Below are 56,666 nucleotides of genomic sequence, written 5' to 3' on the forward strand. Positions count from 1 at the left end.
CAACGACAGGAGCTACACCTATCCGTCCTCCCATGACCCGGCAGGCGCCGCCAATGAACGGCCCTCGCTTCAACGAATTCATTGTGTCGTCCAAGGTCCGCGTGATCGATCAGGATGGCGAAAATCTTGGCGTGATGTACACGCGCGAGGCGATGGAGCAGGCGCGCGAGGTCGGTTTGGACCTGGTCGAGGTGTCGCCCAACGCTGATCCGCCCGTCGCCAAGTTCCTTGATGTCGGCAAGTTCAAGTACGAGGCGCAGAAGAAAGCGAACCTCGCACGCAAGTCGCAAAAGACGCAGGAGATCAAAGAGATCAAGATGCGTCCCAATATCGATGACCACGATTACGACACCAAGATGAAAAAGGTGCTCGAGTTCATCGACGAAGGCGACAAGGTCAAGATCACGCTACGCTTCCGTGGTCGTGAGTTGAGCCACGGCCAGCTTGGCATGATCTTGCTCCAGCGCGTGCAGGCCGACGTGGCGGAAACCGCCAAGGTCGAAGCCTATCCGCGCATGGAAGGTCGCCAGATGCTGATGGTGCTTGCCCCCAAATAAGCGCGGGCGGGGCTTGCCCGGCGCTTGCGGTCAGGCGGCGGGCGCTTCCCACAATTCGATCGGATTGCCCTCCGGATCATGGATTCGGGCGAAGCGACCCGTCGCGGGATCGTCCCATTCGGGCTTGGTGATAATGGCGATTCCCGCTGCGCTGAGTCGCGCGATCAGCCCGTCGAGATCCTGCACGCGCAAATTGAGCATGAATTGCCGGTCCGCTGGAAAATAATCGGTGTCGGCGGCGAACGGCGCGAACACCACCGGCCCGCCTTGAGCCTGCCACGCCCACGGATCTTCCGCTGCGCCCTCGACCGATACGCATCCCGCGCCGATGCCGAGCTGTTCGCGATACCATGTCGAAAGCGCGTCGGGGTTGGAGCTGCGAAAGAACAGGCCGCCAATTCCGAGTACGGGCATCATATCCTCCTGCGGGATCGTTACGCAGCGCGCGGGCAAGGCACGGTCGAGTGTATCACGCGATGCGCGGCGGGAAAGCAACTATTTGGAGTAGCCCCTTCGGAGAAGGAGGCACGGTTTTCAGCCGTTGCGCCGATCGGTCTTGCAAACAACCGTTTCGGCCACGCTCGAAATATCCAATCAATCCACAGGCTTTTGGTCCGCGAAACCTTGCTGCCTCCTATAATGAGCGAAGGCAAGAAGGACCACGCGATGCGTTTGAATATTGGGAGGCGGCTGAATCTGCTCACGCTCGCGGCCTTGTGCGCGATGACCATCGGGCTCGCTATGGCGCTGCTGCGGCTGGGTAATGTGATGCTGCACGATGGCACAATGCAGACGCGTGCAACGCTGGAAACCGCTTATGGCGTCGTTGAACATTATCAGGCGGAAGAGGCCGTTGGGCACCTGACGCGAGGTCAGGCGCAGGCAGCGGCGCTCTCGACGCTGAAGCGGATGCACTATGACGGCAAAGAGTATTTCTGGGTGAACGATCTGCTGCCGCGCATGATCATGCATCCGGCCAAGCCGGAGCTTGATGGCAAGGATCTTCGCCAGACCGCTGACCCCGACGGTCGCTTTCCCTTCGTCGAGTTCGTGAAGGCGGCGGAGCGCAACCCCGACGGGGACTTTGTCGCCTATCGCTGGCCCAAGCCGGGATCCGATACACCGCAGCCCAAAGTCTCCTTCGTGAAGAAATTCGCGCCGTGGGGCTGGGTGATTGGCACGGGCGCCTATCAGACCGACATTTGGGCGGCGATTTGGCGCGAAGCGGCGTTGCTGGTCGGCCTGGCACTGTGCGGAATTGTAGGGATGGCGGCGCTCGGATGGTTTCTCGGTCGCTCGATCACGCAGCCGCTCAATGCGCTTACGGTGCGCATGGAGGGGCTTCAGGCAGGCGATACCGCTACCGACATCCCAGGCCTGGCCCGCTCCGATGAGCTGGGCGACATGGCGCGTGCGCTCGGCACTTTTCGTGACGTCGCCAAAGACAAAGCGGAGGCGGATCGCATCAAGGCCGAGGAGGATGCGGCGCAACACGCCGTGGTCAGCACGCTCTCGCGCCATCTCAAGGCGATGTCGGATGGCGATCTGACTGCGCAGATTCAGCAGACCTTCCCGACTAATTATCAGGAGCTTAAGGGTAATTATAATAGCGCGCTCGGCGATCTTTGCGAATTGATGGCGTCGGTGACCGAAGCTTGCCACGGCATCCGCACCGGATCGGACGAAATTGCGCGCGCCGCCGACGATCTCGCACGGCGTACCGAGGGCAATGCTGCCAGCCTGGAGCAGGCGTCCGCGTCCTTGTCGCAGATGGAAGGGACGCTCGTTCACACCGCAGAATCGGCGGGCCAGACCGTCGAACAGACCGAGCAGGCCGTTTCGACCGTGGTCGCCGGCCGCAACATCGCCGAGAATGCGATGGCGGCAATGGGCCGCGTGTCGGAAAGCGCCAAGGGCATCGACAGCGTGATCGAAGGGCTCGACAAGATCGCGTTCCAGACGCGCGTGCTGGCGATGAACGCGGCGGTGGAGGCGGGGCGCGCTGGTGATGCGGGGCGCGGGTTCGCAGTGGTCGCGGATCTTGTCTCGGCACTGGCGATGCGCTCGGAAGAAGAAGCGAAGCGTGCGCGGGGGCAATTGACCTCTACGCAAGAGGATATCGGCGCTGCCGTCGGCGCGGTGCGGGATGTTGACGGCGCGCTCGCCGGCATTTCGGGCAGCGTCGAGCAGGTGCTGCTGCTGGTATCGCGCATGGCGACCGACAACCGCACGCAGGCATCGACGATCAAGGAGATTGCCGGGGCGGTCAACGACATCGATCGCGCGACCCAGCAGAATGCGGCGATGGTGGAGGAAACGTCCGCCGCGGCGCGCAACCTCGCCACCGAAGCCGATGGCCTCAATCGCAGTGCCAGCCGGTTCAAGACCGGTGAGGATGCGCTGGTTCTTGGAACAACGGCTGTTCGGGCGGCCCGCCCCGCTACCTCAACGACACGCGATCATCGACCAAATGCGAGCGCGGCGCGCGAGGTTTACGCCCGGGTTTGACCTGGCGGTGCGCGGGCGTTGCCCGCAGGGTCAGGCTGCGTCCGCCATGCGTTCGCCCGCCGCCGCGCCGAGCAGTCGTCGCTCGATCGTCTTCAACCGGCTTGCCGCAGCGATTTTGTCGCCGGTCAGGTCGGTCAGATAGAAGGTATCGACCGCGCGCTCGCCATAGGTTGCGACATGCGCCGAATGGATCGTGACCTTGGACTGGAACAGCGCGTGCGCCAGTTGATGCAATAAGGCCGGTCGGTCACGCGCGTTGATTTCGATCACGGTAAAGCGGTTCGACGCCTTGTTGTCGATCAGCACATTGGGGGCAATCGCGAACGCTTCCGCGCGCGGGCGCGACAGCGGCTTGGCCATCAGCCGGTCGATCATCTTGCCGCGATTGGCAAGGGCGTCCTCGATTGCCTGTTTCAGCCGCGCGAGCTGCGCGCTCTCGTCGAACGGGCGACCAAACGGGTCCTGCACCAGGAAATTGTCGAGCGCCATGCCGTCGCGCGTGGTGTGGATGCGCGCATCGATGATGTTGCCGCCAGCCACGCTGATCGCGCCGGCAATGCGGTAGAACAGCCCCGGATGATCGGCGGCGTAGACCGTGACCAGCGTCGCGCCGCGCTCGGGATAGACTTGCGCGCTGATCGAGAGTTGTGCGTCACCCGCTTCGGCGATCAGCCGCGCGTTGCGTGCGATCACGTCCTCGGGTTCGGCCACCCAATAGGGTTCGGGCAAGCGGCGAACGAGCCGTTCGAAGTGCCCCGTATCCCAGCCGAGCAGCGCCTGTAACGCCTCCTGCTTGGCGGCGATACGCTCGCCGCGGCCTTTTTGCTTGTGGCCCAGCCGCAGCACTTCTTCGGCGGATTCATACAGGTCGGACAGCAATTGCCGCTTCCACCCGTTCCACACGCCGGGGCCGACCGCGCGGATGTCCACCACCGTCAGCGCCAGCAGCAGCCGCAGCCGCTCGGGGCTTTGCACGGCTTCGGCGAAATCGAGGATGGTCTTGAAGTCCGACAGGTCGCGCTTGAACGCAGTCGCCGACATCAGCAGGTGATAGCGCACCAGCCAGGCGACGGTTTCGGTCTCCGCCGGGCTCAGCCCGAGACGCGGGCACAATCGGTGCGCGACTTCGGCACCCAGCACCGAATGATCGCCGCCGCGCCCCTTGGCGATGTCATGCAGCAGCACCGCGACGTACAGCGCGCGGCGCGAGACGATCTGCTTGAGCACTGCCGCGCACAACGGATGGTCGGCATCGAGTTCGCCATGTTCAATCCGGCTGAGCAGCCCGATCGCGCGAATGGTGTGCTCGTCCACCGTATAATGGTGGTACATGTCGAACTGCATCTGCGCGACGACACGGCCAAAATCGGGCACGAACCGGCCAAACACGCCCGCTTCGTTCATCCAGCGCAGCACCGTTTCCGGGTCGCGCGGCGAGGTAAGCACATCGAGGAACAGCGCATTGGCGGTCGGGTCCTGCCGGATGTCGTCGGCGAGCTTCGCGTCGCGTGCAGCGGCGCGCATGGCGAGCGGGTGGATTTCCAGCCCGTGCTTGTCGGCGAGCGCGAACAGCTCGATCAGCCGCACGGGTTTTTCGGCAAGAAAGGCGTCATTGGGGATGGCCAGCCGACCACGAATGACGGTGAAGCCGTTCAACTTGCGCGGCGAGCGCCGCAGTACCGGCAAGCCAAAGCGTCGCCCGCGTGCCGCAAATTTCTCGTCGAGATGCGCCAGGAACACGCCCGTCAAATCGCCCGCGGTACGTGCTTGCAGGAAGTAATACTGCATGAAGCGCTCGACCTTGGATTTGCCGGGGCGGTCGGCAAAGCGCATCCGCTCGGCAATCTCGCGCTGCAAATCGAAGGTCAGCCGGTCCTCGGCGCGCCCCGAAATGGCGTGGAGGTGGCAGCGCACCGCCCACAGAAAATTCTCGGCGCGGTGGAACTGGCGATATTCGTCGCGGCTGAGCAGCCCCGCTTCGACCAATTCCGCCGGTTCGGTGACGTTATAGGCGTATTTGCCGATCCAAAAGAGCGTGTGCAGATCGCGCAGGCCGCCTTTCGCCTCCTTCACATTGGGTTCGACGACATAGCGCGTGTCGCCCATCTTGTGGTGGCGCACGTCGCGCTCGGCGAGCTTGTCGGCGATGAACTGGCGCGCGGTGTCGGCCTGCACCTCGGCCTTGAAGCGGCGCGCGGCCTCGTCATACAGCGCCTGGTCGCCCCACACATAGCGCGCCTCGAGCAAAGCAGTGCGGATCGTTACGTCGCTCTTCGCCTGACGCACCATCTCGTCGAGCGAGCGGCTGCTGTGACCGACTTTGAGGCCGAGATCCCACAAGGCATAGAGCATCGTTTCAATCACTTGCTCGGCCCAGGGTGGTTGTTTGCCCGGGGTAAGGAAGCCGACATCGACGTCCGAATAAGGGGCCATCTCGCCGCGTCCATAGCCGCCAACCGCGATGATCGTGATGCGCTCTGCCGCCGTCGGGTTGCTGGCCGGATACAGCCGTTGGACCGTGAAATCGTACAACAGGCGCAACAATTGGTCGATCAGGAAGGCTTGGCCCGCCGCTGCTTCGAGCCCGCGCGAGGGATATTCGATCAGCCGTCGCCCGATCTCGGTACGCCCGGCGTCGAGCGCGTGTTTGAGCAGCCCGGTGGCGGCGTTGCGCAGCGCATTGCGATCCCCCTCCAACGCGGCGAGCGCATCGGCGACGGTACGCCGATCGATGATCGAACGACGTTGCGGCAGGGATTCAAAGCGTGGTGGCATCCGCTCCAGATAGGGGGTCGTGCGATCCGCGTCCACGCGCGATGCGCCGGGAGTGGGGAGGCCGCGCCTGAGCCTTGTCGCGCCATTGCGCGATGATGCACATGGGCAGGCAATGACGACAGCGTGGTTTGGCGGCAATTGGCGGGATGCGCCACGCGTTGTTTCTGTGTGTAAGGGACCGATGACCAATATGTCGTTTACGCCGCTCGACCGCCCGGTCTGGCACAGTCTCACTGGCCGCCAGGCTGCGCTCGCGACCGGCGATGCCCGCGCGCTGCGGTTCCGGCCCGATGTCAATCTGTTTGGTGATGCTGCCGATGATTCGCCCGAGGCGCTGGCGGCTTTGGCCGCGCTCATTCCCGAAGAGGGAACGCTCGGCCTGATCGGCGCGGGGCCGGCTGTGCCGCTGCCTGGTACGACGGTCGTTTCCGAACGGTGGATCAACCAGATGGTCGCGACGCGGCTGCACCGTGCGGCGCGCGCCATCGAGATTGTGCGCTTGGGCGACGGCGATGCGCCCGAGATGCTGGCGCTGGCAACGCTGACCGCACCGGGGCCGTTTTTCGCGGCGACGCATCTTCAAGGCGGGTATGTCGGCGTGCGACGTGGCGGGCGGCTGGTCGCGATGGCGGGCGAGCGGATGAAGGTGCCCGGTTTCAGCGAAATTAGCGCGGTCTGCACCCACCCCGATTTTCGCGGGCAGGGTTTCGCCCGCGTGTTGATGGAAGCGGTGATCGCGCCGCTGATCGCGGGTGGCGAGGGGGTGTTCCTCCACAGCTATCCCGACAATCCGGCGGTGGCGCTGTACCGCGCGCTCGGTTTCGAAACGCGGCGGGAGATGACCTATACGGTGATCGCACGGGCGTAGTTTTACGCTCGCGCCAGCGCCTTCAGCCGGTAGAGTGTTTCCAGCGCCTCGCGCGGGGTGAGCGCGTCGACATCGAGCGTCTCCACTTCGGCGCGGATCGTGTCGGCTGGCTCTTCCTCGACCTCTATCGCGGCGGCGAAGAGGGGGAGATCGTCCAGCCCGGCGGCCAGCCCGCCGGTCTTGGCGCGGCCCGCTTCCAGCTTGGCGAGCACCGCCTTGGCGCGCGCGATCGTCGCAGGCGGTAGCCCCGCGAGCCGCGCGACCGCGAGGCCATAGCTGCGATCGGCCGGGCCTTCGGACACTTCGTGCAGCAACACCAGCTCGCCCTTCCATTCGCGCGCGCGGACATGGTGGAGGGTGAGCGCGTCACAGCGTTCGGCGAGCCGAGTCAGTTCGTGATAATGTGTGGCGAACAGGCAGCGGCAGCGATTATCGTCATGGATCGCCTCGACCACCGCCCACGCAATCGCGAGCCCGTCATAGGTCGAGGTGCCGCGCCCGACCTCGTCGAGGATGACGAAGCTGCGCGGCGTCGCTTGCGCCAAAATCGCGGCGGTTTCGACCATTTCGACCATGAAGGTCGAGCGACCGCGTGCGAGATTGTCCGACGCGCCGACGCGGCTGAACAACCGGTCGACCAGCCCTAGTGTTGCTGATGTCGCGGGTACATAGCTACCCGCTTGCGTCAGCACGGCAATGGCGGCGTTCTGGCGCAGGAAGGTCGATTTACCGCCCATATTGGGGCCGGTAACGAGCCATAGCCGCGAGTCTTCCGACAAGCGGCAATCATTGGCGACGAAGCGTTCGCCGCGCTTGGCCAGCGCATCCTCGACCACCGGGTGCCGCCCACCGATGATGTCGAAACCGGCGTGTTCGATCAGCTCGGGCCGCGCCCAATCACCCTCCGCTGCGCGCTCGGCATGGCTGGCCGCGACATCGAGCCGCGCCAGCGCATCCGCCGTCGCCGCCACCGCCTCGCGCCGGTCGAGCGCGGCGGCAATGAGGTCTTCGAGATGCGCCGCCTCGGCGGCCAATGCGTGTGCGCCCGCCTGCGTTACCTTGGCGGCGACTTCGTGCAGTTCGGGCGCATTGAAGCGCACCGCGCCCGCCATCGTCTGGCGGTGGATGAAGCCGCTCTCGGGTTTCATCAACCCGTCCGCCGCGCGTGCGGGCACCTCGATATGATAGCCGAGCACGCCATTGTGGCGGATCTTGAGCTGGGCGACGCCGGTGCGTGTGCGATAGTCGGCCTCAAGCGCTGCGATCGCGCGCCTGCCGCCCGCGCCCGCATCGCGCAGGTCGTCGAGCGCGGCGTCATAGCCCGCAGCGATATAGCCGCCATCCGAGGCATCGATTGGCGGGGAGGGGACGAGCGCGCGCGACAATAGATCGATCAGCGCGCCATGCCCGCGCAGGCGCGGAGCAAGGTCCTTCAGCAGCGCGGGCGGTTGATCGATCCGGTCGAGCCGCTCGCCCAGCCGCCATGCGCCATCGAGCCCGTCGCGCAATTGGCCGAGATCACGCGGCGAACCGCGCCCCGCCGCCAACCGCCCGAGTGCGCGCCCGATATCGGCCATGCTGCGCAGCGTGCCGCGCAGCGATTCACGCAAGCCGCTATCCTCGGCGAGCAGCGTGACCAGATCGTAGCGCGCCTCGATCCGGCTGCGTTCCATCAGCGGCGCGCCGAGATCGGCGGCGAGCAGGCGTGCGCCTGCCGCCGTTACCGTGCGGTCGATCGCGTCGAGCAAGCTGCCCTTGCGCGCGCCGCTCGTCGTCTGGGTCAGTTCCAGGCTCTCGCGGGTGGCAGCGTCGATCGCCATATGCTGCGCGCTCTGTCCCAGGCGTGGCGGGCGCAGGAAGGGCATTGCGCCCTTGGCGGTGTGATCGAGATAGGCGACGAGCCCGCCCGCCGCCGACAAGGCTGCACGGTCGAACTGGCCAAAACCGTCGAGCGTCGCGACGGCATAGAGGTCCTTCAGCCGCGTCTCGCCGCGCGCGCTGTCAAACTCGCCGCGCGGGCGCAGCATCGTCGCCATTTCGGCAAAGCCGCTCGCTTCGGAGGCGATGGTTTCCGCCGGGGCGAGGCGGGCGAGTTCGGCGCTCAATCCGGCGGCATCGCAGGCGATCAGCTCGAACCGCCCGGTCGAAATATCGGCGGCGGCAATCGCGATCGCGCCGCCCGCTTCGCCGATCGCCACGCACCAATTGGCGGTGCGCGCGTCGAGCAGCGCCTCCTCGGTCAGCGTGCCCGCCGTGACCACGCGGACGATTGCGCGCGACACCAATGTCTTGCCCGCGCGCTTCTTGGCTTCGGCGGGGCTCTCGGTCTGCTCGGCAATGGCGACGCGGTGCCCGGCCTTGATGAGCCGCGCTAGATAGGCATCGGCAGCATGGGCTGGCACGCCGCACATGGGGATCGGCACGCCGTGATGCTCGCCGCGCGTGGTCAGCGCGATGTCGAGACAGGCGGCGGCAACCTTCGCATCGTCGAAGAACAATTCGAAGAAATCGCCCATGCGGTAGAACAGCAGGCAATCCGCCGCCTCGGCCTTGAGCGCGAAATACTGCGCCATCATCGGGGTGGGAGCGGGGGTCGGTGCTGGCGCCATCGCCGTCTGATACCGCCCGCCCTGCCGAAAGGAAACCGCCGCGTCAGTGTTGCTGGTTGAGCGCGGTAAAGACCGCGTCATACCGCCCCTCACGCTCGGCATCGCGCAGGAATTTGACGCGCGCCACCGTGTTCTCGGGCCCATGCGGATTGGCCTCCAGCAGCGCCATTGTCTCGGCGATATAGGCGTCGAGCGGCATCGAATTGGGGTTTTCGGCATGGCCCGGCATCAAATCGGTCGCGACGGCGGGGGGCGCGATTTCGATCACATCGATTCCCGTATCGGCAAGTTGCGTGCGCAACGACTGCGACCAGCTATGGATCGCCGCCTTGGTGGCGCTATAGGTCGGCGTCGCCACCAACGGCACGAATGCCAAGCCCGAGGACACGGTGAGGATCGCGGCGTTGGGCTGCTTGCGAAGGTGCGGCAGCAAGGCGGCAGTCAGCCGGATCGGCCCCAGCAAATTGGTCGCGATCATCGCTTCGGCGTCGTTCAGGTCATAAGGCTGCACGGTCATGTCCTCGGCACGCATGATCCCGGCATTGTGGATCACGACATTGAGCGTTGGATAGTCGGCCGCGACGGTAGCCGCGAACCGCGCGATGTCGGCTGCGTCGGAGACGTCGAGCAAGGCAGTGCTGATGCCGGGTACGTCGCGCGCCAGCGCCTTGAGCGGCTCGGCGCGGCGGCCAGCGACGATAACGCGGTTGCCGCGCGCGTGAAAGTGCTCGGCGAGCGCGCGGCCGATGCCGGTGCCGCCGCCGGTGATAAGGAGGGTGTTGCCGCTGATGTTCATGGTTGCTGCTCCCGTTGCTTGGTTGACAGGCGGCATAAAAACTGCGCTTTCCATTGGAAAGTAGGCACGTAAAAGTGCGGTACTTACCAACAGGAAACCAATGGCCGTTTCGCACCAATATCCTGAAGATCTCGATCCACGCGTCGAGGCGCTGGTCACCGAGGTGATCGGCCGCGTCGCCGACAAATGGACGATGATCGTGCTGGAGGTGCTGACCGAACATGGCGAGCTGCGTTTCTCGCGCCTGGCGCAGCTTGCCGAGGGAATCAGCCAGAAGATGTTGACCCAGACCTTGCGCCAGATGGAGCGCGACGGCCTGGTAATCCGCACGGTCCATCCCGTCATCCCGCCCAAGGTGGAATATCGGTTGACCGATCTGGGGTTTACGTTGTCCGAGGCGTTTTGCGGGGTGTGGGTGTGGGCTGCGCATAATGTCGATCGCATCACCGAGGCGCGTCGATCGTTCGATGGTCGTAGCCGCGACTAGGGGCGTTTCCATTCGCCCAAACTGTTTCTAAGACAACGCCGATCCAGGAGGCCGCCCGCATGACCGAAGACTCGAACGTCCAATTTTCCGAGCGTGAGGCATTGCTGTTCCATTCGGAAGGTCGACCGGGCAAGATCGAGATCGTCGCGTCCAAGCCAATGGCGACGCAGCGCGACCTGGCGCTGGCGTATTCGCCCGGCGTCGCGGTGCCGGTGCTGGCGATCGCCGCGGATCCAAGCCTCGCTTATGATTATACCGCCAAGGGCAATCTGGTCGCGGTGATCTCGAACGGCACCGCCATCCTTGGTCTCGGCAATCTCGGCGCGCTGGCGTCCAAGCCGGTGATGGAAGGCAAAGCGGTGCTGTTCAAGCGCTTCGCCGATGTCGATGCGATCGATATCGAGCTGAAGACCGAGGATGCCGACCGGTTGATCGATGCGATCGAGTTGATGGAACCGAGCTTTGGCGGCATCAACCTGGAAGACATAAAGTCTCCCGAATGCTTCATCATCGAACAGACCTTGCGCCAGCGCATGAACATTCCGGTGTTCCATGACGATCAGCACGGCACCGCGATCATTTGTGCGGCGGGCCTCATCAACGCGCTGTTCCTGACGGGGCGTGACATCAAGGACACCAAGGTGGTGATGAACGGCGCGGGCGCAGCGGCGATTGCATGTGCCGAACTCATCAAGGCGATGGGTTTGCCGAGCGACCAGTTGACGATGGTCGATCTGGGCGGAGTGATCTATCAGGGGCGTGCCGACATCAACCAATGGCAATCCGCCCACGCCGTCGCCACCGACAAGCGCACGCTGACCGAGGCGCTCGATGGCGCCGATGTATTTGTCGGCTTGTCCGCTGCGGGTGCGCTGCCCGCCTCGGCGCTGATGAAAATGGCCCCCAAGCCGATCATCTTCGCAATGGCCAATCCCGATCCCGAAATCACCCCGCCCGAGGCCAAGGCGGCGCGACCCGATGCGATCATCGCGACCGGGCGTTCGGATTATCCGAACCAGGTCAATAACGTGCTCGGCTTCCCCTTCATTTTCCGCGGTGCGCTCGACGTGCGCGCGACGACGATCAACGACGAGATGAAACTGGCCGCAGCGCGCGCGCTCGCGGCGCTCGCACGGCAGCAGGTCGCCGAGGAAGTCGCGGTTGCTTACGGCGTGCGCCACACCTTTGGCCCCGATTACATCATCCCCGCGCCGTTCGATCCGCGCCTGATGGAGATCGTTCCCGTTGCCGTCGCCAAGGCGGCGATGGATTCGGGCGTCGCGACCAAGCCGATCCTCGATCTGGAGGCATATCGCCAGACGCTGAAGGCACGGCTCAACCCGACCACTTCGGTGCTGACGCTGGCTTATGAAGGCGCCAAGGCGCATCCCAAGCGCGTATTGTTCGCCGAGGGTGAAGAAGAAGTCGTGCTGCGTGCGGCAATCGCGTTCAAGGATGGCGGCTATGGCACGCCGGTGCTGGTCGGCCGCGACGATGTGCCTGAACGGTTGCGCGCGCTCGGCGTCAATGATCCCGACAGCTATGAATTGCACAACAGCCGCAATTCGCCGCTGGTGCCGCGCATGGTCGATTTCCTGTACGAGCGGCTGCAGCGGCGCGGCTATCTGCGTCGCGATTGCGAACGCATGATCAACCAGGATCGCAACATCTTCGGCGCGGTGATGCTGCAATTGGGCGAAGCCGATGCGATGATCACCGGCATCACGCGCACGTACGCGCATACGATGCGCGAAATACGCCGCGTGATCGATCCCGAAGTGGGGCGGACGCCGTTCGGCATTCATTTGATGGTCGGGCAAAGCCACACCGTGTTCATGGCCGATACGACCGTCAACGAACGCCCCAATGCCGAAGAACTGGCTGACATCGCCGAGCAGACCGCCTTGGTCGCCAAGCGCATGGGGCATGAGCCGCGTGTCGCCTTCCTCAGCTATTCGACCTTTGGCAACCCCGAAGGCAATTGGCTCGACGATATCCGCGCGGCGGTGAAGGTGCTCGACAAGCGGCAGGTCAGTTTCGAATATGAAGGCGAAATGGCACCCGACGTTGCGCTAAACCCCAAACAGCTTGCCAATTATCCGTTTGCGCGCCTGTCGGGCCCGGCCAATGTGCTGATCATGCCGGGGCTGCAATCGGCCAACATTTCGGCCAAGCTGTTGCGTGAATTGGGCGGTGATGCGGTGATCGGGCCGATGCTGGTCGGCATGGAGAAATCGGTACAGATTGCGCCGATGACGTCGACCGCGAGCGAGCTCGTTACCCTGGCGGTGCTGGCTGCGGGCGGGATCGCCCGCTGACCGCTGCGAGGTTTGTGTCCGCAGCAAGGAGCACGTCGGCAGGTTCGAACCGAGGTGGTCGATACCCTGTGCGGGTTTGGCTGACCATCTCGCCCAACGGGCGCAGACATTACTCAAAAGAAAGGTGAGGAATTTCATCCCTGGCGTCGTCACAGAGATAATGATCCCGACGATATTCCAGACCGACCTGTCGACTGTATATTAGGAAACGACAATTGGCGTCTTCCCAAGAACTGCGACAGAGGGGGTATCCTGATTGCCAGACTCGTCGGTCTTGGCACATGCCGTTTCGGCACCCGGCGGGAGGGGTTTCGTGAGCGTTCCGATATGGTTTGCGGCGATGCTGGGGGCAGGGGCACCGGTCGAGGATGGCAGTGTGGTGGCGATCCTCCCGCCAACCTCCGCCATGCCTGCCACTATGCAGCGAGCGCCCGCTCCGCCGGCTGAATCAGCGGGCTTGTCCCTGGCAACCGACCCGGCTTCTGCACCGCTGCAAGCCGGCGCGGAACCGCAAGACATCGTCGTTACCGCGCGCTCGCGCAGCGCACCCAATGATCCGATCGCGGCCATCAATGGCGAGTCCTTCGCCGCTACGCAAGCCGTGGACCGGGCGTTGGTCGGCCCGCTTGCGCTGGCGTATAAGCGCACGATGCCGGACTCCGTGCGCAGCGGCATACGCAATTTCCTGTACAATCTGCGCGAACCCGTGGTGTTCCTGAACTTCATGCTGCAGCACAAGCCCGGCAAGGCGGCGGAAACGGTCGGTCGCTTCGTGGTCAATTCGACGGTGGGGGTTGGCGGCGTGTTCGACATGGCCAGGCGACGCCCGGTCCATTTGCCGCGCCGTCCGAATGGCTTTGCCGATACGATGGGCTTTTATGGCGTCAAGCCGGGGCCGTTCCTGTTTTTACCCTTGATCGGGCCGACCACGCTGCGCGATTTCGTGGGCGATACAGTGGATCGGTTTGTGTTGCCGCTGGCGGTGGGCAAGCCCCTCAACAAGCTGGCCTTCACGCTACCAACAAGTATCCTGGGTGTCGTCGACCGGCGTGCCGAGCATGATGAGGAACTGCATCGGCTGCACGATGGCCCGACCGATCCCTATCTGGCGACGCGTGCCTTTTATCTGCAGCGGCGTCAGGCCGAGATCGATGGCCTCCACGGCAAGCATCGCACCGCGCGATTGCCGGCCATACCGGCTACGTCCGGGGCGGCCCCCACGCCTTAAATGGCGGGCACGGGTGTCGATGCGGGATTGGTTGATGAAACCGACGCAGGATGGTGCGCGAGGGTAACGCGTGTTCCGGGGGCCGTATCCGATACGGTAACGATGGCTTCCAACTGCTTGGCGAGCGCCTGGACGATATTGGTGCCAAGCCCAGCCTTGGCCTCGGTCGGCTCCGCCGACATGCCGACGCCATCGTCACTGACCGATAGCGACCAATCGGCTCCGCTACGGGTATAATCGACCGCAATTGTACCGTGACGTCCGCCCGGAAAAGCGTGCTTGAGCGCGTTGATGACGAGTTCGGTAACGACCAGGCCGAAGCTGACCGAAATGTTGGCCTGAACCTGCTGGCGGGCACTGCTCACTTCGATCGAGATTTGGTCGTGATCGTGGATCATCGACGCGCCGATGCTTTCGCACAGTTGTTGGAGATAAGGCCCGATGTCGACCTTATCGACCGAGGCCACCGCCAATTGGCGCTGAATCGCGGCGACCGACATGACACGGCTGTGCGCATCACGCAGGTGGCCGCGCACCTCTTCGGATTGCACCTTGCGGGCACTTTGCAACAATACGCTGGCGATGATTTGCAAGCTGTTGGCGACGCGGTGCTGGAGCTCCTGCAGCAGCACGCTCTTGTCGCGGACCAGATCGTCGGTCATTTTTTCGGCGATGCGGGCGTCGGTCACGTCGGAAATGGCGAGCAACAGTCGCGGTTCGGTGCCCGCGCCGTAGCTCAGCTTGTGGGCGTTCAGCACGAGGCATAAGGTTTCGCGACCTTCGCGCTTTAGGTCGAATTCGTAATTCTTGACCTCGGCCAAGCCGGAGGCCGTCGCCTTCAAGAGCGATTGAAGCTGCGGGATCGCCCACTCGCCATGCCCGACGGCGGAGAACGTCATGCCGACAATCGTTGTCGGGTCGATCTCGAACGCGTGGCAGAAAGCATCGCTGGCGGCGACGACCACGCGATCCCCATCCAGCAGCAGGACCGGGGCATGGGAAGAACCAACCACCGCCAACGCGAGATTGAGGCCGATTTCGGCATTAGGATCGTATGAAGATTGCATCGGAACCCTTTCGGTCCCGGACTTTCCTTGCGAAAGCGGTTCGGGTGGTCAAAGTTGACCTCAGTTCGACTGTAGCACGCCTGCTGGATATCCTTGCACCCATTCGCGTGTTCGCGCGGTTACCCCGTGATCGAGGCTTCGCGGCGCGCTCCTGTCGTGGGGGGGGGCGAGGACAGGACAGCGCGGCGAAGGTGATTGGATCGTCCGGCTCGCTTGGGCGTTCAGGCGGGCCGGAAGGCGAACCTATGATCCAGACGAAAGGAATGTAATGGCGGATGCTCAACCCGGTCTCGACCATAGTAGCATCATCTTGCGGCCCGATCCGTCGCGCACCGTGGTACGACCATTTTCGTTGGATTATCCTGTTACATTTCAAACAGAAGGGCATAGTCGGACGCAAGTGATCGTCGATCGCGTGCTGACATTGAGCGGGGATGCTCTCGCCGCTGAATTGGCCCGCATCGTCGATTCGCTTGATGAACGTCATCGCGATGTCGATGCCATGCTGTTGCGGCGCTATGATGAGGTGGTTGCAGCGTTGCCGTCGCCGCCTGTCGCCTGTGAGGGGCAGCGCCGCCTGATCGGCGCGTATTTCAGCGAAGAATTCTCCTATGAGGCGGCGGCTTTGTTCAACCCCAGCGCCGTTATCGCGCCCGATCAGGCCGATGTGCCCGACGGCGGCGTGCGTTTCGTGCTGTCGCTGCGCGGGATCGGGGAGGGGCATGCCTCCTCGGTCGCCTTTCGCACCGGGAGTTGGGTGCCGGGCGGCGCGCTCAAGATCGATCCGCCAAGCCTGGTCGCGGTGCCGCCGATTATCGATGGTACGGATGTCGAGGCAGGCGGGGTGGTGATGCTCCACTGTGGCGGCAGCCGCGATATTTCGGAGACGGTGCTGTTCCCGGTGCTGCCGAGCCAACGCCAGGGAATTGAGGATTTACGGCTCGTCCACTTTACCGAAGAAGATGGCACAACCGCGTATCACGGCACCTACACCGCCTTCAGCGGCGCGGCGGCGCGCCCGGAATTGCTGTCGAGCGATGATTTTCGCAGCTTCACGATGCGCTCGCTGACGGGTGATGCAGCAGGTGCCAAAGGCATGGCGCTGTTCCCGCGGCGCGTCGGCGGGCGGTTTATGATGCTGGGGCGGCAGGACAGCGAAAGCATCTGGCTCCATGCCTCCGACCACATTCTGCATTGGGCGGGCGGGGGCAAGATCGTCTCGCCGCGCTACCCGTGGGAGTTTGTGCAGATGGGCAATTGCGGCTCGCCGATCGAAATCGACGAGGGCTGGCTGGTGTTCACCCACGGCGTGGGGATGGTGCGCAATTACTGTGTCGGCGCTTGCCTGCTCGACAAGGCCGACCCGTCGCGCCTGCTGGCGCGCACGCCCGCGCCGATTCTGACACCAAGCCCGCTCGAGCGCGACGGCTATGTGCCCAATGTGGTGTATAGCTGCGGCGTGCTGGCGAAAGGGCGCGATCTGCTGATCCCTTATGGCGTGGCCGACAATTTCACGGCGTTTGCGACGACCACGGTTGATCGGCTGCTTGCGGCGATGGCTTAGTCAGCCTTCATAAAGCTGCGCCCGCTATTATATTCGGGTGGTGAACGCGTTTCCTGATCTTGGGCCCCACGGCCCGCTTTATCTGCTGGTCGCCGGCGTCGTGGCGGTGATGGTGCTGGCGCGGCGCGTGCCGGTGGTTGGGCGGTTTGTCGCTTTTGTGGTGACCGCTGGATGTATGGTTCTGGTCGCTTTGCTGGTGATGGAGCGCGCGCCGCTCGACCCGACCTTCGCCCGCGTGGCGCAACGCTTCGATCTTGGCGGGCAGCGTGTCGTGGGCAAGGAGATGCGCGTTCCGATGGCGGCGGACGGGCATTTCTGGGTGCGCGTGAAGCTCGGCGGGATCGAACGGCGGATGCTGGTCGACAGCGGTGCCACGGTCACCGCGATTTCAGCCGACACCGCCGCCGCAGCGGGGATCGAGCCGAGCGATTCGCTGATGCCGGTGATGATGCAGACCGCCAATGGCACGGTGACGGCGCAAGCCGCGACCGTGCCGGAACTGCGCATCGGCAATGTCGTTGCGCGCGATTTGCCGGTGGTGGTGTCGCCCGCCTTTGGCGACATGAACGTGGTGGGGATGAACTTCCTCTCGCGCCTCAAATCCTGGCGCGTGGAGGACGGGGTGATGATCCTGCAACCCCACCACCCCCAAACGGCCTGATGTATTCTTCCCACCGGGGGAAGGATTAGGCGTCGATGCTCGTGCCGAGCGCGGCGTGGACCAGCCCGCCATCGACGGTGATGGTATCGCCCACCACATAATCGCCCGCGCGACTGGCAAGGTAGATCGCGGCACCCGCCATATCCTCATCGACGCCGATGCGCTTGGCGGGGATGCTCTGCGCGATCGCGGAACCGTGGTCGCGCGCGGCCTTGTTCATCTCGCTGGCGAACGCTCCGGGTGCGATCGAGGTGACGTTGATGTGATCGGTAATGAGCCGCGCCGCCATCCGCTTGGTAAGGTAGATCAGCGCGGCTTTCGACGCCTGGTAACTGTACGTCTCCCACGGGTTGAGCCGCTGGCCGTCGATCGAGGTGATGTTGATGACCTTGGCGGGTCGCCCGGCGCTGGCGGCGGTTTTCAGCGGGGCGTGCAGCGCCTGAGTCAGGAAGAAGGGGGATTTGACGTTGAGGTCCATCACCTTGTCCCAGCCTTTTTCGGGGAACACCTCGAACGGCTCGCCCCAGGCGGCGCCCGCATTGTTGACCAGAATGTCGAGCCGGTCGGTATGCTCGGCCAGTTGCGCGGCAAGCGCCTTGCACCCGGCCACGGTGGACACGTCCTGCGGCAACGCGATGCACTTTTCGCCCAGTTCGTTGGCGGTTTCGAAACAGGCATCGGCCTTGCGCGACGAGATGTAGACGGTCGCGCCTTGGGCGATGAAGCCGGTCGCGATCATCTTGCCGATGCCGCGCGAGCCGCCGGTGACGAGGGCAATGCGACCGTCGAGCCGGAACAGGGTATTGGTGTCCATTTTTTTCTCCTGATGGCTCCCCTCCCGCTGCGCGGGAGGGGCTGGGGGAGGGGAGTGCGTCCCACAAGCGTGGCGCTCGCAATACTGCCCTCCCCTAACCCCTCCCGCACAGCGGGAGGGGAATGTGATTGCTGATTTATCCTCCGCGCTTGATCGTTTCGCGCGCGATGATGAGTTGCTGGATCTGGCTGGTGCCTTCGTAAATGCGGAACAGCCGCACGTCGCGGTACAGCCGTTCGATCCCGTAATCGGCGATGTAACCCGCCCCGCCGAAGATCTGCACCGCGCGGTCCGCCACACGCCCGACCATCTCGCTCGCATAATATTTTGCCGCCGCCGATTCCATGACGACGTCCTTGCCCGCATCCTTGGCCGCCGCCGTCTCCAGCACCAGCGCGCGCGCGGCGAGCGCTTCGGTCTTGCTGTCGGCGATCATGCCCTGGATGAGTTGATGCTCGGCGATGGGCTTGCCGAACTGCTTGCGCTCGGTGGCATAGGCCACGCAATCCGCGATCAACCGCTCGGCCACCCCGACGCACACCGCCGAAATGTGGAGCCGCCCGCGATCGAGCACGCGCATCGCGATCTTGAAGCCTTCGCCCTCGGCCCCGAGCCGGTTCTCCACCGGCACCACGACATCGTCGAAATGCACGTCGGCGACCTTCGCGCCCTTTTGCCCCATCTTCTTTTCGGGCTCACCGATGCTCACGCCCGCCAGCGTGCGCGGCACCAGAAACGCCGACACGCCGCGTGCGCCGGGATCGTCGCCGGTCCGCGCCATCACCGTGAACAGATCCGCCTTGTCGGCATTGGTGATGTAGCGTTTGGTGCCGCTCAGCCGATAGGATTGGCCGTCAAAGGTCGCTCGCGTCTTCACTGCGCCCGAATCCGAGCCGACATCGGGCTCGGTCAGGGCAAAACTAGTTATGATCTCGCCGCTTGCGATGCGCGGCAGCCACATATCCTTTTGCGCCGCATTACCCGCCATCACCAACCCTTGCGAGCCGATCCCGACATTGGTGCCAAAGGTCGAGCGGAAGGCGGGGGTGGTGCGGCCAAGCTCGATCGCGACCTTGGCTTCTTCGAGCATGGTCAGGCCAAGGCCACCATATTCCTCGGCGATCGACAGGCCGAACAGGCCCATGTCGCGCATTTCGTGGACGATGTCGGCGGGGATCGCGTCGGCGTCCTCGACCGCGCCCTCGAGCGGCCGGAGCCGCTCCGCGACGAAGCGTCGCACGGTTTCGATCAGCGCGTCGAAGGTTTCGGGGTCGAGTGCCATGATCTCTCTTCTCTGCGCCATCATTGCGGAACGGGGCTTGGCGGCAGTGGTAGGGAAATGCCGGGATCGTCGCAAGGCCGCACCAAACCCAAAATTCCAAAAATACCACGGCAGCACGGATTGACCGGCCCATAGCCCGTACTAAGGTGACAAAAAATACAGGAGAGTGAGATGCGTTTTGCGGGCAAGCGCGCCGTCGTCACCGGCGGAGCTTCGGGAATCGGACGCGCCACCACGCTGCGGCTGGTGCGCGAAGGGGCGGAGGTGTGGATCGGCGATGTCGATGTCACCGGTGGGCAGGACCTCGCCGAAACCTCCAACGGGCGCATTCATTTTCTCCGCACCGACGTGACCGAGGTTGCCGACATCGCCGCCTTGCTGCAGGCTGCGGACGATGCCGGGGGCATCGATGTGCTGTTCAACAATGCCGGGGCGGGCGGGGCGCGCGAGACGATCGACGCGATTTCGCCCGAGGATTGGGATCGCACGCAAAGCCTGCTGCTGCGCTCGGTCGCGATGGGCATCCGCTATGCCGCCCCGCTGATGACCGCGCGCGGCAAGGGCGGGGCGATCGTCAACACGTCGTCGATCGCAGCACTCCAGACCGGCGCAGCACCGACCGCGTATTCGGTGGCGAAAGCCGGCGTATTGCATTTGACGACGCTTGCCGCCGCTGACTTGTCGCAGCATAACATCCGCGTCAACGCGGTGTGCCCGGGCTTCATCACCACCAACATCTTCACCTCGGCACTCGGCATTTCGGGCGAAAAACGCGTGATGGCCAATGGCATGATCGAACAGGTTGCAGCGCACGCGCAGCCCTTGCAACGGGCGGGCACCGCCGACGACATCGCCGCCGCCGTCGCCTATCTGGCGAGCGACGATGCAGCCTTCGTTACCGGTACGCGCATCGTCGTCGATGGTGGCATGACGATCGGCCCGCGCCACAGTTGGGACCCGAAAACGCCATCACTCTTTTCCAGCCTTGAGGCGTTTACCGCGTGACCACGCCGCTCGCGATCCCGGCGGCGCGACGCCTTGGCGCGCGTAGCCGCTGGTCGTTCGGGCTCGGTTCGATCGCTTATGGGGTGAAGGACAGCGGCTTCGCGACCTTCCTGCTGCTGTTCTACAATCAGGTGATCGGCCTACCCGCCGGGCTGGTGGGCGTGGCGATCATGGCGGCGTTGGTGGTCGAGGCGTTTGTCGATCCGCTGGTCGGTTATCTGTCGGATCATACGCGCGGGCGCTGGGGACGGCGGCATCCGTGGATGTACGCCTCGGCGCTGCCGGTGGCGGTCGGATGGCTGCTCTTGTGGAACCCGCCGCATTGGTCACAGACCGCGCTCGGTTTCTATGTGTTTGGCAGCGCGCTGTTGGTGCGGATCGCCTTGTCGGCGTTCGAGATTCCGTCCTCGGCGCTCGGGCCCGAACTCAGTTCGGACTATGACGAGCGCACCCGGATGTTCTCCTATCGCTATCTGTTCGGCTGGGGCGGCGGGTTGGCGATGTTAGCGCTGGCTTATGGCGTGTTCCTGGTGCCCGACGCGACGCATCCGGTGGGGACCCTCAACCGCAATGGCTATGCCGGTATGGCGACGCTGGCGGCGGTGGTGATGGCGGTATCGATCGTGGTGTCGTCGATTGGCTTGCACCACGAAATCCCGCTGCTGCCGCAAATCCCGAAATCGCAGGAGACGCTGGCCGAGCATTTTGCCGACTTTCTCCGGACCGTCCGCAATCGGGGTTTTTTGATCCTGATGGCGGCAGGCGTGTTCGCCTATACAGCGCAAGGCGTGTCGTTCGCGCTGTCGACGTATATGTATCAGTTCGTCTGGCAATTTGCGGGCGGCGATTTCAATTGGCTTTCGCTGGCGCTGATGATCGGGGCACTGGGAGCGTTCTTTCTGGCCCCTGCGCTGACCAAGGGCGGCGACAAACCCCGCATCGGCATGATCGCGTCGTTCGGTAGCGCGGTGCTGCTGGTGGCGCCTTATGTGCTGCGGCTGGCGGGCTGGTTTCCGGAGCCGGGCTCGCCACTGCTGCTGCCGGTGTTGCTGACGATCTTTGCGGCCAATACGGCGTGCGCTGTGTCGGCCTTCATCCTGGGGGCGGCGATGCTGTCGGATGTGGTGGAGGAATCCGAAGTGCGCACCGGTAAACGATCGGAAGGCGTGTTCTTTGCTGGCGGGTTTTTCGTGCAGAAGCTCGTCGGCGGGCTCGGCATCTTCATGGCCAGCGCAATTCTGGCGTTTGCGCAATTTCCACAGGGCGCGCGCCCCGGAATGGTGCCGACCGAGACGCTCGACCGGCTGACGATCGTGTTTATCATACTGGAGCTCGCCTTTTACGGCATGGCGGGGCTTTGCTACGCGCGCTTTCCGTTCGGGCGCGCCGATCATGATGCGCGGCTGGCTTCGGCGGCGCGGGGTTAGCCGGCGACGGGGCGGACGAAACCGCTCAACACCCAGCCCGATTTGCAAGGCCCTGTATAAGCCCGCGCACTGGCCAGCGTTGCGCCGACGCCGCAATCAAGCTGCGGTGAATCCGCAGGCGGGACCACGACGCCCTGCCAGCGTTGGTCGAGCGAGCGCTGACACAGGAACAGTTTCGCACCCTCGCCAAGCCGGGCGACTTCCTCCGCCTCGGCAAAGGGGGCGGCGCGCAGCGGAAGATACGCTTCGCCCTCGGGCGACAGGTTCACCACCACGCCGGAGCTGGCGCAGGCTGGATACGCCGGGCCACCTTCGCCGACGCGCACGGCTTGCACGCCTGGGGTGAGTGTCGTGGTATTGCTCTGATAAAGCGACGGATCGTTGCTGAACGCGCCTTCCCGCGAGCAAGCGGTCAAAAGCAGGGTGATCGCCAGGATGCTGCGGTTCATGGTTGATTCTTAGCGGAGTGCTGGCCGGTTGGCGAGCGGGCATCATCCGAAAGCAGAGTTTCGGTGGCGGCAACAAGCCACCCATCGTGCGACAAACTCACTTCGTCGGAAATGGTTCCGTTCGGCGCGTGGCGGGGTTTCCAACCCGGCTATGAACTGCTTTGAGACACTCAACGAATTCATCGCGACCTGAGGGGGTCACATGACAATCCGGACTTTGGCAGCGCGTTTTGCGCTGGTGGTATCTTGCGCCCTGATGACGGCGACCCCGGCGATGGCCCAGTTCTGGCAGTGCGCGCCTTATGCGCGGATGATTTCCGGTATCGAACTTCGCGGCAATGCCAATACCTGGTGGGGCCAGGCTGCCGGTCGCTATGCGCGTGGTCATGCCCCCAAGGTCGGTGCGGTACTGGCCTTCGCTTCGACCAGCCGGATGCGCCTTGGCCATGTCGCGATGGTCAGCGAAGTTATCAACGATCGTGAAGTTCTGCTGACCCACGCCAATTGGTCGCGCCGCGGCGGCGTGGAGCGCGATGTGCGCGCGGTGGATATCTCCGAGAACGGCGACTGGACCCGCGTCAAGGTTTGGTACGGCCCGCAGGGGGGGCTCGGTACGTCGGCCTATCCGACCAAGGGTTTCATTTACGCTGGACATGCGCCGCTGAACGATCAGGGCGATGATGTGATCGATCCCGCCGCCAAGGCGCCGATCATTTTGGCTTCGCTCAGCCAGGGGTCGACGCGCTTCTAAGCCGCCGACCCCGCTGCGTCGGCAGGCGTTATGCCTTGCCGGGCGTGAAGCTCAGCGCCACGCCGTTCATGCAATAGCGCTTGCCCGTTGGCTGCGGGCCATCATCAAACACATGACCGAGGTGCCCGCCGCAGCGGCGGCAATGGACTTCGGTGCGGGTGAAGCCAAGCGAGCTATCCTCACGCGTGCGCACCGCATTGGCGAGCGGCGCCCAGAAGCTTGGCCAGCCCGTGCCGCTGTCGAATTTCGTCTTGGACGAAAAGGCCGGGAGCGCGCAGCCCGCGCACGCGAAAACCCCTGCGCGATGTTCGCTGTTGAGCGGGCTGGTGAAGGGGGTTTCGGTGTTTTCATGGCGCAGCACGGCGTAAGCGGCTGGCGACAGTTTCTTGCGCCAGGCGGCGTCGTTCAACACCACTTCGAAATGCTCGGGAGGGGTGGCCGAGGCGCCTTTGCAACCGAACAAGACGACGGCGGCGGCACCAGTGCCTGCGAGGGTGAGGAATTGGCGACGGTGGGGCAACAGGGCTTGCATCGGTGGGTCCTTTTTCGGGCTTCATGCCGTTATACGCTGGTCGGCACGCAATAGTTACGCACCTGCCTTCCCGGCGGATGCAGCAGGCCGGAACCGGATGTGATTTCGCGCGCTTCTGGCATATGACGATGCAGCAACTCGATCCACCGCTCCCGGTCCATGTGCTCGACAAGGGCGCGGGCTACGCCTTCGCCGTGATCGATTACGGTCGGGAGCACAACCTTATCTGGGTCACCGCGATCAACGAGACCGGTGAAATCTGGTGCGCGCCCAATCCGCGCGTGCGGATGCAGGCGAATTGGACGATGGGGCGCAAAAAGCCCGCTGCAATCGCACCCGAGCGTGGCGATTGCGCGGGCGATACGGAGTCGCTCGCCACAGAAATGCCCAAGCCGAACCGAGCCACGCTCAGTAGCGGCTGATCTCCACCGGCAGCTTGCGATAGCCGTGGACGAAACAGGCGGCGACACGCTCGGGTTCGCCCAGCACGTTCACGCGCATCCGGCGCTTGGCCATTTCCTCCAGCAGCACCGAAACCTGCAATTCGGCCAGCCGCGCGCCGACGCAGCGGTGAATGCCGTGGCCGAACGCCAGATGACGACGGGCATTGGCGCGATCGACGATGATCTGGTCGGCGTTTTCGAACACGCTCTCGTCGCGATTGGCGGACAAATACCATAGGGCCAATTTGTCCCCGGCCTTGATCTGTTGCCCCTCCAATTCGGTATCGGCGGTGGCGGTGCGGCGCATATGTGCGAGGGGCGTTTGCCAGCGGATCACTTCCTGCACGGCATTGTGGATCAGCGATGGATTGGCCTCGAGCTTCGCGCGCTGGTCCGGAAACAGGTCGAGTCCATAGGCGACCGCGCTCATCGTGTTGCGCGTGGTGTCATTGCCGCCGACGATCAGCAGGATCAAATTTCCGAGAAACTCCATCTGGTCCATCTCGGCCATCGCGTCGGAATGGATCATCATCGAGATGAGGTCGGGGGTCGGATCCTTGCCGACCTTGGCGTTCCACAAATTCTGGAAATAGGCACCGCACTCGTACATGTGCTTCAGCCGTTCGAGCCGTAGTTCGTCATTCTTGGCGAGTTCGATGTCGCCCGCCCAATCCGACCAGAAGGTCAGCTTGCGACGTTCTTCCCACGGAAAATCGAACAGGATCGCCAGCATTTGCGTGGTCAGCTCGACCGAGACCGTGTCGACCCAGTCGAACGGCGTGTTCCAGTCGAGTGAGTCGAGAATTTCGGACGTGCGCGTGCGGATATTGTCACTCATCCGCACCATTTCGGAAGGGGTAAAGGCAGGGGCGACGGTGCGGCGTTGCCCGGTATGTTTGGGCCGGTCCATCGCGATGAACATCGGCATCCGCACGTCGGTCGGGTTATTTTCGATGAAGTCGGCCAGCGTAATGCCACCGGCCTGCGATGAATAGAGATCGGGCAGCGATTCAACGGTGATGATCGGTTTGTAGGTGGAGACCGACCAATAGGGGCCGAAGTCCGAATGCTCGACGCGGTGGACCGGCGATGTCGCGCGCAATTCGCGGAAGGGCGCTTGCCACACATCGTCGCGATACAGTTCGGGACGGCTGACATCGAGCGGATCGACCGCGCGCACGGGTGCTTCGGGTGCCAGAGTCGCCATCATCACTCTCCTGTCTTTTTATGGAGAGAGAAGAGCCTTAACTGACACTCATGTCAACAGTGTTTCGCCGCCGGAACAGCGGCCGTCCGCTACCCGATTTGAGCACGCCACGCCGGAACGCCCGCGCGCCGATTGTGATCGCGATCGCCACCCACAAAGCTTGCCAGCCAAGCGCTACGAGATGCGGCCACAATTCGGGCTTGTCGGCCGCGCGCGCCGCCATTGCGTAAGGCGAGCTCAGCGGAAACAGCTCGATAAAGCGCGTCGAGGCGGCATCGGGCGCGCCAATTGCTTTCAGCGCAAGCCCGAACATCGCGACCTGAATGATGGTGATTGGCAGCGACAGCATCTGCAATTCGCGCGGAGTGGAAGCCTGCGCGCCTGCGCCCAGGAACACCGCACCGAGCAACAGATAGGCCATTGCGAAATAGGCGAAGAACAGCAGGAAGAACATCGGCACGCCCACCGCCGGGCCAATCTGGCCGATCGCGCTGGCATATTGCGCGGGCAGGATGCCGCCGACCTGGCTGACCAAAGTCGCCCAGAAAGCGACGAACAGCAGCGCCGATCCAAACATGCCAAGCAGTTTGCCGAAGAACACCGCCTCCAGCGGAACGGCAGCGGCGAGCACTTCGATCACCTTGTTGCTGCGTTCCTCCATCATCGTGCCAACCGCCTGGCCCGCGAGCAGCAGCGTCAGGAAGAAGATGCCGATCACGGCGATGAACGCCGCCTGTTTATGGCCACCCTCAGTCGGCGCGGCGCGCGCGATCGAGGTTAATGTCGCAGTGCTGAGCGGTGCGGTCTGCGCGGGATCGGTGCGCAGTGTCGCCTCGGCCAGTGCCGCCATATAACGCGCATCGCCGCGCCCCTGGCCATCGTAGAGGATCGTCGGATGGGCGAGATTGCCGAACAGGGCTGCGGAAACGTCCGTCCCCTTGCGTACCGTGAAGGCCGCGCGCGCCTGCGTCTGCGGGTCGGCGGTCGGATTTTCCAGCGTCAGCGTGGCAGGGCGATCCCCGCGCGGGAACATCGCACGCAGCCGTGCGTCGGCGGCGCGCATCGCCGCTTGCTGCGCGGGTGCGACGATCGCGACGATTCGCGTCTTGTCGGTCGATCCGCTGGCCACGCTCGACGCGCCCATTCCACCGACCAAGCCGAAACCGATCGTGAACAGCGGCGAGAGCAGGAACAGCAGGAAGGTGGGGGTGAACACCGTCGCCACGAAATCGCGCCGGGCGATGGTAAAGGTCTGGCGGATGATGCGCGGTAGCTTGCTCATTGGCCTTGCTCCAGGGCGGCCTTGCCGACGATGCGGACGAACGCGTCATGCAGGCCGGGGCGTTCGATCGAGAGACCGGCAATGCCGTGGCCCGCGCCGATCAGGCGGCTGAGCGCTTGCTCGACCCCGCCATCGGGCACTTCGAAATGCCACCCTTGTGCATCATGCGTGGCGTCTTGCGGCAAATGCGCGGCGATGGTGGCGTCGTCGCGTTCGGGCACATAATGCGCGCGCATCGGCAACAGGCCGCGCGCCTCGGCGACGGTGCCCTCGAAGCGGCGTTTTCCGCCCGCGATGATGGCGAGCCGGTCGCACAACCGCTCAGCATGGGCCATGACATGCGTGGAGAACAACACCGTCGCCCCGCGATCGCGCTCGGCGAGAATCAGCGCCTCCAGCCGTTCCTGATTGACCGGGTCGAGCCCGGAAAAGGGTTCGTCGAGCACCAGCAGATCGGGTTGATGCACGACAGCACCCAGCAATTGCACGAGTTGCGCCATGCCCTTCGACAATTTGCGGATTTTGGTATCGACCGCATGGCCAAGCCCGGTGGCTTCGAGCAGCGCCACCGCGCGCTTGCGCCCGGTCTTGAGGTCTAGCCCGCGCAAAGCGCCCATAAAGGCGATCGCATCCTTGGCGCGCATCGCGGGATACAGGCCGCGTTCTTCGGGCAGATAGCCGACGCGGTCGCTGGCGTCGCGCGGGCGATCATGGCCGAGCAGCGTGCGCGTGCCGCCATCGGGCTCGATAATGCCGAGCAGCATCCGCAGCGTCGTTGTCTTGCCCGCGCCATTGGGGCCGAGCACGCCGTAGATCGTGCCCGCTGGCACCGCGATGTCGACCCCGTCGACGACGCGCCGGTCGCCGAAGCGTTTGACCAGGCCCGATGCGTGGACCGCGAATTCCTGCTCCAACGCCAATTCCCTGTTCCAGCCCAATTCCCTGTTGGGCGGTGCCCGTGGTAGCGGGTGGTGGTGCAGTTCGACAAGTCACTCCATGCCCGCCTGGTGGCGAAGGCGTCCGAATGTGGGTTCGCCGCTTGCGGTGTCGCCTCCGCCGATGCCGCGCCCGAGACGGCGGCGCGGCTGCGGGAGTGGTTGGCCGAAGGACGGCATGGCGAGATGATCTGGATGGAGGCGCGTGCGCATCACCGCGAATCGCCCGCCGGATTGTGGCCCGAAGTGCGCAGCGTCATTGCGCTGGGGATGAGCTATGCCCCCGCGCGTGATCCGCTGGCGCTGGCCGGGCAAGGGGGCATCGGGCGGATTTCGACCTATGCGCAGGGCAGCGATTATCACGACGTGGTCAAACGCGCGCTCAAGGCGCTTGCGCGCTGGCTGGTGGCGGAAGTGCCGGGGATCGACCTTAAGGTGTTCGTCGATACCGCGCCGGTGATGGAAAAGCCGCTGGCGGCGGCGGCGGGGTTGGGTTGGCAGGGCAAGCACACCAATTTGGTGAGCCGGCACGAGGGGAGTTGGCTGTTCCTGGGGGCGATTTACACGACGCTGGAGGTAACGGCATTCGCGGATTCGACTTCGCCGGGGAAGCGGGAAGGGGGCGGTCGAGATGCGCCGATCGACCGCTGCGGCTCGTGCGACGCGTGTCAGCGCGCCTGCCCGACCGATGCCTTTCCCGCACCCTACCGGCTCGATGCGCGGCGCTGCATTTCCTACCTCACGATCGAACATGCCGGGCCCATTCCGCTCGAATTTCGCGAGAGCATCGGCAATCGTATCTATGGCTGCGATGATTGCCTGGCGGTGTGCCCGTGGAACAAGTTCGCCGCAGCGGCGCATGCCAACCGCGCTTTCCGCCCGCGCGCGGAACTCGCAGCACCGGCGCTGGCCGACCTGCTCGCGCTCGACGATGCCGCATTCCGGCAAGTGTTCTCAGGTTCGCCGATCAAGCGCATCGGGCGCGACCGGATGATGCGCAACTGCCTGATCGCGGCGGGCAATAGCGGCGACGCGGCGCTGCGCGCGCCAGTGGAGCGGTTGCTCGACGATGCCAATGCGGTGGTGGCGGAAGCCGCGGGGTGGGCGCTGGCGCGGCTGGCCTAGGCGCGCGCTACTTCCGTCGTCCGGCCTGCAAGGCGCCGACACAGCTCGCGCGGTCGATCGGCGATCCATCGGTCTGGCGTGCATCGAGATAGGTAACCACCGGCTCGGCACTACCCTTGGGGTAGAGATAGGTGTCGAGCACGCAGGTCGCGTTGCCGAATTGCAGCTTGCGCGCGGTGCCCTCGCGAATATCGGCGACGGGCGGGCCGAACATCCGCGTCAAATTGGCCGCATTCGCCCCCAGCACATGGTCAAGCCCGGTGGTTCCGGTCGGGATCGGGATAAGGGGCGGGCGCACGGTGCTGGGGACCGGTGCCCCGGTGGTCGCGCAGCCTGTAACGAGCAACCCCGCCGTCAAAGCGCCAAGAACCTTCATGTGTTTCGCCCCGAATGGAACAGATGGGTGGCCATCGCCGCGCCAAGGATTGGCGCGAACAGATTGAGGATCGGAACCATGAACAGCGCGGTGCCCGCAACCCCCAGCGCAAAACGATCGACCGCGCCCGTCTTGCGCCAGTCTCGCATCATCGCATTGGGGATGTGGCGGGCGGCAACCATCGCGCCGAGATCCTGCCCAAGCAGCCAGCCATTGACCAGAAAGAACAGGAGCCATGTGCCCACCCCGGTGACCAGCAAGGCGATGTAGATTGGCGCCAGCGCGAAGTTGACGAGGAGTGCGCGCATCGCAGAACGCAGACCGAGCGCGATACCGCGTGCCAGCGGCACATCGCGCGCCGTGGCGAGGGCGGCGGGATAATGTTTGGCCTCCACCGCGATCACGATAGCATCGGCGAAAACCCCCATCACACCGACCGCGACCGCGCGGAACAGTAGCCAGCCAAGCCCGAACGCCGCCAACAGCGCCACCGCGCCGAGCAGCCCGCCGGCACCCGCGCCCCAGCCGAGCCACGCCGTCAGCCGGGCTGCACCATACCATAGCCCGCCTCCCAAGGCGGCCAGCAGCGCCAATGTCACCGCAAGCGACTTGAGGAAGACCGCAGCAAAGGCGCGGTCGCCGATCTGGCCGATCGAAAGAAGGAAGGCGCGCAGCATGTGCGCTGTCTTAGCGGGCAAATCACAAAATATGAAACCAGCCCGCAGCGCAGCGGGTGGGACGCTAATTGTAGCGGATCGGTCGGTTAGGCGTGCGCAGCCCTTCGCTGGTATGGGCCGAAATCAGGCAAAGCTCGGCATAGAGCCGGTCCCACAGCGACGCGGGAATATCCAGGGCGACGAGGCCGCCATCCTGTGTCAACGCCAGATTGACGACTGGATCGACCACCAGCCGGAATTGCGTGGCAAAGGGGCCGCCGACGATTTCGTCGGGAAGGCCGCCTGTCACCGACAACCGCGCCGCCATCAGAAAGGCGCGTAATACTTCGGCACCATAACGATCGAGCAGCGCCCGTGTGCCGTTGCCAAGGTCACCCCGTTCCAGGATCACCAGGCTACCCGCATGGCGATCTTCGGCCGTTACACGAAGCCTGCTGCCCAGCCCGTCGGCTATCTCTCTAATTCGCAGCGACAATGCTCAACTCCCGTTATCCTTGTTCCATTATAGCGGGGATCGCGACCGCATTCGGTCGCGGTGCCCGATGAAACGCAGATGGTAAAAGAAAAGGGGCCGACGCGGTTTCCCGTGCCGACCCCAGTGCAGCAACCAGATACGCGGTTGCTGATCTCTCTTAACGGAACAGCGACGTGATCGCCTGCGGGGCCTGGTTGGCGATCGAAAGCGCCTGCACGCCGAGCTGCTGCTTGACCTGCAGCGCCTGCAAGCTTGCAGACTCCTTGGCCAAATCCGCATCGACGAGATTGCCGATGCCCGTATTGATCGTGTCCGACAGCTTGCTGACGAAGCTCGTCTGGCTGTCAATCTTGCGCGACGCCGAACCGAGCGTGCTCAAGCTTGCGTTGATCGTATCGGACACGGTGTTGAGCGTATCGACCATGGTCTTCGCGCCCGCTGCGGTCGTGAAGGTGGCGCCAATCGCCGTCGTGACGCCAGTCTCGAAGTCCTGGTTGGCAACGTCGAGGGTGGCTGCGGTCGTGCTGGTCGACTGCAGCGCCTTGACGGTCCCGCCAGCAACGCTCGACAGAAGGTTCGTACCGTTGAACGACGAGGAATCGATGACCGTCTTGATCTGATCCTTCAACGCGGTGAAATCCTTCGCGTTGGCGGTCAGGCTGGCGGCATCAAGGCCCGTGTCGCTCGAGGTCGTTGCCTTGGCCTTCATCTGGTTGACCAGATCCGAGATTTGCTCGGCACCGGCAGTTGCCACGTCAACAACGCTCTTGGCGCGGCTGAGCGAGGTGCTGACGGCCTTCAGGCTACCCACATCGCCACGAAGCCCTTGAGCAATCGTGAAGGAAGCCGAGTCGTCCTTGGTCGAGGAAACGGCCAGGCCGGTCGTGATGCGGGTTTGGGTCATCGAGAGAGACTTGCCGGTCTGGCTCAGGCTCTGGAGAGCCGTCATCGCGCCGACATTGGTGTTTACCGAAAAGCTCATACATATTTCCTTCTAGGATTGAGAGCCACGTTCTGCGGCCTGGGGCTGGACGCCGCCCCGGCGATGCGCGGCGAAAAAATGCCGCTCACCTGTTCATTTTGGGAAAGTTATTGGATTACCAAAATCGATTGGCGGATTATTCAAGGTTACCGGACGGTAACGATATGTTCGCCCACGATTAAACGCAGGCGGCCCGCTTTCCCCGGGTCGGGAAAGCGGGCCGAATATGTGGAGCTCGTTTGATAAGTATCCGATATTATAAGGAAATTTAGAAGGGGAAGAGCGCGTCGTAAATTTGTTGCCCCCACCGCGCCTGTTGCGCGTCGGTCAACTGCCCCTTCCCGCCATAGATGATCCGCGCTTCGGCAATCTGGGTGTGCGCAATGCTGTTGTCGCGGCCAATGTCTTCGGGGCGGACGATGCCGGTGACGATCAATTCGCGCATTTCGAAATTGACGCGCACTTCCTGTCGCCCACGGATCATCAAATTGCCGTTGGGCATGACGTCGGTGACGATCGCGGCCATCGTCATATTGATCTTTTCCGACCGCGCGACGGTGCCCGCCCCATTATACCCTGAAGCCGATTTGGTATCGACCAGCTTGGACGGGTCGACCTGCCCCGGCAAAATCTTGGTGAGGGGGTTCTGCAGCCCGAGCAACGCGCTGATCCCGCTGGTTTCGGTCCCGCCGCGCGTGCGCGTGGTGGAATTGCCGAGATCGGCCTTGTCGGAAATGTTGATACGGATCGTCAGAATATCCCCTTTTTGCGAAGCGCGCTGATCGCGGAAAAAGGCGCCCGCGCCGGTGCGGAACAGCGATGCGTTGGGGGCGGGCGCGAGCGCGGGGTTCACGGCGGAGCGTGCCGGGCCGCGACGATCGGACGGGGCCGAAAGTGATGGTTCGATCGCGGCACCGTCATCGGTGCCGGAGGGGCTCAGCTTCGGCGGCTTGCCGACGCTCGCCAGACGGCCCGGAATGCCACAACCGGCGAGGGTGCTGGCGAGCAGAAGCAGCGCTAGGGTCTTTTTCATAAAGGTTCTCTCGGTTTGGGCCGATGGATGCGTCGGGTGGAGCGTTGATTTCAGGGCGCGACGATGCGCACCGTGCCCGCCGCGTCGACAATACCGTCGATCGTGCGGCTGGTGGTGTTGGTAACCACGCGGACCATGTCGCCTTTTGCCCCGCTGGAGAGTGCGCGACCGCTTGCGGCAATCGTCAGGCCACCGTTGACGACGTGGATCATCACCGGTTCGCCGCGGCGGACGAGTTGCGGCGGCATAAGATCGGAACTCAGGACAACCGATCCAGTGGGTAGCGCGCGGCGTGCCTCCATGCCGACGCAGTCGCGCGCTGACAGGGCACCACGGGCCTGCGCGACACTGCGCTCTTCCTCGGCAAAGTCGGTGGGGGTGAGCACGTCGCCGCGCGCAACCGGATGGTCGAGCACGGCGACGCGGACCGCCTCGGGTGGCTGGGCCACGGCGATCGCAGGCATCACGCCAAACAGCGCGGCGAGCACGGCGCGGCCGAAAAGCGAGGTCATCGCATTTGCGCCGTGGTGGACAGCATTTCGTCGGCGGTCTTCACGACGCGGCTGTTCATTTCATAGGCGCGCTGGGCGCTGATCAGCGCGGTAATTTCCGAGACCGGATTGACGTTCGACGCCTCGATAAAGCCCTGGCTCAGCGTGCCGAAACCGGGTTCTCCGGGGTTGGCGGCGGTCGGCTTGCCCGAGGCGCTGGTCTCCAGGAAGAGATTGCCGCCCTTCGCCTCCAGCCCGGATTCGTTCATGAACGACGCAAGCTGGATTTGACCGACGGTTTGCGGTGCCGGATTGCCCGCGAGCGTGACTTGCACCTCACCCGTCTTCGAGATGTTGAAATCGACCGTGCCCTGGGGGATGGTAATGCCCGGCTGCACGGCATAGCCGTCCTGCGTCACCAACTCGCCCTGGTCGGAAATCTGGAAACTGCCGTCGCGCGTATAGCCGGTCTCGCCCGACGGGAGCGTCACCTGGAAATAGCCCTTGCCCTGAATGGCGACATCCTGTGGGTTGCTCGTCTGGGTCAGCGCACCTTGTTCCAGGATGCGGTAGACGCCGCCTGTCTTGACGCCGGCGCCGATTTGAATGCCCGAGGGGACCTTGGCATCGGGGCCGGCCGAGGCCGCGCCGGGGCGCGAAACCTGTTGGTAGAGCAGGTCCTGAAACTCGGCCCGCTGCCGCTTGAAGGCGGCGGTGTTCATGTTGGCGATGTTGTTCGAAATGACGTCAACATTGGTTTGCTGCGCCAGCATACCGGTCGCCGCGATGGAAAGAGAACGCATGATAAGGGCCCTTCACAATGGAAATGCTGGGAAATGCGGATTGGGTTCAACCGACCTTGCCGAGCTGGTCGATCGCCTTGCGGCGTAGATCGGCCATGCTTTGGGTCATTTGCTGGCTCGCCTGATAGGCGCGCAGGATCTCGACCATGTCGGCGGTCTCGCTGATCGGCTGGACATTCGATCCCTCGACTCCGCCGCTGCGCACTTTGGTCTCGGCGGCGGTGAGTTCCCGCCCGCCGCTTGCCGCCATCAGCCCGTCGCCGCGTGGGGTTACCCCTGCTTCGCTCGGGAAAACGGTGACGGCGAGGCGTCCGAGCGGGCCGGTGGTGCCGGACACGGTGCCGTCGGTCGCAATCGACAGGTTGCCAGCATCCTGTTGTGGAATGTTGATGGGCTTGCCGCCTTCGCCGAGCAAACGTTGTCCGCCGACTGTTGCCAGGTCACCCGATGGCAGCACCTGAATCAGCCCGGCGCGGGTATAAGCCGTTGCCCCGCCAGGTGCCTCGACGGAAAGATAGCCCGGACCGTCGATCATCACGTCAAGCGGGTTGCCCGTCGCCTGAAACGCGCCAGCGCTGGCGTCGTGCGTGGCCCCGTAATCCAGCACGAAAGCCGTCGTCTTGGCATCCTCGGTGATGGCGGTGTCGCTACGCTCGACATAATCGTGAAAGACAGGCTGTTCGCGTTTGAATCCCACGGTCGAGATGTTGGCCATGTTGTTCGCCGCCACGTCGAGCCGACGGCGCAACGCCTGCTCGTGGCTCAGCAGCACATAGGAAGAGACATCCATCGGCGGTTGCTTTCGAAATCTTTGTCGATCTGGGTCACTAGGCAGAATTTGCCGCCCATTGATCCTATAATAGGATGAAATCACCCCGCAGGTTGATCGCGCGGTGAAACAATCATGGGGATTTGGGCCTTGTCAGAGCCAACCGACACGTTGAACGAAGAGGGCGAGGACGGCGCAGTCGTCGCACCGCCCAAGGCGGGTAAGAAGAAGCTGCTGATTATCGTCGCTGCCGCGGTGCTGTTGCTGCTGGCGGCGGGCGGCGGGGCCTTCTTCTTCCTTGGCGGCAAAGGCGATCCAAAGGCGGAGGCGGCCAAAGCGGAGACTGCGAAGGCCGAAACGGCAAAGCACGGCGAGGGTTCGGAAGAGGGCGCGAAGTTCGTCGATATCCCCGCGATGGTCGTCAACATCCGCTCACCCGACGGCGCGGCCCACTTCCTGAAGGTGCATGTCATGCTCGTGCCGGGCACGATGAAGGAAGAAGAAATCAAGGAGGGACTGCCGCTGGTGCTCGATGCGTATCAGCCGTTTCTGCGCGAACTGCGTCCGGAAGATCTCGCCGGGTCGGCAGCGGTGTTCCGCGTGAAGGAAGAGTTGCTGGTGCGCACGGTCGCCGCGCTTGGCGAAGGTTCGGTCAAGGACGTTCTGATCCAGGATCTGGTGCAGCAATGAGCAGTGATTTCGAAGAATTTGATCTGCCCGATGTGCCGATCGGTGGTGCCATATTGGGGGATGGCACGTTCGATCAGGCGGCCATCGATGCGATGTTCGGCGACACCGGGGTTCCGCAGGAGGCCAAGAAGGGCCTGCGCGCGGTGCTGGAATCGCGCGTCATTGCGCACGAACGCCTGCCGATGCTGGAGGTGGTGTGCGACCGCGTGGTCCGGGCCTTTTCCAGCTCGATGCGCAACCTCACCTCGGATGCGATCGAGGTCAGCCTGGAGGAGGTTACCTCAACCCGTTTCGGCGAATTTGTCGGGCGCGTCGCATTGCCGGCGATGATCGGCGTATTCCACATCCGGGAATGGGAGAATTACGGGCTCGTTACGGTTGAATCCGGCCTGATTTACGCGGTCGTCGACGCGCTGCTCGGCGGGCGCGGCGGCAGCGCGCCGGTGTTGATCGACGGTCGCGCGTTTACGACGATCGAGACCAAGCTGGTGTCGCGTATGCTCGAACTCGCGCTGTCGGATTTTTCCGAAGCCTTCGCCCCGATCGAGCCGATCACGATGGATCTGGAACGGATCGAGACCAACCCGCGCTTTGCCGCGATCGCCGGCAACAGCAACATCTGCGCGGTGGCGACCTTCCGTGTCGACATGGACGGGCGTGGCGGCAAATTCTCGATGCTGCTGCCCTATGCCACGCTCGAGCCGGTGCGCGAGAAATTGCTGCAGCGCTTCATGGGCGAGAAGAGCGGTCGCGACCATATTTGGGAAGAACATATGGTCTCCGAAATCAAGAAGACCGACATCGCGCTCGACGTGGTGTTGGGCGAGACCGCGATGTCGCTCGACAAATTGCGCAGTCTCGCGGTCGGCGATGTCGTCAATCTTTCGCAAAGCCCGGATGCCCCGCTTGAGCTGCGCTGCGGCGGGGTGCCGCTCGGTCGTGCGCAAATCGGCCAACGCAGCGGCAAAATGGCCGTGCGCCTCATCACCGGCATATCCAAAAACCCCTATCAGGAGAGCGCGTCATGAACTTCGTCGCTTGTACCAATATCGCCACCGCGTTGTTTTGCGCAGCGGTGCTGATCCAGAGCGTGCGGATGATGCGCAGCCTGAAGGCGATGCGGAACGCTCCTTTGTCCGATGTGGTTGCCGCGCTGGATGAATCGACCGAGCGCGCCAAGTCGGTGTTGTCTGAGATGAAGACGATGCTGGCGCACGGGATTGCCGCCAATGGGCGTTGTTCCGAAGATGCGCGAAAGCTGAGCGACGAGTTGCGGATCATCATCGAGATCGCCGATGCCGCCGCCGACCGGATCGTCGAGGCCACGTCTGCCGCAAATACGCGTGCCCATGCCGAACGCACGCTGGCGGCCTATATCGGGGCGGACGCATAATGGGTCGCCCCTCGCTTTTGGTGATGACGGCGGTTGCCGCCGGACTCTCGATTTTTGCCAACGGTGTCACCGCCGCATTGCCGGCACTCGCCGATCAGCCGCAACCGACGCGGCTGGGCAGCGCGATTGAGGGAGATCTTGGCGCGCGCGATGCCGCAACCAAGAAGCGCAATCGTGCGCTCGACATGCGCGAACAGGCGGCGCGCGCCGCCGAGGCCCGGCTGAAGGCCGATATGGCCGCGCGGCAGGATGCCGCCGCCGTCGCCAAGCCCGTAGCGGGTGCAGCGGAACCGAGCGATCCGCAATATGACAATCTCGCGCGGATCTATCAGGCAATGAAGCCCGCGCGCGCGGCCGCGGTTTTCGAGCAGCTCGAAATGGACGTGCAGATGCAGGTTGCGCAGAAAATGCGCGATCGGTCGACCGCGCTGATCCTGGCCAGCATGACGCCGCAGGGCGCGGCCAATCTCAGCATGGCCTTGGCCCGTCGTAACGCAAATGCCGGGAAGAAGCCGGGAAGCGGCGTGACCAGAGCGCCGGTTCGCCCTGCGCAACCGGTCAGCCGTTCGTCGCCGACACCTCCGTAATCAGCACGTGGGCCTGGCCAAGATCCGGGCCCGCCATTGCGGTGGTCAGGTTCTGTTCGAGCAATTCGGCATTGACCGGCAGGAAAGGGGAGGCGTGCAGGCGTGCAAAGTCGATCGCGCTGCCCATCGCCGCCTGGCGTAATATGGGCAAACGCAGCTTCACCTTTTCCGCGTTGGCGGCGTCGCCGGCATCGAGCACGATCTTGAGCCGCAGGTTTCCCGTCAGCCGATTGGAATCGACGATCGGGACGACGAAGCCGTCGAGCGCGACATATTGCGGCGCCGGGTGCGCGGACTCGCTTTCGCCGCCGGAGGCCCCGGTGCTGGCGATCAGGATCGGCAAGGCGGCGATGGCACGGACGAAGCGAGGGCGCATGATGTCTCCAGTGTGGTGCGCCATCACGGTCATCGGCGGGGCACTCCCTCTATAATAGAGGAATAGAGGAAAAGGCGTATCACCATGAGCCACGATCAGCGACCTAGTCGCGCCCGCGTTCGCGTTGTCGCCAGCAGCGATGTGGGTGCGGCACCCACGGGTGCGTTGCGGGCAGGGGACGTCGTCGCAACGCCATCCCCCGAAACCAACGTTCCCCCCGCCAAGGCAGGGATGCTGCTGCCGTCGCTGATGTTCTGCCTGGGATGTGCCCTTGGCGGGGCCGGACTTGGCGTCGCGATGTTGGCGCGCTGATGCGGCTGGTTTCGCTCGTCGCGCTCGCCTCTGCCACCGCCGCGCCCCATTCTACCAAGCCCGCCATTGCTCCTGCGCCGGCGGCGACGGTATCCGCGCCCGCGATTCCGTCGCCAACGCCCTCTGCCGCCGTTGTCGCCGCCGCAAATGCCCCCGCGCCCTTGCCGCAACGTCCCCGCTTTCCGGGGTTTGCGCCGATCCTGACGGCGCAGCCCGGTCTGAACAATGGCGGTGCCTGGGTTGTGTTGGCGGATTCCGATGCGTGGTCGGCGCTGGCCCGCACTACCCCTGCCACGCGGCAGGCCGCGCGCTGGGGATTGGCGCGCAGTCTGATTGGCAAGGATCGCTTTTCCGAGGCGCTGGGCGTGTTGCAGGTCATGGCGGCGGATGATCCCGATTTGTTGCTAGTCCCGTCGTTTCAGCTCGCGCGTGGCGCGACGTTTGCGGGGCTTGGCCAAGCGAGCGCCGCGCTGTCCGTGCTGTCCGGCCCCGCCCTGCTGGGCAATGCCGAAGCCTGTGCCTGGCGGCTGCGCGCGCTGGCGGATTCCGGCAAGGGCGATGAAGCGCTGGGGCAGGTGCATTGTGCGTTGCCGGCAATCAACCATCGTCCACCCGACGAGCGGCGACCCTTTGCCGTGGCGGCGATACGGGCGGCGCTGGCCGCTGGTCGCTGGTCGCAGGCGCTGCACTGGTTGAAGCGGCAGAATAATGATGACGATGCTCGCGTGCTGCGGGGGCGGGCGTATCTGGGCCTGGGCGATTATGCCAACGCCCGTGCGCAGTTCACCAAGGTGAGCACCACGGCAGGGCGCGGGGAAAGCGCGGAGGCCGCATTGGGCCTGGCAACGATCGGCATTGCGCAACGCCGCCTTGCGCCCGCCGCCGCCGTGCGACAGCTCGGCGCGATCCGCTTCGGCTGGCGGGGAGGAGATTTCGAGCGCCGCGTTCTGCTGCTGGAATTGGCGCAAGCGCAAGCAACGCACGATCCGGTGGTGATTTTGCGGACGGGGTCGACGTTGCTGCGCTATTGCAATCTCGGTGCCGGTGCCGCTCCGGTTCTATCCCAGCTCCAGCAATCGCTTTCTGCGGCACTGGCCCCGGATTCGAAAATGCCCTTGCCTGACGTGGCCGGGCTGTTTTGGGACTATCGCGAAATAACGCCAGCCGGTGCCGATGGGGATCTCCTGGCACTTCACCTCGCCGACCGGTTACAATCTGCGGGCCTGTATGCACGGGCGGCGGAATTGCTCCAATATCAGCTCACCGCGCGTGCCACCGACGTCGCGAAAGGGCCGCTATCGGTGCGGGTAGCCATGTTGCGGATTCTGGCGGGTGATCCGGCCAAGGCAATCGAGGCGCTGCGCGACAGCAGCGGGCCGACATATCCGCAGCCGATGATCTGGGATCGGCAGCGTGTCGAGGCGGTGGCGCTGGCGCTATTGGGCAAGACCGACGCCGCCTTTGCCGCGCTGGCCGATGTGCCCGATGGTGCTGCGATCCGCGCCGAAATTCTGTGGCGGCGGCGGGACTGGAATGGATTGGCAACCGCGACCGGTGCGTCGTTGCCGGCCAAAGCGGGGTTGAGCGAAGTGGCGCAGGCCACCATCCTCCGCCATGCGATTGCGCTCGCCATGATCGGGCGGGAGGATAAGCTGCAGGCCCTGCGTGCGCGCTATCAGGGTGCCTTCGCGATGCTTCCCAGCGCCTCGGTATTCGATGTGCTGACCAGCCCGGTCGGCACGGTCGATTCCGCCAAGATCAGTTCGGCAATGGCGGCGATTCCCTCAGCCAGCCCGGCGGGCGTCTATGCCGACCTGCTCGCCTCCACGCCGGGATAAGCGCGCGCGTCGATCCGCGCACCCTTTCGCGGGCGCGGCGGGCCGACGCGTTTATTTCAGATATTGGACGAGGCTGAGGCCGGAGAGTTGCGAAAACACCGAATAGCTCGCCTCGAGGATGATCTTCTGTTGCGCAATGTCGGTCGCCACCTGGCCGAGATCGGCATCTTCATTCGCGCCGATGACTCCGGTCAGCAGCGTTTTGCGCTGCTCGCCGCTGTTGATGACATTTTCGATTTGCGATGTCCGGCGTCCGTTCTCGGCGTTAACCGCGCGCAGCGAACCGAGCCCGGTTTGCAACTGTTCGACGACGGTGTTCAACGCGGTTTTCTGCGCGGTGGTCAGCGTCGCGCCGATCGTGCCGGCCTGCGCGAGCGACTGGAATGCGGTGTAAAGCCCGCCGCCTGCGGCGGTCGCACCGATCCCATAGGGCACATCCACTCCATCCGCGACGCGTGCCGACGCCACGACGCCATCATCGGCAAAAGCGTCGGACGCTGACAGCCCGACCAGGTCGCTAAGGGTATTGGCCTTGAACGGCGGACTGTCGGTCTGCGTGCCACCGAACATGGCGACACCGCCTTCGGTCGCATTGAGGGCGTTGCGATATTGTTCGAACGCGCCGTCGATCGTCGCCTGCAAACCGCTCGTCTGGCCGTTGCCGAGCGCGGTCAGAATGCTTTGGCGAAGACCCTCGGCCGAGGTCTCGACTCCCGACAGTTGTGCGTCATAGATGCTTAGCGTCGTTTGCACGCGCTTGGCGACGGTCGTTTCGGCGGTCTGGCGGGCGAGCATACTGTGGGCCGACAGGTTGCGGACCGATTCGTTGCCAAGGTCGGCGAAGGTGTTGGCCTTCTTGGTGGTGGCAAGGTTTTGCTGCGACGTGGCGAGCCTGGCTTGCGCACGCTGGATGGCGTTGGTCATCACCTGTTGCAGCGGGATGGTGGCGATGCGGTTCATGGGTCTCGCTCCTATCGGATCATCGCCAGCAGCGCGTCATACATGCTGTTGGCGGTGGTGATGACACGGGCCGAAGCGGAATAGCTGCTTTGCAGCACGACCATTTGCGACAATTCTTCGTCGATATTCACGCCCGAAAAGCTGTCGCGCCGATTGATCGCGTCGTCGCGGCGCGCCGTGGCATTGTCGAGCGTGGTCTTGGCCTGGCTGGCTTTTAAACCAGCGCCGCCCAGCAAGGCGCTCGACACATGATCGAGCGTGACGACGCCGTCTTTGCCCAGATCGATGGTTTTGCCGAGACGATCGACAAAGGCGGTTGCGCCGCGGATGTCGCCCGCGCCAAGCGCCTTGGCCCCGACCGTTGCAGTCGTATCGAGCATAGCGAGCGGCAATTTGTTGGGATTGACGTTGATGTCGTTGCGCACCTGCGCCTGCCCAAGGCCGCTGGTTTCGCCGGTCAACCCCGATAACGCCGAGAAGGAGCGCCCGCTGCCGTAGCGGTTGGTCGAATCCGAGGGTATGGACAGCACGGCACCGGACAGGCCGGCAGCGGGTGAAAATTCCACGCGCCCGCGCTGATCGAGCGCGAAGCTGCCATATTGCGCCAATGGCGACGCGTTCAATTCTGTGACGAGATCGCCAAAAGTCGGCCCGACCGACCCGGTGAGGGTGTAGTTGGTCAAGGCCCGACCCGACGCGTCGCGCAGCACGACGTTTGTGCTTTCGCCGGACCCGAACCCGTGCGGGTCGCTGGCGACGAAGCCGGTTGGCGTCAACGCGCTGGAATCGCTCCGGATTAAGTCGTTCATGCCGAAAAATTGCGAAAAGCCAATTCCCGCGCGGTCGCTTGGTGTGCCGGGCGTTTGGGCGATGGCAACACCGTTGCCGCTGGCCGTCGCTTTGAAGGTCAACACGCCACCAGTGAAGCTGGCGGTTGCGGCACCGCCCAGGCCCGTATTGATCGCGGCAACCGCGTCATCGATTGTCGCGCCAGTGGGCAAACTGGAAAAATCAACCTTGGTACTGGCGACGAGGGTGCCGTTCTTGGCGACGACTGCGAACGTGGCCGAGCCGGTAAACCCAAGCCGGTCTCCCCCGACGAGCCCGGTTTGCCGACCATCAAGTTCGTTTGGCGCGGGCACGGTCGTCGCGGCATTCGACACCGAGTTGAGCGCTTCGGCCATGCCGGTGAAAACGGTGCCGAGCTGCTCCTGAAACTGGGGCAGGGCCCGGTCGCGCAAATCGAGCAATCCGCCAAGCTTGCCGCCGGTGGCGGCGGTTTCGATCTTCTCGCCGGTTGCCGGCGTAGCGCCGCCGGGGTCGGCAAAGCGAATGTCGATTGGGGGATAGGCGGCTTGCGCACCCGCGCCGCCGGCACCGGCATAGGACAATTGGCGCAACCGCCGATCGAGCAGCGTGGCGCCCGCCGCGGTTTCGATGGTGACGCGGCCATCGGGCTGATCGCGCACCGTCACCGCGACGAGGCTGCTGAGTTCGGTAATCGCTGCCATGCGTTGGTCGGCAGCACCGGATGGGCTGCGGCCTTGTCCGACTTGCTGCGAGACTGCACCGTTCAGATCGTGGATGCGCGACAGGAGACCGTTGATCTGGTCGACGGTGGTGCCGACCTCGCCCTCTACGTCGGCGCGCAAGGTGGTGACGTCGCCGTTGAGCTGTTGCATCGACGAAATCGCATCCTGCACGTTACCGGTGAAGGAGGCGATGGTCTGGGCCGACCCGGGCGATCCGGTCATTGCGATCGCCGAGGCCGCGATCGAATCGAGCCTGCCAGGCAGGCTCGCGGCGTCGCCGGGCTGGCCGAGCAGCGATTGCAGGCGATCGAGATAAGACGACGTCACGTCAGCCCGCCCGAAATCGCCACCGCGTTGATAAACCGACGCTTCCAGAAAGCGGTCGGCGATCCGTTGCGGCTCGCCAACAACCACCCCGGAAACACTTCCGGAATTGACCCTGGTCGTCAGCGAGGTCCGTTCGCGGGCATAGCCCACCACGCCGACATTGGCGATGTTGTTCGATATCGTACGCAAGCCGGCCTGCGCCGCCGCAAGCCCCGATGTCGCCGACCCCAGAATTTCACCAAGCGACATGACCGGCCCCCATCATTCCCCGATCAACGCTTCAGATCGCTGACTTCGCGTAGCATTTCATCCGCAGTGGTGATGATCTTGGATGCAGCGCTATAGGCCCGCTGAAAGCGGATCATGTTGGTGAACTCCCCTGCCAAATCCACGGTCGAGGCTTCAAGCGAGCTTGCCGCGACGGTGCCTGCGGCGAGCGAGCCTGGCTTGTTGAGGGTAAGGCTGCCCGAATTTTTGCTGCTCGCATACGCGTTGCCGGACAGGCGTGTCAGTCCGTCGGGGTTCTGGAAATTGGCGATCGGGAGCTGGAATACCGCGCGCGTGGTGCCGTCGGCGAACACCGCGTTGACCTGGCCGGTCTTGGTAATGTCGATCGAGGACAATTGCCCGAGCATCCCGCCATCGACGTTGGACGAAATCAGCGCGGATTCGCTGCCGAACTGGGTGATGCCGTTGATGCCGGCGTCATCGCCGATGGCCAGTTGCACGGGTGCCGAGGCCGCAGCGTTGGTCCAGGAAATGCTGAGCGGGTTGAACAAGCTCGCGGTCGAGCCGGTCTTGTTGAGGCTGCCGTCGGGGTTGAAGGCGAGCGTTCCGCTGGACAACACACCGCCCGCCGCCGTTACATCGGTGGCCGGTTCGGCATAGGTCTCGGCTGCCCACTGGTTTGCACCGGTTTTCAGATAGGCCATCGTCAAGCGGTGCGATCCGCCCTGCGAATCGTAAACGTCGAACGAGCGTTTGAAATCGGGCGTGACGGTGCCGCTGGCAAGGTTGCCCGCCGTGTACGCGCCGACATGGACTGCGGTGGTCGATTGCAGATTGGCGCGGACCTGGATGCGCGTGGTCGGCAGCGCGGTTCCAACAAGATCGCTGACGCGGACCGATTCCAGCCCGTTCAGGCCGCCGGTGTTGGTGAAGCCACCCTGCGCATCAAGTCGCCAACCCTGCAAATAGAGCCCGCTTGCATTGCGCAGAAAGCCCTCGGAATCGGGCCGGAACGACCCGGCGCGCGTAAAGGCCGGATCGGCGGTGCTGCTGGTGGAGGTGCGCGTTACGAAGAAGCCACCGCCGTCAATCGCGAGGTCGGTGTTGCTGCTGGAGGACTGGATCAAGCCCTGCTTGGACACTTGCGCGACCGAGACGGCGGCGACGCCACCCGCAGAATAATTAGCCTGGGCACGGCCATCGGTCACGAGCGTGCGAAACTGCGCTTCGGACCCTTTATAACCGACCGTGTTGATGTTGGTGATGTTGTCAGCAACCGTCGCCATGGCGCTGGATTGAGCATTCAGACCGGAAACGCCGGCGTACAGGGCGGAATAGAGGCTCAATGCGGATCTCCTTGTGGCGCGCAGCACACGGCACGCTCGTTTTGTTATAGGAAGACATCGCCGCAGAGACCGATCAACAGCCAAGAATTTCTGCTATATGGGCAAGGCGGCAATTTTTGCCGCCCTGTTCGAGCGGTTCGTCGTCAATGATCCTATAACGGTTGGAGATTTGGAGGACACGACGACCATGTTGAGGATCACATTGCGTGATGGTGAGAAGGCCATCCTGAATGGCGCCGTCATCAGCGCCGTTGGCCGAACGCAGTTGCGCATCGAAAATACGGTGTCGATCCTGCGCGGTCGGGAAGTTATGCGCCCGGAGGAGGCGACCACACCAGCACGCCGACTCTATTTCTCCTGTATGCTCGCCTATATCGACCCGGACGATCGCGAAAAGCATCAGGAAGCGACATTGGTCGCGCTGCGCGAGATCCTGCATCCCCACGCATCGGCTGCGGCCAAGGATGCCTGCGTGCGCTTCGCCACCGACATTGCGCAGGCCGAATTTTACCGCGCGCTGGCACCGGCACGTGATTTGATGGCGCTTGAGGCGCTTTCGCCTTCCGTCGAAACCGTAGAGGCCTGAGCCGGCCATGCCAACGTTGGCGGGCGCGGCGCGGGCGATCCGCGCACTCTCACCCGATACCCGGTTCGGGCGGGTTGTCGCGGTGCGCGGCGCGTTGATCGAGGTGGAAGGGTTGGTAGGCGCGGCCCATATCGGTAGCCGCGTTCGCATCGCCGGGGGCGACATCGAAGCCGAGGTGACCGCGCTTGATCGCGGCATCGCCCTCTGTTTGCCCTTTACCGATCCGCAGGGTGTTGGGCTTGGTATGCGTGCGGATCTGACCGCCGGCCAGGTTTCGATCCGCCCTAGTACGGGCTGGTTGGGGCGCATGGTCGATGGCCTAGGTCGCCCGATCGACGGGCTCGGGCCGCTTCCGCTCGGACCCGATCCGCGCCCGATCAAGGCGACGCCGCCACCTGCCGCCGATCGAGCGCGGGTTGGCAGCCGCGTCGAAACGGGCGTGCGCGTGCTCGATGTGTTTGCCCCGCTTTGCGAAGGGCAGCGCCTTGGCCTGTTTGCGGGCTCGGGCGTCGGCAAATCGGTTTTGCTGTCGATGCTGGCGCGCTGGACGCAGTGCGATGTCGCGGTGATCGGGCTGGTTGGTGAGCGTGGCCGCGAAGTGCAGGAATTTGTCGAGGACGATCTTGGCGTGGAAGGCTTGGCCCGCAGCGTCGTCGTGGTCGCAACCTCCGATGCTCCGGCGTTGATGCGGCGTCAGGCGGCGTGGACGACGCTGGCGATTGCCGAGCATTTTCGCGACCAGGGGCTCAACGTGTTGTGCCTGATGGACTCGGTCACACGTTTCGCAATGGCGCAGCGCGAGATTGGCCTTGCCTCGGGGGAGCCACCCGCGACCAAGGGGTATACGCCGACGGTGTTCGCCGAATTGCCGCGTCTGCTCGAACGCGCGGGCCCCGGCTTGCCTGGCCAAGGCTCGATCACCGGGCTGTTCACGGTGCTTGTCGATGGCGACGACCATAATGAACCGGTCGCGGATGCGGTGCGCGGGATTCTCGATGGCCATGTCGTCATGAGCCGCAAGATCGCCGAGCGTGGGCGCTATCCGGCGATCGATGTCCTAAAATCGGTGTCACGCACCCTGCCGCATTGCCTGAACGACGCCGAAAACAAGACACGCATCGGCGCGCGCGCGCTGCTGTCGACCTATGCCGATATGGAAGAACTCGTCCGCCTTGGCGCCTACAAAGCGGGTTCGAGCGCCGAGATTGACCGCGCCGTGGCCATCGCTCCGCAAATCGAAGCGATGTTGCGCCAGGGCAAGGACGATCGGGGCGATTGCGCTGCCGCTTTTGCCACGCTGGCGGCTCTGGTGGAGGAAGCGGCATGAGAACGCCGTTCGACACCGCACAGCGCGTGCAACACCGCGCGGTCGAAACGGTCCGCGTCGCAATCAGCGTGGAGGTGGAACGGCACAGCAGGATCGAAAGCGAATCCGACGCCCTGGTCGAGTCGATCGCCCGCGAGCGCGCGATGGGACATGCAGCGGGATGGATTTCAACCGATGCCTGGCTTGCGCGTATGCGGGCCGAACGCGCGCGCCTGCAAAATGAAGCGCGCAGTGCCGAGGCGCGGCTCGCGGCGCTCCGCGCGCAAGCCGCCGAGGCTTATGGTGCAATGCGCGTGATCGATGGCGCGGTCGACCGTCACCAGGAGGAGGCGCTGCGGATCGAGGAGGTCAGCGAGCAAGGGCGGTTGGACGATATGGCCGCGGCCCGCCTCATGCGTAGCAAGGCGGCGCGCTGATGATCGATCGAGCCGCCCTCGCTGCGCTGTCACCGACGCAGCGCGCCAATGTGATCTATCGCACGGCGCAATCCGAACTGGCCAATACGCTGTGGCGCGCTGCGCTGGGCGATAGCAGCGCGCCCGAGCGTACCGCCGCCGATCCCGCATTGACGCGCAGCGACATGGACGCGCTCCTCAAAATGCTTGCACCGCCCGCAAACCAGCAGGATAGCACTCCGCCAGACGCGGTTCCGTGTCCGTGCGATGATATTGCGCCGGCTGCCGCGCAGCCAGCCTCCGCCGCACCGGCCCCGGTATCGGGCGCGTCGGCGTCCGTCTCGGGCGCCGATGGTGGCCTTGGGCCCAATGCCCGTTTCCGCGCGGCGTTGTGCGAAGCCGCGCAGCGGACCGGCATCCCGGCAACCGCGCTCGCGACCATCGTCGATGCCGAGGCGGCCAAGGGGCGCGACGGGAGCTGGAATTGCCATTCGCGCAATCCACGGTCGAGTGCGGCGGGGCTCGGTCAATTCCTCAACGCGACATGGGAGGGGCTTGCCGAGACACCGGGCACCGCGCTGAACGCAACGGCGCAGGCCAAGGGCTGGCTCGACGCGCATGGCAAGGTCAGCGGCGCAGCGCGCGGCGCTTTGCTTGCGCTGCGGTATGATCCGGCAACCGCCATCGATGGCATTGCTGATTACGCCCGACAAAATTTGTCACAATTGCAGCGACGCGGCATCAGCACCAACGACAGCGTCAACACCACGGCCCGTGCGGCGTACCTTGCGCATCATTTGGGGCTGGGCGATGCGGTACGCTTCTTGAAGGGTGGAATTTTGCCCGCCCGCGCGCATGTGCTGTTGCGCGCACAAGTGGGAGCCGCCGACGCGGAGAAAAGGATCGCCCAGGCGGGGGACCCGACGCGAGCGCATCAACAATGGCTATTGGCCTATATCGATCGCCGGATTCAGCCCGCCAATTTTGCCATCTGATTCATCGGTGCGGCGGCCATCATGGCCACCAGCTCCCTCTGGAAGCGCATATCCGATAACAATTGCGATATCATCCTATATATGTAGTGATATTTTTGATAACCATCTATAACATTGATTTATATAAATAAAAAATCCTTGTAACGACCGAAAATCCGCGCTTTGTAGATTTACGTATAGGATCATTTCCTCATTGTTAGGATTTATGGACCAAATCGGTCCCCGGAACGAAGGGCAGTAGGGGCTGCCCGTTTATGGGGAAAGATCGATGTCGAAGACCACCGCAGCATTGGAAGCCGCAGTCGCCGCTATCATCGAAAATACGCCGCGCGATGCCAAGCAGACTGCGCGCCAGCGCGTTGCCGTTGATCGCGCCTTTGCGGGCATTTTGAAGCTGATCGCCCCGCGCATCCGGCATTTCATTCGCCAATATGGTCTCGCGGCACATTGGGACGACGCAGAGCAGTGCTGTGCGATTGCGGTCCACCGTGCGATCGAAGCGTATGATCCGACCAAGGCGCAATTCACCACTTTCGTAAATTGGCAGATCCGCGGCGAACTGCAGAGCCTGCGCTTCCGGATGATGGCGGATCAGCGCCCGTCGGCGCGCAAGGTTGGTGCGATGACGGTGTCACTCGATGCGCTCACCGCCCGCTCCGAAAATGAGGACGGCTCGGTTGAGGTGACGATCGAGGACGAATTCGCGCTGGAGCAGACCGAAGCGTGCGCGTCCAACTATCTGGCCGAATCCGCCATGAACACGCTGATTGATGCCTATGTCGATCATCTGCGGCAGGTCTCGCTCGATCAACTCCGCCGCCGTCCCCGTGCGAAGCGCGCCGCGCCCGTCCGCATCGAGGGAGCACCCCGGTTCAAGACCGCCACGCACGGCATTGATCCGGAGCAACTGGACAAGCTGGAGGAAAAGCTTTCGCGTGATCGCGAAATCGTCGCGCGCCGCATCTTTGAAACGGCAACGCTTGATGATCTCGCCAACGAAACCGGTGTTACCAAGGAGCGTGTCCGCCAAATCACTAAATCGGCGGCGCGGACGATCGTCGAACTCACCGCGCGCGACCCGCGTTTCGCGCTGATGACCGAAGGTTTGCGTCAGCGTCACGCCACGCCGGCCCCGCGCAAGCCCAAGTCGCCTCCGCCGCTGCGCACCGCCCCGGTTTCGCTGCTGCCGGACCCATCGGCACCGCACAATCGGCTGGTGCAAGTTACGGCCTTCGACAGCGTACACGCTGCCGATGCGGCGAGCGGCCGGATTGCAGATGCCGGACGGCCCACGCTGGGCGAGCCGTTCCCGATGCATCTGGCGGCGGAAGAGATGCTGTCGCGTGGTTCGCGCACGACACACTGACGGTGGTTTCGCCCGAGGCATATCGCGCGCCTCGGTGGTCCCATGATCCAATAATGATCGGCAGAACCATGCACATCAACCTTGAGCACGCGCGCACCGAGTGGTCACAACGCCCGCTTCCCCGGCCCAACCGCCGCCTCACCGCCCTTGCCGTACGGCTTGCGCGCTGTGCGGGGCGGGTGATGGAAGTTGGCGATCAGACCGCGCTGATCGGTGTAACCGCAGAGCGCGATACCGTCCGCCTGACCTGGTGGAACCACCGGATGGAAGTGTGGGCCGAGATCACCGCCGGCGCCCCGGCCTTTTCGCCAGCGACCTCGGTCGAAGGAGCGCTGCAGCGCGCGGGTAACGCCTTGCTCGACTATTTCGCCGGACGTTGGCCCGATGGGGCAAGCCCGCCCGCGCTTGGGGTCGTCACCGATGGGATCGGGGTCGCCTTTTCCCCCAATTATCCGGCGCCCTGTACTCCCGGCTGGCTGAACCTTCACGGCAGCGGTCGCGCTTATACGATCACATTGCTCCCCTTCGGTGACGGCAGCCTGTTCGACCAGCAGATTCATGGGCGCGCGCGCTTGCACTGAGACTCGCCTCTTGCTCCGCCGATGCGTTGACCGCTCCGCTCGCGCTGCCTACAAGCTCGCCTCTCGAGGTGGCCAGGGCAGTGGATTCCGGCGGAGCGAGCGATGGAATCAACGATCCAGGGCACAACACAACACGATGCAGACACAGACGCCGTTCTGGGCGATCTGTCTGATATCCCGGTCGATCCTTATCGCAATATCGTGTTCCCCAATCGTTTGCGGGACAAGCGCCGCGCTGCGGGTTTTTTGAAATTGCTTCGCTTTGCGGCGGTTTTGCCCGAAATTCCCTACATCCGCCTGTCCAAGATCGAGCGCGGCGAAGTCGTCGCTCGCGCTGACGAACTTGTTCGGATCGCACAGGCGCTTGGCATCGTTCCCGCTGATTTGCTGGTGGATGTTGACGATCCAGCCTTCGAGCTTGCCGAATGGGCGCAGCCCTTTGCCGATGGCAAAGCCGTTGATGGCGACGAGGAACGCTTTGCGCTGGTGTTGGGCGCGGCGGTGCGGGCACGGCGGTCGCTCGATCCGGACTTGACGATTGCGACGGTCGAACAACGATTCGGGTTGGCCCAGGTCAATCTGTCGCGGGTCGAGAATGCAGTAAAGCCGTGGGGGCGCTGGAATGCGTCGGTCCAGACGGCGCTTTTGCGACTGTTCGGGGTGGCGGATGAAGTGGCATTGCGGCAGGCGGTTCTGACAGCCTATGGCGAGGGCAAGCTGGCACCGTTTCTTGCCCAAATCCTGGACCCAGAACACCGGCGGTCGCGTAGCCGGGGGCGCATTACCAGCCTTGCACTGGAACTTGCCGGACAGTCGCAGCCGACGCCGCCTGCGCCAGCCGTGCGACCCGCGATCGTCCGCGCGCCGCATCTTGAGGACGCGGTTGCTGAACCGGTTCGCCCGGCAGGGCCGATGGCGCTGGCTGTCTATGGTGCGCCGCTAGCGGATGGCCTGATAGATTTCGTGGTGACCGGCGACAGGATCGATGCGCCCCGCGATGTCAGCGCGGCAGCTTTTGGGCTGCGCGTTTGCCGCGCAACGCTTGGCGGCGGTTTGCCCGGACATGCCATCGTCGTCGTCGATCCGGGCCGCTATCCGAGCGCCGGTGGACTGGCGGCAGTTCGGGAAGGTTCGGCGTGGCGTGTGGTTGCCGTTACGATCGACCGGAACGGGGTATTGACCGGCTACAGCGTCAATCCCGAACTGGAAGTGGCGATCGACGGACGCAACCCTGCGGACGTCGCCGCTATCGTCGCGGCGGTGTTTTAAGATCCAAGTTGGTTTGCTGGTGCGGTTTCGCGGGCGCGTGGTTGCAAGCATCAGCGTTTGAAGGTGCGCACCGAACCCATCAGCACCCGTAACGTGATCTGATCGGGAACCGTGTTGCGGTGTAACGAGAGACTCGGCGTCGGCAAATCGTGCCATCAAAAGAAAACCCGGCCCGAGCGTTGCTCGAACCGGGCTCTCTCTCACGATAGCGGACAGGATCAGAACTTGGCGGCGAGTTCCAGACCCCAAGTGCGCGGCGGGTTGAAGTTGCCATAATCGCCCAGAACGCCTGCATAGGTGGTCGGGTTCGTCGTACCGTTGAAGTTGGTCACCGGAGACGAGTTCGCCGCCGACCGGCGATAGACATAGGTGGTGTCGAGCAGGTTGCGCGCCCAGACCGATACGGTGACCTTGTTGTGGTCGTTGACCGCAATGTCGGCCAGCGCGAGACGACCGTTTACGACAAAGCTGGCGTCGGTCTTGGTGGGTTCAAGCTGGAAGCTGTACTGGCTGCTCGCATAGTTGCCGTCGAGATGTAGACGGACCTTCGCGTCAGCGATGCTGACCGGCAGAACATAATCGATCGCACCCGAAGCCGCGTTGGTCGGCGTGTACACGATATAGAGCTGCTGCGCCGGGCTGGCGACCGTCGTACCGTTGGAAGTGATCGAATACGACGCGCTGGGTGCCTTCCAGTAGGTGTAGGCATAAGAGGCCGTCAGCGTTAGTTCGGGGATCGGCTTCACGGTCAGATCGGCCTCGATACCGCGGATCTTGCTGTTCCCGGCATTCTGGGTTTGCTCGATATGCGCACCCGAGGTCGGGCTGGCACTGTTGGTGTCGAAGAAGTCGAAGTCGAACTGCGTGTTGCTGCGGTCCATGATGTAACCAGCCAGGTTCAAGCGCGCCTTGTGATCCCAGAAGTCCAGCTTAGCACCGACTTCGTACGCCTTGACCGCTTCCGGACCGAACGCGTTGAAGGTCTGCGAACGGTCGTTCGCGCCGCCAGCGCGGAAGCCGGTGGCATATTTCGCATAGAGGTGGACGTCGCGCGTTACGTCGAACGCGATGTTGATCATCGGGTCGAAGCGACTGACGCTGTTCCGGAAGGTGAACGGCACGAACGACGCGTTGAAGACACCTCCGACGATATTGTTATTCACAACATACAACTGACCACGACGCTTGTCCTTAGTCCAGCGTCCGCCGGCCGTGATGTGGAGCGCGTCGAAGCCTTCCGGCGTATAGGTGAGGTTCCCGAACAGCGAGTAGTTGTGGTCGGCTGCGGCGCTTGCACGGGTTATGAACTGGCAACTGTTCCTGAACTGCGGCACCGTTGCACTGAGCGCATTGATGCACGACGGATCATACTGTTGATAGCCAGAATTCGCGCCCGAGTTGACGTTACCCGCGAAGATTGGGCTGCGAATTGTCGTAGCGGTGCCGGTTGCGTTAAACTGATTGGTCAGTGGAGTGGCCGCATATTCACTGGCATGTTCGGTGAAGTAATAGGCACCGACGACATAATCGAACTGCGGAATGCTGCCTACTGCCTGGAATTCCTGGCTGAACTGGTTCTGCCGCAGGAACGACAAGCTGTAGCGGCTGACGTTGGCGTTTGGCACGAAAGTGCTGCGCGCGGTGCCGCCCGAGTTATCCCACTGATCGGTCGAGACGCCGCGCCACGCGGTGATCGAGCGCAGTTCGAGCCACGGCGCGACTTTATACTTCAGGTTAGAGCTGAAACCGTGCGTGATGTCCACGCTCGGCTGCTGCGGTACGCCGACTTCGGACACCGTCTGGCGTTCGGGATGGACCCCCTGAATGGGAGCTTTGGGAGCGATACAGATAGTAGCGCTGGTGCCGCCACACCTTGTTCCTGCGGTGCCTGCGGGCGTACCCTGTAGATAGAGCACCGGTGTCGCATCGAGTGCGCCGGTCTGCGGATTGATATAGGTGCCGACCGCATAGTTGTTCGGATTGTAGCTCAGCAACTGGCTGAAGTTTGGCGTGTTTTCGTCCTTCGCATAATCATAGGCGAAGTCGGCGGTGAAGCCGTTGACCGGCTGCCAGCGTGCGGCAGCGCGACCGCCCGTGCGGTCATAATAATTCCAGCCGGTCGAACCCGAGAGCGGATCGGTCACAGTCGGATCCTGGTGCTGATAGACACCATCGAACTTCAGAGAAATGTCGTGGAAGGCCGGCAAGTCGAGGTGGACGTCGGTATTGCGGCTGCCAAAATTGCCGACGCCGGCGGTGATGCGGCCGCCGAAGACGCCGGTCGGTGCCTTGGAGACGAGCGAGAGCGCGCCGCCTTCGGTGTTACGGCCGAACAGCGTGCCCTGCGGACCCTTGAGCACTTCGATACGCTCAATGTCGAACAGTGCAGCGTTCAGGCCCTGCGTCTTACCGAGGGCAACACCGTCAATGTACACGCCGACGCCGCCGTCGCGGGCGGTCTGGTTCTGATCGTAGGGGACGATGCCGCGAATGCCGATCGTCAGCGCCGACTGGCGCGCTTCGAAGGTTGCAACGCGCAGCGACGGGATCGTGCCGTCGGCGAGGTTGAACAGGCTGAGCACGTGGCGATCGGTCAGGCCCTGCGTGTTGAGCACTGAAATCGAGATCGGCGTCTTTTGCAGGTTGGTTTCGCGCTTGGTGGCGGTGACGACGATGTCACCGAGGCCCTGATCTTCTGGCGCAGCGGCAGGAGCCGTCGCGGCGGCGGGCGCGGTCTGCGCGAACGCAGGTGCGGCGCTGATGGCGAGAGCAGCGCCACCCATGAGGAGCTGCAGGCGGAAGCCCGATCGAACAGTCATTTTGAATCCCCTGAACCTTTGGACCCGGTCGTCCTGGTGACTCGGGCCGCTACACAGCGATTGGGTCAGGAATGTTACAGTCTGCGTCATGAAAAGTAGCGCAAAACGTCACAAATTTGTCATGAACTAACGTGGCGCAGTTGGCATTCGCTTGAAAGAGGAGCGAAACTACCGTCGTTGCGAAAAAGTCGCACTTTGGATTAATTACTATAGGCGGGCGGGTTTCAACATTAAGCAGCGTCGCGCTTCGTCTGCCGTCGGCGAATCGCGCGGACCGATCCGACAAGCCGCGACAGAATGAGATCTTCGATCCCGGCATAGCCGAGCCCGAGATGGGGAGGGCGCACCGTGGCGGCATCGCCCAACCCCAGCGTACCGGTGCGCAGCCCGGCACGACCGACGCGCGCCCAGCGTCGCGCGGTTTCCCACCGGATCAGGCTGCGGCTTTCGGGGTCGGGGCGATGGCGTTCCAAAAAGGCGTCTTGCAATTGCACGAGTGCTGACCCGACCTGCTCAAGCGTCGCGCGGTCTGGCACTGGTTGCTGGCCCATAATATGGCGGACAATCAAGTCGGCAGTGTCAACGGCTGCATCGCCAAACGTGTCGGCGTAAACGGCGGCCAATATGTCGGTGGCGCGCGCGCGCATGGCGCTGGCCTGCGTTTGGGATGCGCTCCCGCTATGGCGACGATAGGTCAGCAATTCGTCGTCAAGCCGGGCGATGCCGCCAAACGCCGCGATCCGGTGATACAGGTCGAAATCCTCGGCATAGACCATTTCGGGCCGCATGAAGGGATCGAGTCGGCGTGCCGCGTCTGCGCGCATCATGACCGATGACCACACCAGCGGATTCTCGATTTGCAGCAACCACGCGATCACCGCCGGGGTAGAAAGCGGCGCGAGCGACGATGGGACGATCGCGCCATCCTCCAGCACGTTTGCCGCAGCGCCGACGAGCACGATTTCGGGATGCGACTCGAGATAGGCAACCTGGCGCCGGAAGCGGTCCGGGTGGCACACATCGTCATGGTCGAGCGCCGCGATGTAGCGGCCACGCGCCTCGGCAATGGCTGCGTTCCGGCTGAGCACGACGCGGCGGTTGACCGGAGAGGGGAACAGGCGAATGCGCGGATCATCAAAACTGCGGATGACCGCGACGGTGTCGTCGGTCGAACAATCATCGACGATGATTAGTTCGAAGTCGCCGAAGGTCTGCGCTTGCAGCGATGCGATCGTTTCGCTGACCAGCGCGGCACCATTATAGGTAGCCATCACCACGCTGACGGTGGGAGAGGACGGCTCCTGCTTCACGCGACCGCCCGCGCCGCCTCGCCCAGCACCTGATCGACGATCATGGCACCGACGTCGTTCTGCCATTGCCACAGGCCATTGGCCTGGCCCGAAAAGCTTGGCTCGCCGCCCAGCTTCCCCCACGGCACGAAACCCGCCGCAAGCCCGATGCCATAAAGACCCGGGATTGGCGCGCCGCGCGCGTCGACGATGCGGCTGTGCCGATCGACCATCGCCGCCCCGCTATCAGCCGCCAGCGCAAGGCTTTGGCCGTTGGCCTCGTGGATCGGCAGCGCGCGCGGGCGGTAGCCCAGGGCGGCGATAACAAGGTCCGCCTCGGCGAGATGGGCATGGGTAACGGGATCGTCCTCGCCCGCAATCCGATGCTGGGTGACGCGCGGATCGGGTACGCGTCCGCCGATGCGCAACATGCGCAGCACCAGTTCGCGCGATTCGAGCCGGAAACCCGCCAGACGATAGACAAAGCCGCTGACCGGGCAAATGTCGTCGGGGCCGAAATCGGTAAAGCCTTCGGCATGTGCCGCTTCGGGGGTCGGATAGAAAGGCCGCAACGGCTCGCGGTGGAGGAGGGTGATTGCGCCCGCGCCGAACGGAAGATTGGCGGCCTTGAGCAACAGCACGATAGTGGCAACCGCGCTGGTCGAACCGCCGATGACGACGATCTTTGGATTGCGGCGGGTGGAGAGCAGATCGCTGATCTTGGCGGCGCCCCCCAGCGACAGGGCTTCGTCGGACTGCATCAGCCGGTCGCCGACCTCTTTGGCCAAGGCGACGCCACCGACCCGCTGCGTTACGAGACGGTCAAGCGGCTGATATCCGCCCGTGGCGATGGCGACCGCCCGCGAGAGCTGGTCAAATTCAACCCCATCGCTGCGGCGACGCAGTCGGCTCGACCAGAGGCCACCGCCGATGCGGGTGGTGCCCAGAACCTCGTGGCCGGTGAGCACGGTGCCGCCATTTTGCGTTACCAACGCATGGAGGCGCTCGCCGGTCGCCCGGACAAACTGCCCCGCTTCGGTGAGCGGCACGCCGAGCGCGCCGATATAGCGGGCGACCGCGCGTCCGGTCGGGTGATCGCGCATCGCGGCGAGTTCCGGGTGGGGCGAGCGCTCGACCGCGCTCAGAAAGGTTTCCGCCGTGGTGTCCGAGGTGATGGCATAGCGACCAAGCGTACCTTCGCCGAGTACGTCGCTGCGTTCCGCAACGACCAAACCCGAGGCCGCGAGTTCGGGCAGACGTCCCTGCTTCGATGCCGCCGTGAGCAGCGCAGTGCCAGCCGGCCCGCCCCCAACCAGCAGCAGCGACGCGACCGGGCGGGTGCGCGGCGTGGCGGGCACGCGCGCTTCTGCGGCGACGATGCGATTGAAGGTCGCGGCAATGGCGCGGACATCGGCCACGCTCAGCGCATCGTTGATAGGAAGGGACAGCATCCGCGCCGCCAACGAATTGGCGACAGGTGTCGGTAATATGCGGCCCTCGCGCTGGAACAGCGGTTGTTCGCCCAGATGCGGGCTGAAATAGCAACCGCAGCCAATCCCATCGGCGGCCAGCGCCGCGCACATCGCCGGACGGCGCGCGGCCATGTTTTCTGGCAACAATATGGGCATGAACTGACTGGCGCGACGCTGGCCCTCGACTTGCTGGAAATCGACGCCGACAAGCTGGTCGCGATAAGCGCCTTCGAGCGCGGCGCGATGATCGCACACCGCCTCGATTTCGGCCAGTTTGGCGCGCGCCATCACCGCGATCACCTCGGGCAATTTGGCATTGAGGCCGGGCAGCGTTGCGCAGCGCCCCGTCTCGAAGCCAAAATTCGCCATCGCGCGCAATCGATCAATCAGGCGTTCGTCGCCGGAGTGAATCAGGCCGCCCTCGGCAACCGCGAAGGTTTTGGTCGCGTGCATCGAATGCACCACGGCGAAGGGGGCGTCGGCGCCGAAACCCGCCCCGCTCTCATCGCGCGTACCGAGCGAAGCCGCAGCATCGACCACCACGCCAACGCCATGTTGCCGCTGCAACCAGGCGTAGCGATCGAGATCGATCGCATTACCGAAGGTCGCATAGGGCAGCAGCACCGCGATGCGATCACCATATTCGCGCAGCAGGCGCTCTTCGGCTTCTGCGCTCGCGCTC

General features: G+C 64.0%; 53 protein-coding genes (1 of these 53 running past the window's edge). 26 read left to right on the forward strand and 27 right to left on the reverse strand.

Annotated elements, in window-relative coordinates:
• The first annotated feature begins 53 nt into the window (after positions 1–53).
• Entirely contained in the window at positions 54–557 is a 504-nt protein-coding gene (gene infC, locus WC704_RS07530) for a translation initiation factor IF-3 (RefSeq protein ID WP_231565245.1), read from the forward strand.
• A 30-nt stretch (positions 558–587) separates the two neighbouring features.
• On the opposite strand, the gene WC704_RS07535 is transcribed toward infC, so the two are convergent.
• Positions 588–971: a VOC family protein gene (locus WC704_RS07535; RefSeq protein ID WP_372889299.1), complete on the reverse strand. Its 384-nt coding sequence runs from the start codon at positions 969–971 to the stop codon at positions 588–590.
• A 252-nt stretch (positions 972–1,223) separates the two neighbouring features.
• Here WC704_RS07535 and WC704_RS07540 point away from each other — a divergent pair, with 252 nt between their 5' ends.
• The gene (locus WC704_RS07540) at positions 1,224–3,065 is read left to right on the forward strand and encodes a cache domain-containing protein (protein WP_372889300.1); all 1,842 of its coding nucleotides are present in this window, start codon (positions 1,224–1,226) and stop codon (positions 3,063–3,065) included.
• A gap of 30 nt (positions 3,066–3,095) precedes the next feature.
• Here WC704_RS07540 and WC704_RS07545 read toward each other — a convergent pair whose 3' ends face one another.
• Complete coding sequence (locus WC704_RS07545) at positions 3,096–5,840, reverse strand: [protein-PII] uridylyltransferase (protein WP_372889548.1); 2,745 nt, start codon at positions 5,838–5,840, stop codon at positions 3,096–3,098.
• A 181-nt stretch (positions 5,841–6,021) separates the two neighbouring features.
• Between WC704_RS07545 and WC704_RS07550 the strand changes: the two genes are divergently transcribed.
• Positions 6,022–6,708, forward strand: a complete 687-nt coding sequence (locus WC704_RS07550) for a GNAT family N-acetyltransferase (protein ID WP_372889301.1) — start codon at positions 6,022–6,024, stop codon at positions 6,706–6,708.
• Positions 6,709–6,710: 2 nt separating this feature from the next.
• Here the strand turns inward: WC704_RS07550 and mutS are convergent, their stop codons facing one another.
• Together mutS and WC704_RS07560 are read right to left on the reverse strand one after the other, a co-directional pair.
• Complete coding sequence (mutS, locus tag WC704_RS07555; RefSeq protein WP_372889549.1) at positions 6,711–9,284, reverse strand: DNA mismatch repair protein MutS; 2,574 nt, start codon at positions 9,282–9,284, stop codon at positions 6,711–6,713.
• Positions 9,285–9,360: 76 nt separating this feature from the next.
• Positions 9,361–10,113: an SDR family oxidoreductase gene (locus tag WC704_RS07560; RefSeq protein WP_372889302.1), complete on the reverse strand. Its 753-nt coding sequence runs from the start codon at positions 10,111–10,113 to the stop codon at positions 9,361–9,363.
• 100 nt (positions 10,114–10,213) lie between these two features.
• On the opposite strand from WC704_RS07560, the gene WC704_RS07565 reads away from it, so the two are divergent.
• From WC704_RS07565 to WC704_RS07575, 3 genes are all read left to right on the forward strand, one after another.
• On the forward strand, positions 10,214–10,600 hold the full coding sequence (locus WC704_RS07565) for a winged helix-turn-helix transcriptional regulator (protein WP_372889303.1): 387 nt from the start codon (positions 10,214–10,216) through the stop codon (positions 10,598–10,600).
• Positions 10,601–10,659: 59 nt separating this feature from the next.
• Positions 10,660–12,918, forward strand: coding sequence for an NADP-dependent malic enzyme (locus tag WC704_RS07570; RefSeq protein WP_372889304.1), 2,259 nt, complete (start codon positions 10,660–10,662; stop codon positions 12,916–12,918).
• 313 nt (positions 12,919–13,231) lie between these two features.
• The gene (locus WC704_RS07575; protein ID WP_372889305.1) at positions 13,232–14,146 is read left to right on the forward strand and encodes a VacJ family lipoprotein; all 915 of its coding nucleotides are present in this window, start codon (positions 13,232–13,234) and stop codon (positions 14,144–14,146) included.
• Here WC704_RS07575 and WC704_RS07580 read toward each other — a convergent pair.
• Positions 14,143–15,213, reverse strand: coding sequence for a sensor histidine kinase (locus tag WC704_RS07580; RefSeq protein WP_372889306.1), 1,071 nt, complete (start codon positions 15,211–15,213; stop codon positions 14,143–14,145). The two genes, WC704_RS07575 and WC704_RS07580, sit on opposite strands and share 4 nt — an antisense overlap.
• A 268-nt stretch (positions 15,214–15,481) precedes the next feature.
• On the opposite strand from WC704_RS07580, the gene WC704_RS07585 reads away from it, so the two are divergent.
• On the forward strand, positions 15,482–16,777 hold the full coding sequence (locus tag WC704_RS07585; RefSeq protein WP_372889307.1) for a glycoside hydrolase family 130 protein: 1,296 nt from the start codon (positions 15,482–15,484) through the stop codon (positions 16,775–16,777).
• Positions 16,778–16,817: 40 nt separating this feature from the next.
• Positions 16,818–17,438, forward strand: coding sequence for a TIGR02281 family clan AA aspartic protease (locus tag WC704_RS07590; protein WP_372889308.1), 621 nt, complete (start codon positions 16,818–16,820; stop codon positions 17,436–17,438).
• Positions 17,439–17,463: 25 nt separating this feature from the next.
• Here the strand turns inward: WC704_RS07590 and WC704_RS07595 are convergent, their stop codons facing one another.
• Both WC704_RS07595 and WC704_RS07600 read right to left on the reverse strand, forming a co-directional pair.
• Positions 17,464–18,252 (reverse strand): SDR family oxidoreductase, encoded by a 789-nt coding sequence (locus WC704_RS07595; RefSeq protein WP_372889309.1) that lies wholly within the window; start codon positions 18,250–18,252, stop codon positions 17,464–17,466.
• Positions 18,253–18,388: 136 nt separating this feature from the next.
• A complete protein-coding gene (locus WC704_RS07600) occupies positions 18,389–19,534 on the reverse strand; it encodes an acyl-CoA dehydrogenase family protein (RefSeq protein WP_372889310.1) in 1,146 nt (381 codons plus the stop codon).
• A gap of 171 nt (positions 19,535–19,705) precedes the next feature.
• Between WC704_RS07600 and WC704_RS07605 the strand changes: the two genes are divergently transcribed.
• Together WC704_RS07605 and WC704_RS07610 are read left to right on the forward strand one after the other, a co-directional pair.
• Positions 19,706–20,539 (forward strand): SDR family NAD(P)-dependent oxidoreductase, encoded by an 834-nt coding sequence (locus tag WC704_RS07605; RefSeq protein WP_372889311.1) that lies wholly within the window; start codon positions 19,706–19,708, stop codon positions 20,537–20,539.
• Positions 20,536–21,966 carry an MFS transporter gene (locus WC704_RS07610; RefSeq protein WP_372889312.1) on the forward strand — a complete coding sequence of 477 codons (1,431 nt, stop codon included), beginning with the start codon at positions 20,536–20,538 and terminating at the stop codon, positions 21,964–21,966. The genes WC704_RS07605 and WC704_RS07610 overlap by 4 nt, the downstream gene beginning before the upstream one ends.
• Here WC704_RS07610 and WC704_RS07615 read toward each other — a convergent pair.
• Positions 21,963–22,415, reverse strand: a complete 453-nt coding sequence (locus WC704_RS07615) for a hypothetical protein (RefSeq protein WP_372889313.1) — start codon at positions 22,413–22,415, stop codon at positions 21,963–21,965. The two genes, WC704_RS07610 and WC704_RS07615, sit on opposite strands and share 4 nt — an antisense overlap.
• Before the next feature lie 202 nt (positions 22,416–22,617).
• Here WC704_RS07615 and WC704_RS07620 point away from each other — a divergent pair, with 202 nt between their 5' ends.
• The gene (locus tag WC704_RS07620) at positions 22,618–23,166 is read left to right on the forward strand and encodes a CHAP domain-containing protein (protein WP_372889314.1); all 549 of its coding nucleotides are present in this window, start codon (positions 22,618–22,620) and stop codon (positions 23,164–23,166) included.
• Positions 23,167–23,194: 28 nt separating this feature from the next.
• Here the strand turns inward: WC704_RS07620 and msrB are convergent, their stop codons facing one another.
• Positions 23,195–23,698, reverse strand: coding sequence for a peptide-methionine (R)-S-oxide reductase MsrB (gene msrB, locus WC704_RS07625; RefSeq protein ID WP_372889315.1), 504 nt, complete (start codon positions 23,696–23,698; stop codon positions 23,195–23,197).
• Between the two features lie 122 nt (positions 23,699–23,820).
• Here msrB and WC704_RS07630 point away from each other — a divergent pair, with 122 nt between their 5' ends.
• Positions 23,821–24,120: a hypothetical protein gene (locus WC704_RS07630; protein ID WP_372889550.1), complete on the forward strand. Its 300-nt coding sequence runs from the start codon at positions 23,821–23,823 to the stop codon at positions 24,118–24,120.
• Here the strand turns inward: WC704_RS07630 and WC704_RS07635 are convergent.
• From WC704_RS07635 to WC704_RS07645, 3 genes are read right to left on the reverse strand one after another with little or no spacing between them, the layout of a single operon-like run.
• Positions 24,107–25,348, reverse strand: a complete 1,242-nt coding sequence (locus WC704_RS07635) for a cytochrome P450 (RefSeq protein WP_372889316.1) — start codon at positions 25,346–25,348, stop codon at positions 24,107–24,109. The genes WC704_RS07630 and WC704_RS07635 overlap by 14 nt on opposite strands.
• Positions 25,349–25,385: 37 nt before the next feature.
• Positions 25,386–26,630, reverse strand: coding sequence for an ABC transporter permease (locus WC704_RS07640; RefSeq protein WP_372889317.1), 1,245 nt, complete (start codon positions 26,628–26,630; stop codon positions 25,386–25,388).
• Positions 26,627–27,550 carry an ABC transporter ATP-binding protein gene (locus WC704_RS07645; RefSeq protein ID WP_372889318.1) on the reverse strand — a complete coding sequence of 308 codons (924 nt, stop codon included), beginning with the start codon at positions 27,548–27,550 and terminating at the stop codon, positions 26,627–26,629. The genes WC704_RS07640 and WC704_RS07645 overlap by 4 nt, the downstream gene beginning before the upstream one ends.
• A gap of 48 nt (positions 27,551–27,598) precedes the next feature.
• Here WC704_RS07645 and queG point away from each other — a divergent pair, with 48 nt between their 5' ends.
• A complete protein-coding gene (gene queG, locus WC704_RS07650; protein WP_372889319.1) occupies positions 27,599–28,690 on the forward strand; it encodes a tRNA epoxyqueuosine(34) reductase QueG in 1,092 nt (363 codons plus the stop codon).
• A 7-nt stretch (positions 28,691–28,697) separates the two neighbouring features.
• Here queG and WC704_RS07655 read toward each other — a convergent pair whose 3' ends face one another.
• From WC704_RS07655 to WC704_RS07690, 8 genes are all read right to left on the reverse strand, one after another.
• Entirely contained in the window at positions 28,698–29,066 is a 369-nt protein-coding gene (locus WC704_RS07655; RefSeq protein WP_372889320.1) for a hypothetical protein, read from the reverse strand.
• Entirely contained in the window at positions 29,063–29,743 is a 681-nt protein-coding gene (locus tag WC704_RS07660) for an EI24 domain-containing protein (protein ID WP_372889321.1), read from the reverse strand. Before WC704_RS07660 ends, WC704_RS07655 begins: the two co-directional genes overlap by 4 nt.
• Before the next feature lie 64 nt (positions 29,744–29,807).
• The gene (locus WC704_RS07665; protein WP_372889322.1) at positions 29,808–30,134 is read right to left on the reverse strand and encodes a hypothetical protein; all 327 of its coding nucleotides are present in this window, start codon (positions 30,132–30,134) and stop codon (positions 29,808–29,810) included.
• A 241-nt stretch (positions 30,135–30,375) separates the two neighbouring features.
• Positions 30,376–31,200, reverse strand: coding sequence for a flagellin (locus WC704_RS07670; protein ID WP_372889323.1), 825 nt, complete (start codon positions 31,198–31,200; stop codon positions 30,376–30,378).
• Between the two features lie 268 nt (positions 31,201–31,468).
• Complete coding sequence (flgH, locus tag WC704_RS07675) at positions 31,469–32,233, reverse strand: flagellar basal body L-ring protein FlgH (protein WP_372889324.1); 765 nt, start codon at positions 32,231–32,233, stop codon at positions 31,469–31,471.
• Positions 32,234–32,283: 50 nt separating this feature from the next.
• Entirely contained in the window at positions 32,284–32,745 is a 462-nt protein-coding gene (gene flgA, locus WC704_RS07680; RefSeq protein ID WP_372889325.1) for a flagellar basal body P-ring formation chaperone FlgA, read from the reverse strand.
• Positions 32,742–33,527, reverse strand: a complete 786-nt coding sequence (gene flgG, locus WC704_RS07685; protein WP_372889326.1) for a flagellar basal-body rod protein FlgG — start codon at positions 33,525–33,527, stop codon at positions 32,742–32,744. The genes flgA and flgG overlap by 4 nt, the downstream gene beginning before the upstream one ends.
• A 46-nt stretch (positions 33,528–33,573) precedes the next feature.
• A complete protein-coding gene (locus WC704_RS07690; protein ID WP_372889327.1) occupies positions 33,574–34,317 on the reverse strand; it encodes a flagellar hook-basal body complex protein in 744 nt (247 codons plus the stop codon).
• A gap of 114 nt (positions 34,318–34,431) precedes the next feature.
• On the opposite strand from WC704_RS07690, the gene WC704_RS07695 reads away from it, so the two are divergent.
• From WC704_RS07695 to WC704_RS07710, 4 genes are read left to right on the forward strand one after another with little or no spacing between them, the layout of a single operon-like run.
• Positions 34,432–34,986, forward strand: coding sequence for a flagellar basal body-associated FliL family protein (locus tag WC704_RS07695; protein WP_372889328.1), 555 nt, complete (start codon positions 34,432–34,434; stop codon positions 34,984–34,986).
• Entirely contained in the window at positions 34,983–36,014 is a 1,032-nt protein-coding gene (gene fliM, locus WC704_RS07700; protein ID WP_372889329.1) for a flagellar motor switch protein FliM, read from the forward strand. Before WC704_RS07695 ends, fliM begins: the two co-directional genes overlap by 4 nt.
• Entirely contained in the window at positions 36,011–36,379 is a 369-nt protein-coding gene (locus WC704_RS07705) for a DUF6468 domain-containing protein (RefSeq protein WP_372889330.1), read from the forward strand. The genes fliM and WC704_RS07705 overlap by 4 nt, the downstream gene beginning before the upstream one ends.
• Entirely contained in the window at positions 36,379–36,966 is a 588-nt protein-coding gene (locus WC704_RS07710; protein ID WP_372889331.1) for a MotE family protein, read from the forward strand. Before WC704_RS07705 ends, WC704_RS07710 begins: the two co-directional genes overlap by 1 nt.
• Here the strand turns inward: WC704_RS07710 and WC704_RS07715 are convergent.
• Positions 36,938–37,342 (reverse strand): hypothetical protein, encoded by a 405-nt coding sequence (locus WC704_RS07715; protein ID WP_372889332.1) that lies wholly within the window; start codon positions 37,340–37,342, stop codon positions 36,938–36,940. The two genes, WC704_RS07710 and WC704_RS07715, sit on opposite strands and share 29 nt — an antisense overlap.
• Positions 37,343–37,426: 84 nt before the next feature.
• Here WC704_RS07715 and WC704_RS07720 point away from each other — a divergent pair, with 84 nt between their 5' ends.
• Positions 37,427–37,654 (forward strand): hypothetical protein, encoded by a 228-nt coding sequence (locus tag WC704_RS07720; protein ID WP_372889333.1) that lies wholly within the window; start codon positions 37,427–37,429, stop codon positions 37,652–37,654.
• Positions 37,654–39,492: a hypothetical protein gene (locus WC704_RS07725; protein WP_372889334.1), complete on the forward strand. Its 1,839-nt coding sequence runs from the start codon at positions 37,654–37,656 to the stop codon at positions 39,490–39,492. Before WC704_RS07720 ends, WC704_RS07725 begins: the two co-directional genes overlap by 1 nt.
• Before the next feature lie 51 nt (positions 39,493–39,543).
• Here the strand turns inward: WC704_RS07725 and WC704_RS07730 are convergent, their stop codons facing one another.
• From WC704_RS07730 to WC704_RS07740, 3 genes are read right to left on the reverse strand one after another with little or no spacing between them, the layout of a single operon-like run.
• Positions 39,544–40,452, reverse strand: a complete 909-nt coding sequence (locus WC704_RS07730; protein WP_372889335.1) for a flagellin — start codon at positions 40,450–40,452, stop codon at positions 39,544–39,546.
• Positions 40,453–40,463: 11 nt separating this feature from the next.
• Positions 40,464–42,560, reverse strand: coding sequence for a flagellar basal body rod C-terminal domain-containing protein (locus tag WC704_RS07735; RefSeq protein ID WP_372889336.1), 2,097 nt, complete (start codon positions 42,558–42,560; stop codon positions 40,464–40,466).
• A gap of 23 nt (positions 42,561–42,583) precedes the next feature.
• The gene (locus WC704_RS07740) at positions 42,584–43,885 is read right to left on the reverse strand and encodes a flagellar hook protein FlgE (protein ID WP_372889337.1); all 1,302 of its coding nucleotides are present in this window, start codon (positions 43,883–43,885) and stop codon (positions 42,584–42,586) included.
• A 13-nt stretch (positions 43,886–43,898) separates the two neighbouring features.
• On the opposite strand from WC704_RS07740, the gene WC704_RS07745 reads away from it, so the two are divergent.
• The 7 genes from WC704_RS07745 to WC704_RS07775 all read left to right on the forward strand — a co-directional run bounded on the left by WC704_RS07745 (position 43,899) and on the right by WC704_RS07775 (position 50,404).
• A complete protein-coding gene (locus WC704_RS07745; RefSeq protein WP_372889338.1) occupies positions 43,899–44,471 on the forward strand; it encodes a flagellar biosynthesis repressor FlbT in 573 nt (190 codons plus the stop codon).
• A gap of 7 nt (positions 44,472–44,478) precedes the next feature.
• Positions 44,479–45,798: a flagellar protein export ATPase FliI gene (gene fliI, locus WC704_RS07750; protein WP_372889339.1), complete on the forward strand. Its 1,320-nt coding sequence runs from the start codon at positions 44,479–44,481 to the stop codon at positions 45,796–45,798.
• Positions 45,795–46,214, forward strand: a complete 420-nt coding sequence (locus WC704_RS07755) for a hypothetical protein (RefSeq protein ID WP_372889340.1) — start codon at positions 45,795–45,797, stop codon at positions 46,212–46,214. Before fliI ends, WC704_RS07755 begins: the two co-directional genes overlap by 4 nt.
• A complete protein-coding gene (locus WC704_RS07760; protein ID WP_372889341.1) occupies positions 46,214–47,188 on the forward strand; it encodes a peptidoglycan-binding protein in 975 nt (324 codons plus the stop codon). Before WC704_RS07755 ends, WC704_RS07760 begins: the two co-directional genes overlap by 1 nt.
• 268 nt (positions 47,189–47,456) lie before the next feature.
• On the forward strand, positions 47,457–48,554 hold the full coding sequence (locus WC704_RS07765; protein ID WP_372889342.1) for a sigma factor-like helix-turn-helix DNA-binding protein: 1,098 nt from the start codon (positions 47,457–47,459) through the stop codon (positions 48,552–48,554).
• Positions 48,555–48,607: 53 nt separating this feature from the next.
• Positions 48,608–49,135, forward strand: a complete 528-nt coding sequence (locus WC704_RS07770; RefSeq protein ID WP_372889343.1) for a hypothetical protein — start codon at positions 48,608–48,610, stop codon at positions 49,133–49,135.
• A gap of 102 nt (positions 49,136–49,237) precedes the next feature.
• Positions 49,238–50,404 carry a helix-turn-helix domain-containing protein gene (locus WC704_RS07775; RefSeq protein WP_372889344.1) on the forward strand — a complete coding sequence of 389 codons (1,167 nt, stop codon included), beginning with the start codon at positions 49,238–49,240 and terminating at the stop codon, positions 50,402–50,404.
• Positions 50,405–50,622: 218 nt separating this feature from the next.
• On the opposite strand, the gene WC704_RS07780 is transcribed toward WC704_RS07775, so the two are convergent.
• The 3 genes from WC704_RS07780 to WC704_RS07790 all read right to left on the reverse strand — a co-directional run.
• The gene (locus WC704_RS07780) at positions 50,623–53,223 is read right to left on the reverse strand and encodes a TonB-dependent receptor (RefSeq protein ID WP_372889345.1); all 2,601 of its coding nucleotides are present in this window, start codon (positions 53,221–53,223) and stop codon (positions 50,623–50,625) included.
• Between the two features lie 230 nt (positions 53,224–53,453).
• Positions 53,454–54,533 carry a glycosyltransferase family 2 protein gene (locus WC704_RS07785; RefSeq protein ID WP_372889346.1) on the reverse strand — a complete coding sequence of 360 codons (1,080 nt, stop codon included), beginning with the start codon at positions 54,531–54,533 and terminating at the stop codon, positions 53,454–53,456.
• Positions 54,530–56,666: the 3' portion of a DegT/DnrJ/EryC1/StrS family aminotransferase gene (locus WC704_RS07790; RefSeq protein WP_372889347.1), read on the reverse strand. Its footprint extends 335 nt past the window's final position; only the last 2,137 of its 2,472 coding nucleotides appear in the window; its start codon lies off the right edge, out of view; it ends in the stop codon at positions 54,530–54,532. The genes WC704_RS07785 and WC704_RS07790 overlap by 4 nt, the downstream gene beginning before the upstream one ends.

This window comes from Sphingomonas sp. (assembly GCF_041661885.1).
Taxonomy (GTDB): Bacteria; Pseudomonadota; Alphaproteobacteria; order Sphingomonadales; family Sphingomonadaceae; genus Sphingomonas.

Coding starts and splice junctions, on each gene's coding strand:
- WC704_RS07550 (WP_372889301.1), top strand. CDS start 6,022: ATGACCAATATGTCGTTTACGCCGCTCGACCGCCCGGTCTGGCACAGT.
- WC704_RS07640 (WP_372889317.1), bottom strand. CDS start 26,630: ATGAGCAAGCTACCGCGCATCATCCGCCAGACCTTTACCATCGCCCGG.
- WC704_RS07730 (WP_372889335.1), bottom strand. CDS start 40,452: ATGAACCGCATCGCCACCATCCCGCTGCAACAGGTGATGACCAACGCC.
- WC704_RS07735 (WP_372889336.1), bottom strand. CDS start 42,560: ATGTCGCTTGGTGAAATTCTGGGGTCGGCGACATCGGGGCTTGCGGCG.
- WC704_RS07545 (WP_372889548.1), bottom strand. CDS start 5,840: ATGCCACCACGCTTTGAATCCCTGCCGCAACGTCGTTCGATCATCGAT.
- WC704_RS07620 (WP_372889314.1), top strand. CDS start 22,618: ATGACAATCCGGACTTTGGCAGCGCGTTTTGCGCTGGTGGTATCTTGC.
- WC704_RS07670 (WP_372889323.1), bottom strand. CDS start 31,200: ATGAGCTTTTCGGTAAACACCAATGTCGGCGCGATGACGGCTCTCCAG.
- infC (WP_231565245.1), top strand. CDS start 54: ATGAACGGCCCTCGCTTCAACGAATTCATTGTGTCGTCCAAGGTCCGC.
- fliI (WP_372889339.1), top strand. CDS start 44,479: ATGCCAACGTTGGCGGGCGCGGCGCGGGCGATCCGCGCACTCTCACCC.
- WC704_RS07725 (WP_372889334.1), top strand. CDS start 37,654: ATGCGGCTGGTTTCGCTCGTCGCGCTCGCCTCTGCCACCGCCGCGCCC.
- WC704_RS07710 (WP_372889331.1), top strand. CDS start 36,379: ATGGGTCGCCCCTCGCTTTTGGTGATGACGGCGGTTGCCGCCGGACTC.
- WC704_RS07770 (WP_372889343.1), top strand. CDS start 48,608: ATGATCGGCAGAACCATGCACATCAACCTTGAGCACGCGCGCACCGAG.
- flgH (WP_372889324.1), bottom strand. CDS start 32,233: ATGAAAAAGACCCTAGCGCTGCTTCTGCTCGCCAGCACCCTCGCCGGT.
- WC704_RS07565 (WP_372889303.1), top strand. CDS start 10,214: ATGGCCGTTTCGCACCAATATCCTGAAGATCTCGATCCACGCGTCGAG.
- WC704_RS07690 (WP_372889327.1), bottom strand. CDS start 34,317: ATGGATGTCTCTTCCTATGTGCTGCTGAGCCACGAGCAGGCGTTGCGC.
- WC704_RS07765 (WP_372889342.1), top strand. CDS start 47,457: ATGTCGAAGACCACCGCAGCATTGGAAGCCGCAGTCGCCGCTATCATC.
- WC704_RS07695 (WP_372889328.1), top strand. CDS start 34,432: ATGGGGATTTGGGCCTTGTCAGAGCCAACCGACACGTTGAACGAAGAG.
- WC704_RS07780 (WP_372889345.1), bottom strand. CDS start 53,223: ATGACTGTTCGATCGGGCTTCCGCCTGCAGCTCCTCATGGGTGGCGCT.
- WC704_RS07630 (WP_372889550.1), top strand. CDS start 23,821: ATGACGATGCAGCAACTCGATCCACCGCTCCCGGTCCATGTGCTCGAC.
- WC704_RS07760 (WP_372889341.1), top strand. CDS start 46,214: ATGATCGATCGAGCCGCCCTCGCTGCGCTGTCACCGACGCAGCGCGCC.
- WC704_RS07560 (WP_372889302.1), bottom strand. CDS start 10,113: ATGAACATCAGCGGCAACACCCTCCTTATCACCGGCGGCGGCACCGGC.
- WC704_RS07585 (WP_372889307.1), top strand. CDS start 15,482: ATGGCGGATGCTCAACCCGGTCTCGACCATAGTAGCATCATCTTGCGG.
- WC704_RS07715 (WP_372889332.1), bottom strand. CDS start 37,342: ATGCGCCCTCGCTTCGTCCGTGCCATCGCCGCCTTGCCGATCCTGATC.
- mutS (WP_372889549.1), bottom strand. CDS start 9,284: ATGATGGCGCAGTATTTCGCGCTCAAGGCCGAGGCGGCGGATTGCCTG.
- WC704_RS07660 (WP_372889321.1), bottom strand. CDS start 29,743: ATGCTGCGCGCCTTCCTTCTTTCGATCGGCCAGATCGGCGACCGCGCC.
- WC704_RS07655 (WP_372889320.1), bottom strand. CDS start 29,066: ATGAAGGTTCTTGGCGCTTTGACGGCGGGGTTGCTCGTTACAGGCTGC.
- WC704_RS07540 (WP_372889300.1), top strand. CDS start 1,224: ATGCGTTTGAATATTGGGAGGCGGCTGAATCTGCTCACGCTCGCGGCC.
- WC704_RS07705 (WP_372889330.1), top strand. CDS start 36,011: ATGAACTTCGTCGCTTGTACCAATATCGCCACCGCGTTGTTTTGCGCA.
- WC704_RS07615 (WP_372889313.1), bottom strand. CDS start 22,415: ATGAACCGCAGCATCCTGGCGATCACCCTGCTTTTGACCGCTTGCTCG.
- WC704_RS07595 (WP_372889309.1), bottom strand. CDS start 18,252: ATGGACACCAATACCCTGTTCCGGCTCGACGGTCGCATTGCCCTCGTC.
- WC704_RS07755 (WP_372889340.1), top strand. CDS start 45,795: ATGAGAACGCCGTTCGACACCGCACAGCGCGTGCAACACCGCGCGGTC.
- msrB (WP_372889315.1), bottom strand. CDS start 23,698: ATGCAAGCCCTGTTGCCCCACCGTCGCCAATTCCTCACCCTCGCAGGC.
- WC704_RS07580 (WP_372889306.1), bottom strand. CDS start 15,213: ATGCAATCTTCATACGATCCTAATGCCGAAATCGGCCTCAATCTCGCG.
- flgG (WP_372889326.1), bottom strand. CDS start 33,527: ATGCGTTCTCTTTCCATCGCGGCGACCGGTATGCTGGCGCAGCAAACC.
- WC704_RS07600 (WP_372889310.1), bottom strand. CDS start 19,534: ATGGCACTCGACCCCGAAACCTTCGACGCGCTGATCGAAACCGTGCGA.
- WC704_RS07720 (WP_372889333.1), top strand. CDS start 37,427: ATGAGCCACGATCAGCGACCTAGTCGCGCCCGCGTTCGCGTTGTCGCC.
- WC704_RS07775 (WP_372889344.1), top strand. CDS start 49,238: ATGGAATCAACGATCCAGGGCACAACACAACACGATGCAGACACAGAC.
- flgA (WP_372889325.1), bottom strand. CDS start 32,745: ATGACCTCGCTTTTCGGCCGCGCCGTGCTCGCCGCGCTGTTTGGCGTG.
- fliM (WP_372889329.1), top strand. CDS start 34,983: ATGAGCAGTGATTTCGAAGAATTTGATCTGCCCGATGTGCCGATCGGT.
- WC704_RS07605 (WP_372889311.1), top strand. CDS start 19,706: ATGCGTTTTGCGGGCAAGCGCGCCGTCGTCACCGGCGGAGCTTCGGGA.
- WC704_RS07635 (WP_372889316.1), bottom strand. CDS start 25,348: ATGGCGACTCTGGCACCCGAAGCACCCGTGCGCGCGGTCGATCCGCTC.
- WC704_RS07535 (WP_372889299.1), bottom strand. CDS start 971: ATGCCCGTACTCGGAATTGGCGGCCTGTTCTTTCGCAGCTCCAACCCC.
- WC704_RS07570 (WP_372889304.1), top strand. CDS start 10,660: ATGACCGAAGACTCGAACGTCCAATTTTCCGAGCGTGAGGCATTGCTG.